The organism is Adlercreutzia sp. DFI.6.23, assembly GCF_024462535.1.
GTDB classification, from domain to species: Bacteria; Actinomycetota; Coriobacteriia; order Coriobacteriales; family Eggerthellaceae; genus Adlercreutzia; species Adlercreutzia rubneri.
Map to the genome: position 1 here is coordinate 1 of NZ_JANGBP010000013.1, position 57671 is coordinate 57671.

The following is a 57671-nucleotide window of genomic DNA, read 5'->3' on the forward strand; positions in this document are numbered from 1 at the left end:
GCGGAACCATGGAGTGGGGGATCACCCGATCCCATTCCGAACTCGGCAGTTAAGCCCCACCTCGCCGAAAGTACTGCGGCGCCAGGCCGCGGGAGGACAGGTCGTTCCGCTCGCAGGGGGCGCTTTTCTGCGTTCCGGCCGCCCTGGCGGGACGGCCGGACCTGCCGACGCCGCGGCTCCGACGGGCGCCCGGCCTCGCCCCTTGTTCGGGGCTCGGCGCGGCGCGGAGGCCGCTCGGCCCCGAGGCGGGGCGATTCCGGGCGCCTGCCGGACCCTCGCCGACTTCCTCGGGCGAGCCTGTGCGACAAAACTATATTATTATTTGGACGCCCATGCGGGCGTCTTTTTGTTTTTGTGCGCCCTTAACCGTGAAATGGGAACGGCTTCTTTCTTTGAAAATATAAGGACGCGTATAATGTTTTCTGGAAAACTGGCGTCGATGACAGAGCCGAAGGGCTCGTCAGGAAAGGGAGGTTTCCCTTGAGTTCAGAGACCCCTGAAGATAAGAAGCGCGTTGAGGAGGCGCTGAAGGATTCGGCGAAGCTGAAGGAGTTGGTGGAGGCTCTTTCCGATGGGAGCCGCCGCGGCCGCCAGCAGGCAGCGAAGGTCATTGCAGGCGTGGCTGCTGAGAATCCTGAAATACTCGTGCCTTTCGCGTCCGATCTCGTCGACGCATTGGAGCGCCCTGAGGCTCAGACGCGTTGGGAATGTCTTGATGCGCTGACTTACGTCGTGTCCTTCGACTCTCGGCCCTGCGACAAGGCCATCCCCGGCGCCGAGGCGGCCCTGTTCGACGAGGACAGCGGTCCTTTGCGCTTGGCCGCCATGCGCTTTCTGTGCAAGCTGGGCGCGACGACCGAGAAACGCTCGGAAAAAGTATGGCCTCTCATCGACGAGGGCATCCAGTGCTATCACGGGGATTTGGAATTCCAGGATATGCTTCTGGCGGTCATCGACTTCTCCCAGGGGAAGCTGGACGGGTCTGTGAAAAGCGCCCTGGCCGATCGTATGCGCTTCGATGCCGAGAACGGCAAGGGCATGCTCAAGCGCCGTGCCGCTCAGATCATCGAAAATGTAGCTTAGTTCCAAGGAGATTGACACATGAGCTTTGAAGCTTCTTTGAAGGTGGGCGATGGGGCCTACACCTATTACCCGGTGAGCGAGATAGAGGGGGCGGCGCAGCTGCCTTACTCCCTTACCGTGCTTTTGGAGAATGCGCTGCGCTGCGGGCGCACGCCCGAAGAGGCCCAGGCCATGGCCGAGCGCATCGTAACTGCCGGCTTGGCGGGCCAGACGGGCGAGGAAGTGGAGTTCTCGCCGGCGCGCGTGTTGTTCCAGGACTTCACGGGTGTGCCGGTGTTCGTCGATTTCGCCGTCATGCGCGAGGCCTGCGGCGATCTGGGCGGCGATCCGAAGAAGATTAATCCCCAAGTGCCGTGCGATTTGGTCATCGACCATTCGGTCATCGCGGATGTGGCCGGGTGCGACGGCTGCATGGATGAGAACATGAAGCTGGAATTCAAGCGCAACGGCGAGCGCTACGACTTTTTGAAGTGGGCCCAGGAGTCCTTCGAGAACGTGCGCATCGTGCCGCCGGGACAGGGCATCTGCCACCAGCTGAACATCGAGAAGTTCGCCAGCGTGGTCATGGAGTCTCCCGCCGGCCTTACCGGCGCCGATGGCACGCCCGTGGTGTACTTCGACACGCTTGTGGGCACCGACTCCCATACGCCCACGGCCAACGGCATCGGTGTGCTCGGCTGGGGCGTGGGCGGCATCGAGGCGGAGGCGGCCGCGCTGGGCCAACCCATCACGACGCTTGTGCCCCGCGTCATCGGCGTGAAGCTGACGGGCGACTTGTCCGAAGGCGTGTCGGCCATGGACGTGTCGCTGACGTTCGCACAAATGCTGCGCGAACGCGGTGTGGTGGGCTGCTTTGTGGAATGCTTCGGCCCCGGCGTGGCGGCGCTTTCCGCCACCCAGCGCGCCTGCATCTCGAACATGACCCCGGAGTACGGCTGCACCTGCACGCTGTTCCCGGTGGACGACCGCACCCTGGACTACCTGCGCCTCACAGGCCGCAGCGCCGAGCAGGTGGCCCTGGTTGAGGCCTACGCGAAGGCCCAGGGCTACTGGAATGATCCCGAGGCGGCGCCGCGCACCTATGCCGAGGTGATCGAGCTCGATCTTTCCACGGTTCAACCTTCTCTGGCGGGCCCCTCGCGCCCCCACGATCGCATTCCGCTCGCCAAGGCCGGCGAGCGCTTCCGCGCCATCTGCGCCGAGCGCGGCCTCGACGATGCGACGGTGCATGTGGAAGTTGACGGCGAGGACTACGAGCTGACCCACGGAGCCATTGCCATCGCCGCCGTGACGAGCTGCACCACGGCCACCGACCAGGCCATGATGCTGGCCACGGGCCTCATGGCGCGCAACGCCGCCGAGCGCGGGCTTGCGCCGGCACCCTGGGTGAAAACCATCTTGGCTCCCGGTAGCCGCGCCACCGAGCTTCTGCTCGAGCGGGCGGGGCTCACCGAGCCTTTGCGCCAGCTGGGCTTCTATACCTGCGGTTTCGGCTGCATGAGCTGCATTGGCAACTCGGGCCCTCTGTCCGAGGCCATGCATGCCGTGGCCGACGACATCGAGCTGGCCAGCGTTCTGTCGGGCAACCGCAACTTCGAGGGCCGCATTTCGCCGGACGTGTCGCAGAACTACCTGATGCAGCCGGCCAACGTCATCGCCTACGCCATCGCCGGCACCATGGACATCGATCTGGAGAAGGATCCCCTTGGCGCGGACGCTGAGGGCAATCCCGTGTTCTACGCCGACATTGTGCCCGCCGCCGACGAGGTGGCCGCTCTTGTGGACGAGTTCGTGACGGCCGACTTGTACGAGCAGGGTGCCGCAAACATGTTCGAGGGCGACGCCGCGTGGCAGGCCCTGGGCGCCGAGCCGAGCGATACCTTCGCTTGGGACGACGGCTCTACCTACGTGCGCCGGCCGCCCTATTTCGACGGCATGACCCGTGAGGTGTCGGGCCAGGACGCCATTGAGGGCGCCCGTGTGCTCGGCAACTTCGGCGACTTCATCACGACCGATCATATCTCGCCGGCCGGCGCCATCGCACCGGACATGCCGGCGGCTGAGTACCTGGAGGCCCATGGTGTGGCTCCGGCCGACTTCAACACCTACGGCAGCCGTCGCGGCAACCACGAGGTGATGATGCGCGGCACCTTCGCGAACGTGAAGCTGCAGAACAAGCTGGCGGACGGCCGCAAGGGCGGCTGGACCCGCGACTTCACTACCGGTGAGATAACGCCTCTGTACTACGCCGCCGAAAACTACGCCGCCTCCGACACGCCGGCGGCAGTCCTTGCGGGCAAGATGTACGGCTCCGGTTCGTCCCGAGACTGGGCGGCCAAAGGTCCGATGCTGCTCGGCGTGCGCGTGGCCATCGCGGAGAGCTTCGAGCGCATCCATCGCTCCAACCTCATCGGCATGGGCATCCTGCCGCTGCAGTTCATCGAGGGGCAAAATGCGGAGACGCTGGGTCTCGACGGCTCCGAGACCATCACGGTGGCGCCCATCGACTTCTCGGCGGGGCTGCCGAGCCCGGCTGTCGTGAAGGTGACGGCCGAGAAGCCCGATGGAGGCGTCATAACCTTCGACGCCATCGTGCGCATCGACACGCCCACGGAGGGCCGCTACTACGAGAATGGCGGCATCCTCCAGTACGTGCTGCGCGATCTGATCAAAGGATAAGAACTGATCGTGCATTGCTCAGCCCCCGTCGCTGCGCGAGAGCGACGGGGGCTTTTTGCTGCCGTCTGTGCGCTTTTCCGTTGCTGAACGCGCTGAAAGCTAGCTTGCGCGCCTGCAATGCGGTACGATTACGGGCACGTGATTTTTGACCCCTAGGAGCAACGAAACGACTATGGAAGACTTCCGCAACGAATATTGCATGCATACCGCCACCTGCGGGCAGCTGCGTGCGACTGATGTGAACCAAGAGGTGACTTTGTGCGGTTGGGCGTGGCACACCCGCGACCACGGCGGCCTCATCTTCATCGACCTGCGCGACCGTGATGGCTATACCCAGGTGGTGGTCGATCCCGATTGTGTGAGCGAGGAGGACTTCCATGCGGCCGAGCACTTGGGTCGCGAGTACGTGCTGAAGGTGTCCGGGCGCGTGCGCGAGCGTGCACCGGAGGCGATCAACCCGAACATGATCACGGGCGAGATCGAAGTTTTGGCCAATGCGGTACAGGTGCTGAACACGTCGGTGACGCCGCCCTTCTCCATTGAGGATGGCATCGAGACCGATGAGATCACGCGCATGAAGTGGCGCTATCTGGACATCCGCCGTCCCGAGATGCTCGCCAACCTGAAGCTGCGCCACACGGTGACCCAGGCCATGCGCCGGGCCCTGGACGAGCGTGGTTTCCTGGAGATCGAGACGCCGATTCTGGCGAACTCCACGCCCGAGGGCGCCCGCGACTACATCGTGCCGTCGCGTCCGAACCCGGGCAAGTTCTACGCCCTGCCTCAGAGCCCCCAGCAGTTCAAGCAGATGCTCATGTGCGCCGGCGTGGAGCGCTACTACCAGATCGCCCGGTGCTTCCGCGACGAGGACCTGCGCGCCGATCGCCAGCCCGAGTTCACCCAGGTCGACATCGAGATGTCCTTCGTCGAGGGCGACGACGTGTGCGACATGATGGAAGGTGTCATGGCCGAGACCTTGAAGGCCGTGGGTGTGACCGACGTCGCCTTCCCGCTGCAGAAGATGCAGTACGCCGACGCCATGCGCCTGTACGGCTGCGATCGCCCCGACGTGCGCTTCGGCATGCTGCTTCACGACATCACCGACATTGTGAAGGACACCGGCTTCAAGGTGTTCGCGAGCGTGGCCCAGTCCGGCGGAGTGGTGAAGGCCATCAACGTCAAGGGTGCCGGCGACTGGTCCCGCGGCGAGGTGGAGAAGCTCGCCAGCATCGCCGAGGCCAACGGCGCCAAGGGCATGGCCTGGGTGGCGTTCACCACCGATGGCCAGGAGAAGAGCCCTATCAAGAAGTTCTTCACCGACGAGGAGTGGGCGGCCCTGAAGGCCGAGATGGAAGTAGAGCCCGGCGACCTTTTGCTGTTCGCGGCCGATAAGCCCGAGATCGCCAACGCGGTGCTCTCCGCCCTGCGCCTGCACATGGCCGACGCCATGAACATCCCCCGCGAGGGCCACGCGCTGCTGTGGGTCGTGAACTTCCCCATGTTCCGCTACGACGAGGACGAGAAGAAGTACGCTGCCGAGCACCATCCCTTCACCCATGTGCTGAAGGAGGATCTGGACAAGATCGAGAGCGATCCGCTGGCCTGCGGCAGCTACTCCTACGACTTGGTCATGGACGGCTTCGAGGTGGGCGGCGGCACCATCCGCATCCACAACGCCGAGGAGCAGCGCCGCATCCTGCGCGTCGTGGGACTGACCGATGAGGAGATCGACGAGAAGTTCGGCCACCTCATTCGCGCGCTGGAGCTGGGCGCCCCGCCACACGGCGGCATCGCCCTGGGCTTGGATCGTCTCGTGATGCTTCTGGCCCGCAAGGACTCCATCCGCGATGTCATCGCCTTCCCGAAGACGAGCAGCGCGAGCGACCCCATGACGGGCGCTCCGAGTGCCGTCACCGGCCGTCAGCTGAAGGACGTGAGCCTGCGCATCCTGTAAGCGCGCAGCGAGCTCGCGCAGATGCGACAACCTGTTTTGCACGGCGCCTGCCCTTTGGGGTGGGCGCCCTTTTTGTGAGCAGTCGATTCTTCTCTGGCGGCGAACAGAGGCCTATCGGGTGATGTTGGAGAGCTGCTTGTTGAAGGTCTCCACCGGATAGCCCGTCAGCACGTTTCTGGCGGCAATGAGGCAAGCGGTGAACGAGAGGCGGTTGCCGGCGTAAAGGCGCGCGGCCAATCTGACGGTCGCGCCGTCTTGGAAGGAGACGTCGTCGGCGAGAAGCTCCATCACGGTGCCGATGAGCGATCGGGGAACGCGGTAGTCCTCCTCGAGCAGCTGGACGGTGAGCGCCGCCGTTTCCGGATAAGCTTGGGCGCATCCGGAGGCGATCAGGCGCCGCGCTTTGGCCGATGGTCGCGGCTCGTCGTCGAGCAGGTAGTGCAAGAGGACGGTTTCATCCACGATGGTTGTGGCGGGGTCGGCGACGGTTGTCGTGCGAAAGCGCGCGTCGCCCGTGTTCTCCCCCTGCTTTTTGAGCCATGCGGCGCGCTCGTCTCCCGTAAGGTGGGGGTTGGCGTAATGGCGCAGCTTGCCGAAAGCCGACGTGCCCCCCTCGCTTTTGCTGAGGTGCGGCGTGAAGGGGAGCCGTCGCTCGATAACCGATTGGGCCACGAAGAGGCGCACGGCCTCGGAGGGGGAGAGGCCAAGGGCCTCGAAGAGGCGGTCGGCTTGTTCTTTGAGATCCTCATCGATGCGAATTTGCATGGTTGCGTGCTTGGCCATGGGAGCCTCCTGGGTAGCGCCGTTGCGGCCTCTTCGGTAGCGAGAAGAGGCTTATTTCGGGGGTTTTGTACCAACTTCATAAAGAAACCCCTGGGAAATGGAATATAGTGTAGTACAAATACACTACAAATAGAAGAAGGCTCATCCAAGCTGTCCCTTATTTCCAATTTGAAAAAAGCCAAAATTCACTCTTGCGAAACACTTTCGAGGGGCGTATAACGGCCGTGACATCTTCGAGAGGCACTAGCTGTCCGACTTAATATCTTTTTCCTTTGCTACGGCTTTACCGCAGGGGACACCTGCGTCCATTTTGAGGGGTGCGCAAAGAGCACTCCCGGCGATTCCGGAGCGCCGGGAAGTCGTTGCGCAGCGTCAGGAGGCGCGCGTCTTTGTTGGGTGAAGCGAGCCGCCGCTCCGTGCTTGGGCCGATCCGACGATAGGGGAGGCAACGGCAGGGCGCGGAATCATGCCAGCGACGGCCTTGCGGCTGTCGCGCGAGAAGAGCGTAGGAGGATCTACATGGGTTCCAAATTCGTCATTGCCGACCCGGGCCTGTGCATTGGTTGCCAGACCTGCATGGCGGGCTGTCTTCTGAAGCACAGTGTGCCGGGTGACGTTCCCAAGCCGCGATTGAATCTCATCACCACCCTTACCATTTCGGCGCCCATCGTGTGCCACCATTGTGCCGACGCGCCCTGTGTGGCATCGTGCCCCGAAGGCGCGCTATACTTCGATGGCGCCCGCGTGGCCGTCAAGCAGGAGCGCTGCATCGGTTGCCGCAGCTGCGTGCTCGCCTGTCCCTATGGAGCCGTGGAGGTCGTCTCCCAGGAGGGCGCGGCCAAGCTCGGCGGCCTTACGGTGGAAAGCGCTCCCAAGGCATCCCTTGTCAAGTGCGATTTGTGCTACGACCGCGAGGGCGGCCCGGCCTGCGTGGAGGCCTGCCCCACCGGAGGTCTTATGGTCGTCGACGAGGAGGAGCTGGCCGACCGCCAGCGTCAGCGCCGTATGAGGGCCGCCGTGGCCTCGGGCGCCTTCTCGAGCGTGCCCTTGAACACCGATCTCAACTAGCCCCAAGGAGGAATTGCACTATGGAAAAGCACATGGCCGTCTGCCCGTACTGCGGTGCCGGTTGCAAGCTCAATCTCATCGTGGACGACGGCATGGTCATCGGCGCCGAGGGCCTCGATGGCGTGACCAACGAGGGCGAGCTGTGCCTGAAGGGCCTGTCGGGCTTCGATTTCATCAACGACACCAAGATTCTCACGCCGCGCATCCTGCATCCGATGATCCGCCGCGAGAAGGGCGGCGAGCTGGAGCGCGTCACCTGGGACGAGGCGCTGGACTTCACGGCCAAAAAGCTCATGGCCATCAAGGAGAAGTACGGCCCCGACGCCATTATGCTCACGGGCTCCTCGCGCGGGCCGGGCAACGAGGCCAACTACGTCATGCAGAAGTTCACCCGCGCCTGCGTGGGCACCAACAACATCGACAACTGCGCCCGCACCTGCCACGGCCCCTCGGTCATCGGCCTTATGGACACCGTGGGCTCCGGCGCCATGTCCGTCTCCATTCCCAACATGGAGAACGCCGACCTCATCATGTTGTTCGGCTACAACCCCTCGGCCTCGCACCCGATCGTCGCCCGCCGTATCGTGAAGGCCAAGGAGAAGGGCGCCAAGATCATCGTCGTCGACCCGCGCTCCATTGAGACGGCGCGCATCGCTGATCTGTACATCCAGATCAAGAACGGCTGCAACCTCGCCTTCATGAATGCGTTCGCCAACGTTATCGTGAGCGAGAACCTGCACGACCGCGCCTTCATCGACGCCCACACCAACGGCTTCGACGAGTGGTGGGAGACCATCAAGAACTACACGCCGGAGTCGGTCGCCGACATCTGCGGCTGCAGCCCCGACGATATTCGCAAGGCCGCCCGCATGTACGCTACGGCCCCCAACTCCATTATCGGCTGGGGCATGGGCGTCACCCAGCAGCGCCAGGGCGTGAAGACGGTGCACACCATCGCCGCCATTGCCTGCGTCACGAACCAGATCGGCCGCGACAACGCCGGCCTGGCTCCGGTGCGCGGCCAGAACAACGTCCAGGGCTCCTGCGACATGGGCATGTGGCCGAGCCTGCTTCCCGGCTATCAGAAGGTGGAGAACCCCGAGGCCCGCGCCAAGTTCGAAAAGGCATGGGGTCTGCCGGAGGGGAAGCTTCCCGCCGAGCCCGGCTTCAAGCTGACCGACCTGCCCCATGGCGTGAAAGAGGGTAAGATCAAGGCCTTCTACAACTTCGGCGAGGATCCGTTGCAGACTGAGCCCGACTCCGCCGATATGAAGGAGACGCTGGAGAACCTCGAGCTGCTCATCAGCCAGGACATCTTCATGACTCAGACGACGGCTTTGGCCGACGTGGTGTTCCCGGGCACGTCCTGGGGCGAGCATGACGGCGTGTTCTCCGCTTCCGACCGCACCTTCCAGCGCTTTACGGCTGCCGTGCCGCCCAAGGGCGAGTGCAAGCACGACTGGCAGATCTTCAGCGAGCTGTCGACCCGCATGGGCTATCCCATGCACTACGAGGACACCCAGGAGATTTGGGACGAGATGCGCTCGCTGTGCCCGAACTTCTACGGCGCCACCTACGAGAAGATGGCCGGCGTGGGCCATGCCCAGTGGCCGATTCCGACGCTGGAATGCCCGGGCACTCCGACGCTTTACAAGAACGGCCAGTTCAACACCGCCGACAAGAAGGCCATTCTCATGGCTCACGATTTCGTGGAGCCCACCGAGATGCCCGACGACGCCTATCCGCTCGTGCTGTGCACGGTGCGCGAGGTGGGGCACTACTCCTGCCGCTCTATGACCGGCAACTGCAAGGTGCTCTCGATGCTGGCCGACGAGCCGGGCTACGTGCACATCAACCCCGCCGATGCCGCCGCCCGCACCGTCAAGGACGAGGATCTGGTCTGGGTGAGCTCGCGCCGCGGCAAGGTGATCACGCGCGCGAAGCTGGACGAGCGCATCAACAAGGGCGCCGTCTACATGACCTACCAATGGTGGATCGGCAAGTGCAACGACCTGACCATGCATGTGACCGACCCGCTGTCCGGTACGCCCGAGGACAAGTACTCCGCCTGCGAGGTGCACTGCATCGACGACCAGGTGTGGGCCGAGCGCCATATGCAGTCGCTCTACAGCGCGATGAAAGATCGCCTGGCTGCGGAGGCGGCACCTCAGAACGTCGCGCCCGCCGCTCAATAGGGCGTCTCGCTACCGCACTCATTCCGAAAGGACTCTGATGAACACTTTCATCGCCATAGAGCCGGATAGGTGCATTGGATGCGGCACGTGCCTTGCCGCCTGCAGCCACGGCCACCGTGTGGCCGGGCTGCAGGCGGAGCCCCGTCTCGCACTGACGTTTACCCCGCAGGTGACGGCCGCCGTCACCTGCCATCAGTGCGAGGGGGCGCCGTGCTTGGCGGTTTGCCCCGTGGATGCGATCAAGCGCACCGAAGAGGCCATCGTCGTGAACGAGCAGACCTGCATAGGCTGCAAGTTGTGCGCGGTGGTGTGCCCCTTCGGCGCCATCCATCCCTCGGGCACGTCCACGGCGGGCGTTGCCGGCATCTCCTATCCCACTCCCACTCAGCCGCGGGGCACATCGCCTCTGCTGGCTTGGAGCATCGGCGTCTACACCTGCGCCGTCAAGTGCGACCTGTGCTCCACCTTGGGCCCCGACGAGGAGCCCCATTGCGTCGAAGCGTGTCCGACCAAGGCGCTCTACGTGCGCGATGCCACGACGCTCGCGGGCGTTCGCAAGGACAAGATGCGCGCCGCCGTGGCGGCCAACCAGATCATGATGGGTCGAACGACGAACTTGAAGGAGGCCTAAATGTTGGAACTGATACTGCTTTCCCTCGGGCTCTCCTGCGCCACCGGCGTACTGTCGCTGGTGGCGTCGAAGGCCCGCGCTGCTTCCAAGACCATCGCTTGCGTCGGCGGCATGGGGGCAGCGGCCTTAAGCTTTGCCGGCGGCATCGGCGCGCTGTTCCAGACGGCTACCTACGCCAGCTGGATCGGGCCTATGCCCTTCACGAACTTCACGCTCTTGCTGAATCCGCTGGCGGGCCTTCTCATCGCGGTCATCGCCGCGCTGGCCTTCGTGGCGTGGCTCTACGGGCTTTCCTACTTCGATGAGTACTACGAGGCGGGCATTGGCGTCATCGGGTTCTTCATGAACCTGTTCATCGCCTCCATGAACCTCGTCATCCTGGCCGACAACGCTTTTTGGTTCCTCGTGTTCTTCGAGCTGATGTCGCTCACGTCCTACGTGCTCGTCATCATCGACCGGACGGAAGCGTCGCTCAAGGGCGGTTTTCTGTACCTCATCATGGCCCACATCGGCTTTCTGATGATCGCGTGCTCGTTCTTCGCCATGGCCTCGGCCACCGGCTCGCTCGAGTTCGAGGCGTTCCGCACCCATGCGTTCGCCCCCGGCATCGCCACGCTGGCCTTCGCGCTGGCCTTCTTCGGTTTCGGGGCGAAGGCGGGCATGGTGCCCTTCCATTCGTGGCTGCCCCAGGCCCATCCGGCGGCGCCCTCCAACGTGAGTGCGCTCATGTCCGGCGGCATGATCAAGATCGGCATCTTCGGTATTTGCAAGGTGTGCTTCGATCTGCTCGGCGCTGCGGGCGGCGAAGTTGGTTGGGGCGTGCTCGTCATCGTCATCGGCGCCGTCTCCTCGGTGCTCGGCGTGGTCTATGCTCTGGGAGAGCACGACCTCAAGAGTCTTCTGGCCTACCACTCCGTCGAGAACATCGGTATCATCCTGCTTGGTGTCGGCGTGGGCATCTACGGCTGGGCCGCAGATCTGCCTTGGCTCGCCGCCATCGGGCTTCTGGCCGGTCTCTATCACTTGGTGAACCATGCCATGTTCAAGGGCCTGCTCTTCCTCGGCGCCGGCAGCGTGCTGCATGTCACGGGCACCCGCAACATGGAGGTGCTCGGCGGCCTGGCGAAGGTGATGCCCATCACGGCGGTGTGCTTCCTCATCGGCTCCCTCGCCATTTCGGCCATCCCGCCGCTCAACGGCTTCGTGTCCGAGTGGTTCACCTACCAGGGACTCATTGGGGCGGCCATGGACGGCGGCATCTTCATGCGCATCGTCTTCGCCTTTGCCGTGGTGGCCCTCGCCATCACCGGCGCTCTGGCGGTCACCTGCTTCGTGAAAGCCTTCGGCGTGACGTTCCTCGCCCGTCCCCGTTCGGAGGCGGCCGAGCATGCCCACGAGGTGCCGGCTCCCATGACCATCGCCATGGTCATCCTCACGGTGGCCTGCATCGCTCTGGGACTCGGCGCGGCCTGGGTGGCGCCCGTTATCAGCTCCATCGCGAGCTCGATGCTCGCGGCGCCGTCTCTGCCGGTGGTCGAGGGCGCGACACTGGTGTCCTTGGACACGGTCTCGGTAGTCTCGCCGCTCATCATGGCCGCTCTTATGGCCGTTGTCATCGCCCTGTGCGCCTTGGTGCGCAATGCCGCCAATCGGAAGGGCGGCATGAAGAGCGACCCGAGCACGTGGGCGTGCGGCTATGAGGCGGATCTGTCCATGGAGACGCTCGCCTCTACGGTGGGCGCGAACGTCAAGACCTTCATGGGGCCGCTCTACGCCCTTCGCTACGGCGTGAACCGCGCCGGCCAGGCGGTTGCCCGCTTGATCGCCCGCGCGCTTGAGTCCGATGCCGAAGAGGCTCCCGCCGCCCCCGTGGCGACCGGCGCTGTGGCCTCGCGCTACGATCGCGACCGGACGGTCGGCATCGCTCCAGCCGAGCGGCACGCTCCGGCGCTTTCCAACTCGGTGCTCTCCATCGTGAGCGATGTGGGCGCCTGGTTCGGCCGCATGGAGAGCGGGGATTTCCGCACCTACATCGTTTACATCGTCGGCGCGCTGGTGTTCTTCCTCGCGCTCATCATCCTGGTACGTTAGGGGGATGCCATGACTATCATTATCGCGATACTTCAGGCCATCCTTCTGGTCGCCATCGCCCCGCTTCTTTCCGGCATCACCCGCAAGATTCGTGCGAAGATGCACTCCCGTACGGGCACGAGCGTGCTGCAGGACTACTACGACCTGGCGAAGCTGTGGCGCCGCTGCGAGGTGAAGGAGGGCGGAAGCAGCATTGTCTCCCGCCTTGCGCCGCCGATATTCTTGGGCTCGTTCATCCTGCTCGCTGCGGGTCTTCCGCTTGTGACTCAGGCGTGCCCGGTGCCTATTCTCGGCGACATCATCACCATTCTGTACCTCATGGCCCTTCCGCGCTTCATGTTCGCCCTGGCCTCCATCGACTCGGCCGGTTCCTACACGGCCATCGGCGGTGTGCGCGAGCTGCTCGTGGGCGTGCTGGTTGAGCCCTCGCTCATACTGGTGCTCTTTGTCATGGCCGTGGCCGCGGGCTCGACCAACGTGGGGCTTATGGCCTCATCGGTGGCCAATCTGACGGCATGCCCCTTCGTGGCCGTCGTCGTGGCCGGCGTGGCCTGCGCCATGGCCTGCTACATCGAGACGGGAAAGCTCCCGTTCGATCTGGCCGAGGCGGAGCAGGAGATTCAGGAAGGCCCTCTGGCCGCCTACTCGGGTCCGTCGCTGGCCATGATGAAGCTGGGCGTCTCGCTCAAGCAGCTCGTGGTGGCGAGCTTGTTCGTGGCGATCTTTCTGCCCTTCGGCGCGGCGGCCACGGCGTCTCCTCTCGATCTGCTCGGCGGCCTGGTGGCCTACGCGTGCAAGGTGCTCGCGGTGTTCCTTGTCGCCTCGGTGATCGAGAACGCGGTCATGCGCGTGCGCTACAAGTATCTCGGCCGTTACACCTGGTTCGTCGTGGGGATTGCCTCGCTGTCCCTCGTGTTCCTCGTCATTGGAATTTAGGTGGTGAATATGTTCGGTTACCCATTAGTCAATGTGCTCGGCGCCTGCCTCATCATCACCTCGATGATGGTGGTGCTCGCCCGCACCGGACGGGCGGCGGCCTTCTTGTACTCGCTGCAGTCCCTGGTGCTCGTTGGCGTGCTCGCTTCGCTCGGCGCCGTCACGGGCTCGACAGAGCTGTTCACCTGGTCGGCCACGGCCTTCGCCACGAAGGTGGTGCTCGTGCCCGCCATCCTGCTGTTCACGCTGAAGAAGATTGGCGACGACGCCGAGGCGGACCTTCCGCCGAAGCTAAACCCCATGAAGTCGGTGGCGCTGGTGGCCGTGGAGGTGTTCGTCTGCTTCGTGGCCGTCTCCGGCATCGATTTGCCCACGGCTGCGGCGGTCAAGCCCACGCTGGCCGTGTCGCTCGCGCACTTCTTCATCGGGCTCACCTGCATCGTTATCCAGCGCTCCATCTTCAAGCAGATCTTCGGATACTGCCTGATGGAGAACGGCTCCCATGTGACGCTCGCGCTTCTGGCGCCTCAGGCGCCGGAGCTGGTGGAGATCGGCGTCGCCACCGACGCCATCTTCGCGGTGATTATCTTGGCGGTGCTCGTGTGGCGCATGGCGCGCTATGCGCACACCCTTGACGCCGACGACCTCTGCGAGCTGAAGGGATAAGCCATGGATTACTCAATGTTACTTCTGGTGCTTTTGGGCTGTCCTTTGGCGGCGGCGCTGCTCATTGCCGTGCTGCCAGCGAAATCGACTCCCCGCGGCGCCTACGAGACTCTTCACGTACTCTCCCTGGCGGGCGTCGCGGTAGCGGGTCTGACGCTTGTGGTGGCCGCCTTTGCGGGCAGCGACATCTTCGCTTTGGGGGAGTGGTTCCATCTCGATGGCCTCAGCGCCCTGTTCTTGGGGCTCATCGCCGTCATCGCGCCTTGCACGGGCGTGTACTCGCTGCCCTATGTGGCCCACGATGTGGCCGAGGGCAAACTCGGGCCCTCCCAGGTGAAGCAGTACTATGCCTTCTTCAGTCTGTTCGTGTTCTCGATGATTCTCGCCGTCACCTCCAACAACATCATCATGATGTGGGTTTCGGTGGAGGCCACGACGCTTTCCACGGTGTTTCTCGTCGGTGTGTACCGCACGAAACTCGCCCTGGAGGCGGCTTGGAAGTACGTCATCGTCTGCACGGCTGGCGTGGCCTTCGGCTTGTTCGGGACGCTGCTCGTCTATGCGAACGCCGCCGACATTATGGCCGATCCGCACCAGGCGGTGTTCTGGACAGCCATCCTTCCCAACGCGCCGTTCATGGACCGGTCCCTCATGATGATCGCGTTCGTATTCGCGGCCATCGGTTTTGGAACCAAGGCGGGCCTGTTCCCCATGCACACGTGGCTCCCCGATGCCCACTCCGAGGCGCCGAGCCCGGTGTCGGCCCTGCTCTCCGGCGTGCTTTTGAAATGCGCCATCCTCATCGTGCTGCGCTTCTATATTCTGACGGCGGCCAATGTAGGCGCGACGTTCCCCCAGACGGTCATGATGATCCTTGGCGTGCTGTCGGTGTGCTACGCGGCCTTCGAGGTGTACAAGCAGAACGACCTCAAGCGCAAGCTGGCCTACAGCTCGTGCGAGAACGTGGGGCTCATCGCCGTGTGCTTCGGCATCGGCGGCCCCCTCGGCATCATCGCCGGGCTCGTGCATTGCGTGGCCCACGGCCTCACCAAGGCCCTCATGTTCTGCCTGTCCGGCAATGTGATGATGAAGTACCACACGCGCGACCTCGCGAAGATCTCGGGCATCATTTCGGTGGCGCCGGTGACCGGCGTGCTGTTCGCGGCCGGCTGCCTGGCTTTGGCGGGCTTCCCTCCCTTTGCCATGTTCGTCAGCGAGATGTTCATGGTTCTCGCCGGCGTGGCCGCGGAAGTTTGGTGGGCCGTGGCGCTTGTGCTCGTGGCGCTCGTGGTGGTGATTATGGCGCTCGTGCGCATGATCACCGGATCGGCGCTGGGGCGCGTGCCCGAGGGCGTGAAGCGCGGCGACGTGCCCGCTTTGGCGCTTGTGCCCGAGGTGGTGCTCCTCGCTTTGGTGGTGCTGCTCGGCGTGGCGCTGCCGGGGCCCTTGGCCGGCTCCATTGAAGAGGCCAGCGCCATTGTCATGTCCTACGAGGAAGAGGGCCTCTCTTCCGGCAGCTTGTTCGAAGATGCCCTGGCGGCTTTGGCTTTCGATGATACCCCCGAGGAGGTGTTCGAGTAATGACGACGAAGAAGCAGTCGCCTTTGCGCGTGGGCGAGACCCATGTTCAGGCCGTGAGGGACACCTTTCCCGGCGCGGTGCTCGATGCGACGTGGCAGGCCGCCGATCAGGTGACCATTACGGTGCCCACCGATATGCTGCCCGATGTGGTGGAGTTTCTGTACTACGGCCGCGGCGGCTGGCTGCCCAACATGGTGGCCAACGACGAGCGTCCGCTGCATGGTTGCTACGCCCTGTACTACCTGCTCTCTATGGAGGAGAGCGATCCGGGGTTCGTGGTGGTGCGCGCCGAGGTGGATCCGCATTCCATGGAATACCCGTCGGTGACCCCGCGGGTTCCCGCTTGCGTGTGGAGCGAGCGGGAGGCCTTCGACATGTTCGGCCTGCGCGCCATGGGGCTCCCCGACGAGCGCCGGCTCGTGCTGCCGGACGACTGGCCCGATAATCTGTATCCGCTGCGCAAGGACTCCATGGACTACCGCAAGCGCCCGGCTCCCGTGACCGATGTGGAGAACTACTCGTTTCTCTACGAGGGCCATGCCGAGGAGACGACCGAGGTGCCCATGGGCCCTCTGCATATCACCTCCGACGAGCCGGGGCACTTCCGCCTGTTCGTGGAAGGGGAGGACATCATCGATGCGGACTACCGCCTGTTCTACGTGCACCGTGGCATGGAGAAGGTGGCCGAGAGCCGCCTGAACTACGACGCCGTGACGTTTCTGGCGGATCGCATCTGCGGCATCTGTGGCAACGCCCACTCGGTGGCCTACGCCGAGGCGGTGGAACACGCCCAGGGCATCGAGGTGCCCGTGCGCGCCCAGTACATCCGCTCCATCTTGCTGGAGGTCGAGCGTTTGCACTCTCATTTGCTGAACCTGGGGCTGGTGTGCCACTACTGCGGGTTCGATACGGGATTCCAGCACTTCTTCCGGGTTCGCGAGAAGACCATGGACTTGGCCGTGCTGCTCACCGGAGCCCGCAAGACCTACGGCTTGAACCTGATCGGCGGCGTGCGGCGCGACATCTTGGACGAGCAGAAGCTCGCCACGATCAAGTACGTGCGGGAGCTGCGGCACGAGGTGGAGGCGCTCGTGGACATGCTCGTGTCCACGGCCAACTTCGAGTCGCGCACGGCCGGCATCGGAAGGCTTGACCCGGCGGTGGCCCGCGACTTCAGCCCCGTGGGGCCCTGTGTTCGCGGCAGCGGCATCGCCCGCGATGTCCGTTTCGACCATCCCTTCGACGGCTACAAGTTCCTCGTGGGAATGTCGGCGCGCAGCCACGACGGCTGCGACGTGCAGAGCCGCACGCTGGTGCGCGTGGAGGAGTTTATGGATTCCCTGGATATGATCGAGCAGCTGCTCGAGGGAGCGCCGTCCGGGCCCATTCAAACGGAAGACTGGCAGTACACACCGCACAAGTTCGCCTTGGGCTACACCGAGGCGCCCCGCGGCGAAGACATGCACTGGGCTCAGGTGGGGGACAACCAGAAATGCTATCGCTGGCGCGCCAAGGCGGCCACGTACTCGAACTGGCCGATTTTGCGCTACATGTTCCGCGGCAACACCGTGGCCGACGCCGCCATCATCGTGGGTTCCATGGATCCGTGCTATTCCTGCACCGATCGCGTGACGGTGGTCGATGTCAAGAAGAAGACGTCCACCGTGCTCACCAAAGATCAGCTCGAGGGCTACTGCCGCCGCCGCACGCACTCGCCTCTTTCCGGGAAGGGGTGGTAGGCTATGCTGAAGCTGTTCAAGGAAATCCGCAAAACCGGCGACGCCACGGTGGGCTATCCTTTCACTCCCCTGGAGATGCCCGCGGGGTTTCGCGGCAAGCCGGAGCACAACGAGAAGCTCTGCATCGCGTGCGCGGCCTGCGCCATCGCCTGTCCCGCCAATGCCATCACTATGGAACTTGATGCCGAGCAGAACTACCTCACGTGGGATATCAGCTACGGTCGCTGCATCTTCTGCGGGCGCTGCCAGGAGGTCTGCCCTCTGTTCGCCATCGAGCTGACAACCGACTTCGAGCTGGCCGTGACGAACAAGGAGGATCTGCGCGAGTCCTGCTCCTACGGCGTGGCCCGCTGCGCTCGTTGCGGCAAGCCCTATGCCCCGGCCAAGGAGGTCGATTACGCTCGCCGCGTGCTCGCGGGCGTGGGCGGTTCTGCCGCGGCCGATATCGAAAAGGTCGACCTGTGCCTGGATTGCCGCCGCATCGACGATGCCGAGGCCTTTGCGCACCAGGCGCCCGAGAGGGGGGAGGAGTAAATGCTGGAGAACGATTTTCCGCTCGATCTCCAATGGCGGCCCGATCCGGTCGTGCTGGACGCGAAGGTGGCCGAGGCGAAGCAGAAGCTCCTTGAGTCCATCAAGCGCTCCGTGTACGTCTATCGCGTCGATTGCGGCGGTTGCAACGGCTGCGAGATCGAGATTTTCGCCACCATCACCGCGGTCTTCGACGCGGAGCGCTTCGGCATAAAGGTCGTGCCCTCGCCGCGCCATGCGGATATGCTCATCTATACCGGGGCCATGACGCGCTCCATGCGGGAGCCGGCGCTTCGGGCCTACCATGCGGCCCCCGATCCGAAGATTGTGATGTCGTACGGGGCTTGCGGGTGCACGGGCGGCATCTTCCACGACAACTACTGCGTGTGGGGCGGCACCGATCCGATTCTGCCAGTTGACGTGTACGTGCCGGGATGCCCGCCCTCGCCGCCGGCCACGATCTTCGGGTTCGCCACGGCTTTGGGCCTTTTGGATCAGAAGTTGCACGCGAGCCACCATGTGGCCCCGGCCGGCGAGCAGGCGCCCGTGGCCTTCCCGGCCATTCCCTACAAGGTGCGCACGGCGTTCGAGCGCGAGGCGCGCCGCATGAGCGGGTACTACTACGGAAAGCAGATCGTGGACGAGTTCATGCTGGCGTTGTCCAAGGACACGGTGGATGCCCTGGGAGCGGCCGATGCGCTCATCGCCGCCGAGACCGATACGCGCAAGCGCGCCGTGTTCATGGATCTGAAGGCGCTGCTTTTGAGCAAGGTCGTCGACGAATGAGCGTGACCGTGCGACAGCGATGCAGGCGCGAGGCCGCCGGTTTCGAGGAGCCGGCGGCCTTGGGGGACGTCCTTTCGCCCACAAGGCCGCTCGCGGCCCATACCACCGATGGGCGCACGGCTCGCGAGGTGGTGTTCTACCGGCTGGGCGAGAAGTTCGTCGATCACGAGCGCTCTATCCCTGAGGATGTGCGGTCGGTGCTGTACTACACGCTGGCCATTGGGCACCATACCGGGGTCATCGATTGCCTTGCCCCTCGCTTGACGACTTCGCGCGAGGTGTTCGCCGACGTGCTGGCGCTTCTCGGCCCGGGTCGGGCCCACGACAAGCTGGCGGGTATTGAGAAGTTCGGCGAGATCGAGGTGAAAAAGGAGCACGTGCCCGTGCTGAAGCCCGCGGTTCTCGCGGCGCTCGATCGCGTGGGCGCTGCCCTGGAAGTGAGCGACGAGCCGCCCTTGTGCGCCGTGTCGGAGGCGGTTGTCGCCATCGATGCCCCGGCGTGGCTAGAGGAGTTCCTGCGTCTTTTGGAGGAGATCCAGTGCGAGCCGTGCGTGTACGCCATGGGGAGGAGGGTCACATGCTGAATGCCGAGGAGATTCTCGCGGCCAGCGAGGCGTCCAAACGCGGTGGCAACATCGTTTTCTGCGTGGGCAGCGTCCTGCGCGGCGACGATGCGGCCGGGCCTCTTCTGGCCAAGAAGCTGGAGGATTTTCCCGTGGAGGGCTGGACGGCCGTGGACGGCGGCCAGACCCCCGAGAACGATCTGGGCTATCTGCGGCGCCTTGCGCCGAGGCGGCTTCTGCTGGTGGATGCGGCGGCCATGGGCCTTGAGCCCGGCGCTATCCGCCGCCTTCAGGCCGCGGACGTGGCCACCCAGTCGCTTATAACGACCCACACGCTGCCCATCACGTACCTGCTCGGCGAGCTGGAGGCCGTGTGCGAAGAGGTCGTGTTTCTGGGCGTGCAGCCCGCGGGGACCGAGTTCTTCGATCCGGTGAGCCCCCGGGTGCTCGCGGCCGTGGAGCACGTGTACCAGTGCCTCGCCGATGGTGCCGATTTCGAGCAGTATCCCTTTGTGAATTGAGATGACGCACGTAGGTGCGCCTTTGGTAACTTGGAAAGGATTGAAACAACTATGGCTATTGTGAAAGAAGATCTGGCCGCTGTGAGCCCCGATGCGCTCGCGCCGGCGGCCACCGAGGCCAAGGCCGAGAACATCGGCGTGACGAAGGCGGCCATGCCCGGTGCCAAGTGCTTCGTCTCCGCCATGCTCGCCGGCGCCTTCATCGGCTTCGGCGGCATGTACTTCTGCACCTTCCTCGGCGACACCACCATGGCCTTCGGCGTGCAGCGCCTCGTCGGCGGCTTGTGCTTCTGCCTGGGCCTGTGCCTGGTGCTGTGCTGCGGCGCGGAGCTGTTCACGGGCAACGTGCTCATGGTGTGCGCGAAGGCGTCGAAAAAGATCACCTTCGGCGGCCTGTTCCGCAACTGGGGCATTGTATGGGTCGGCAACCTCGCCGGATCGCTTCTGGCTATGTTCATCATCTTCATGTCGAATTTGCAGGGTATGAACGGGGGCGCCGTGGGCGAGGCGTTCGTCTCGGTGGCCGCCGGCAAGGTGTCGCTCGCGCCCGAGGTGCTCTTCTTCAAGGCGATTCTCTGCAACATCCTCGTGTGCCTGGCCGTGTGGATCGGCTTCTCCTCGAAGACGACGGCCGATAAGGTTCTGGGCATCCTGCTTCCCATTTCGGCCTTCGTGGCCTGCGGGTTCGAGCACTGCGTGGCGAACATGTTCTTCCTTCCCATGGGCCTGGTGCTCAACGGCCTCGGCTTCGGCGCGGCCGGCGCGGTGACGCTGGGGGGCGTTGCCTACAACCTCGTGCTCGCCACGCTCGGCAACATTGTCGGCGGTCTTTTAGTGGGTCTGGCCTACTGGTTCATCTACCGCAAGAAGCAGGAGAAGTAGATCATGAACGTGATCGATCGGTATCGGGAGGGCGAGCCGGTGGAGCTCTGCGAGGGCGAGCTGCTGACGCCGGCGGGACTTGCAGGCGACGCCGCGAGAGGGGTGCTCGTCGAGCATGCCATGGAGGTGACCGTCAACACGGTGCCCACCATGCGCGTCGTCTGCACTCCCGATCACCTGGTCGATTTGGTGGTGGGCCGTCTCTACACCGAGGGCATCGTGGGAGGGCTCGACGATATCGAGGACATCTACGTATGCGATCAGGGGACGCGTGCCTCGGTGCTGCTCTCCTGCCATCATGCTGATTTTTCGCGGCAGGGTGTCGAGACGGTTCCCTCGTGCTGCACGGGCAACCGCGTCTATAACCGCTACTTCACCAGCGACGAGCGCCCGGCCAAGGTGAAGCCCATTCCGTGGGAGGCGGCATGGGTCTTCGCCGCGGCGCGAGCGTTTGCGGAGGATTCGCCTTTGCACAAGGCGACGACGGGCACTCACAGCTGCTATCTCGTGCTCGGGGGCACCGTGACCATCTGCCGCGAGGATCTGGGTCGCCACAACGCCTTCGACAAGGTGGTGGGGGCCGCTTTGCGCGAGGGCATCGATTTGCGGGACGCGCTGATCTTCTCAAGCGGTCGTTTGCCGGTGGACATGGTCATGAAGGCCATCCATGCCGGCGTTCCGATTTTGGCCACCAAGGCGGTGCCCACCGACGAGACCATTCGCCTCGCCCGTGAATTCGATCTGACGCTTATCTGCCAGGCGCGTCCCGATTCGGCCGTGGTCTACAACGACCCTTTGGGGGAGAAGCGCTAGGGGGTTGAGAAGGGGAGGCCGATGAGCGCCGCGAAGCGACAATCTGCGAGGGCGGGCGTGATTTTCGCGCTCGCCTTGGTGGTGCTCGGGGCGCTGGTCGGCCTGCTCACCGTTGCGCTCAGCGTTGCCGTAGACGGGGGCGCCTCCCTGTTTGCGGAGCGACCGCAGCTCGTTTGGCTGCTGCCGGTGGCGGGGCTTTGCTCCTATGGGGCGTATCGGGCGGTCGGCCTTGATTTTTCCTGGAGCACCGCTCGGGTCATGGAGGCAGTTCGCGATGGGCGTTCGGTGCCTCCGCTGCTTGCGCCGGCGATCATCGTGGGCACGGCGCTCACGGTGCTGTGCGGAGGGTCGGTGGGCAAGGAGGCGGCGGCGCTCCAGATGGGCGCGGCGGCAAGCGGCCTTTTGCGCGATCGTGTTTCCGCGCGTTTCCGCACGGTGCTGGCGCCAGCGGCTATGGGCGCCGCTCTCGGCGCTATGCTGGATGCCCCGTTGGCGGGCGTCGTGTTCTCCTTCGAGGCGCTTCGCCGAAGGCCCGGCTCGCTTGCTTCGCTCGCTGCGCCGGCGGTGACGTCTTTAGTGTCCTGGAGCGTGGTACGGGCGATGGGCGTACGCTTTCTTCCGGGTTCCGTTGCGGCGCCGGCCGTATTGGACGTTGTCCTCGCAGGCGATTCCTTCATGGGGGATCGGGTTGTCGGGGCTCTGCTTTTGCTCGCTGCGGTGGGTGCGGCGGCGGGACTGCTGGCCCTTGCTTTCTGCGGAGCGCTCGGGAAGCTTCGGGGCGGTCTCGCCCGGCTCGGGGCGCCCGTCTTTGCGCTGGCGGTCGGGGGAGTGGCCACGGCGCTCGTCGTCGGCTATGCGGATCTTTTCCACTATGAGGACGTGCGCTCGTACTGCGGTACGGGCCTTTTGCAGATTGAGGCGGCTCTGGCGGGGGAGGCTCTGCCTTGGTGGGCCTTCATCGTAAAGGCGGCACTTACGCTGCTCACTCTTGCCGGTGGTTTCAAGGGCGGCGAGATCATGCCCGTTCTCGCCATCGGCACCTGCCTCGGCGCGGCAGTCTTCTCCGCTGCGTCGTCGCTTCTCCCCGCATCTATCTTGGGCGCTGTGGGAGCGAGTAGGTCTCTCGGAGCCCTCGTCGGCATGGTCGCCTTTTTCGCCGCCTGCACTAACTGTCCTCTGACGGCTCTCGTGTTTGCTGGCGAGCTACTCGGCTTCGCTTCCTTGCCCGCCACGATTGTCGCGATAGTTCCCGCCTATCTGATCGCCCGCCGGGTCAGTCTTTATCCGACCTCCTTGCAGCGTGCGCGAGGCAAATGCCAGTTCGACCCCGTTATGGCCCGGCGCGATGCCAGTTAAGGGGTGAAATGGTAAGGAAATGCCAGTTCGACCCCGTTATGGCAAGACGCAAACGACCATTTCTGGGTCGAACTGGCATTTGCACGGGCAAAAGCGAAAATGCGCGCCCGAGCTTTGGGCTGTCGGCTTCCAGGGCGCAGGCGTTTTCTGGAGCGCGTTCTAGGCCACCAGGGCGCGGAGGCTCTCGATCGCCTCGTTGGTGAGATGCAGGCCCTCGCGCAGGTAGGTAGCGAAGCTGCCGTAGAGGCGGTCGATCTCGTCGAAGTAGGCGCGCAGGTAGGCCGGGCGCGCTTCCAGAAACGACATCAGGATGGCACGCTCGTGGTCGGTCATGCCGCCGTCGAGGTGCGCGGCCTCCTCCGCGATGAGGTCGGCGTGGTCGGTGTTCACTCGCAGGTAGTCCTCCATGATGGCGTCCTCGTCGGCGCCGGTGGCGCGCAGCAAGGTGGCGCATAGCACGCCGGTGCGGTCCTTGCCGTTTACGCAGTGGATGAGCGCGGGGCGTCCCTCGGCGGCCATGGAGCGCAGGGCCTGGCCTACCAGCGGATACTCGCGCACGTAACGGCGGTAGTTCGCGCCCATGCGCTCCTCGGGCTCACCGTAGCGCTCGATAACGCCGGCAATCAGGCGCTTGTCGGAATCCTTGCGGCGGTGCTCGGTGGAAGGTTCCAGGGCCACGGTGCGCATGCCCACGATATAGGGCTCCGGGTGCGCCGCCACTTCGGCGGCCGTACGTAGGTCGTAAATGGTGGCGATGCCGAGGGCGCCCGAGAGGAAGGCCGCCTCTTCGCCCGTGAGGTTCGAAAGCTCTCGGGAACGGAAGATGCGCGCGTCTCTGAACGAGCCGCCCACGGCTCGGATACGCGCATCTCCGTAGGTGCCTCCGGCGGGCAGCGCCTCGAAGGCGAAGCCGGCCACGAGTGCGGAGGGCTCGCCGTCCTCGGTCACGGGTCGCACCTTCAAGAGGTAGCGCCCGGGGGTCTCCGGCGTGTAGACGAACCGCCAGTTCACCCCACGGCTTTTGTCCACCGCGGCGGTAGGGTAGGCCGTCCACGAGGCGCCGTCGTCCAGGGAGAACTCCATGGCGCAGATCGTGCGATCGAAGTCGTCAACATAGCCGGCGAACTCGATGGGCTGCCCGGCATAGTAGGGTGGCCGCGTGCGTGGGGCGAGAGGATTATCGGGAGCGTCGGCCACGGATCCTCCTATACCAAGTCGCCGCGGATTTCCAGTAGGGTGCGGGCGAGGTGGGCGAAGGCCTGCTCGCCGGCGGCCGAGTCGGGCGCATTGGTCATGATGGTTATGAGGTAGTCGCGACCGTTGATGGTGACGATGCCCGAATCGCACACGGCGTCGTCGTCTTGGCCGTCGATCCAGCCGGCTTTGTTGCGCACGGTGATGTTCGTGCCGATGGACGCAACGGTCTTATCCTCTTCAATGAGCGTCTGGCCGCCCTCCGCGTCTTCGGCGAGCACAGAGCCGTCGCCTTCGGAGCCGTCGGCGGGCGTGCTCTCCTCGGAGCCCTCCTCGTCGCTTCCGTCGTCTTCCACGCCCTCCTCGCCGCCGGAACCCTCTTCCGGCAGGTAGTCGGTGTGCCCTGCGCTCGTGGTGCCCAGGGCGCCGTTGCGCAGGAATGAGACTTCGGTTTTGCCGAAGGTGTCGGAGAGCCACTGGGCTGCCGAGGTATCGGCAGTCGTCAGGTACTCGTAGATCTTCAACCACATGAGGGCCGACTGGCGTGCCGTGTAGGTGGGGAAGTACGTGTCGTTTACCAGCGCGGTGTCGACGCCGGCCTCGGCCAGCCATGCTTCCATGCCGTCGTTTCCGTAGGTGCGGCGCAGCTTGCCGTAGGAGGAATTGTCCGACCAGACAATGGTGTTTTCCACCTGAGTGAGGCGCGAAGACGAGGCGCGGTCGATGTCGTTGGGGAACTCCTTGTTCACCACATAGGCGCAATAGGGGCCTTTGAACGAGCTGGCGCCGTAGATGGGCACGTCCACGTTGCCGGCAATGCCGCGTCCCGTGCCCAGATCCATGATGAGGTAGCTGGCCTCATAGCCATTGTTGTCGTAGTAGGAGAGCGCGTTGTTCAAGCTCACGAGGGAACGGTCGGAGAGCACGGGCGCGGCGGCCTGCTCGCCGGCGTCGTTGGTCGCGTTGCCGAGGGCGAAGGCGAAGGGGGCCTTCTGACCGGCGAGGTTGGTGAGGTCGTCGCGGGTCGGCGTGTAGGCGGGCAGCTGGGCCAGCTCCGGCTCGACGGGGCGGGCGAGGCTTACCTGGGTGGCGACGTTCTGCGCGAAGTAGGAAGCGTTGTTGCCCACGGCGTTGGCGCTGGCGACACCGACGTGCTTGCTGCCGTCTTTGGCGGCGGCCGATGCGAAAGGACCGATGTGGAAAAGCGCCATGGCGAAGATGACGGCCAGCGCGATGACGATGAGCGCCATGGCCGCCCGTGCGAGGTTGAAACCGCCAGTCGGGGCGAGGGTGTGCATCTGGGGGGCGAATGCGGCGCCTGCGCGAGGGGCGTGGCTGCCGCGGCCAGAGGGAGCGCCGTTGCGCGAACGCCCCTGGGCGCTGCGATTGCCGGCGGGCGCTTGATTGCCGCGGGGCCTCTCGCCGCGTGCAGAGCGCTCGTCGCCCGAGTGCCGGCGTCCCGACTCGGGTTCGCGACGCCGGTCGCGACTTGAGGGGTACTCGTCGCGCAGGGGATTATGCCGGGTGCTGCGCGGGCGATTGTCGGAGGAAGAAGACGAACGGGTGGCACCAGTGGAGCGGCCGTCGAAGCGGCCCGTGGAAAGAGAGAGGCCGCCTTGGGAGCGTCTGGGTTCGTCGTCGTAGCGGCTGTAATCGGATCGGGCCATGACATCCTCGGGACTGATGTGTTTGAGTTACGTTTAAGGGTCGAAAGAATAGTAGCAATTCCCCCGGTTTTTGCGAAGACCTTACGAAGATCTTAACAAGGATCGCGTAGTGAAAATGCCCGCAGACGGTCTTTAGCGGGCGCCCTATGGACTTTTAGTTGCCGGAGGGGAGCGCCGTCGCCAGTCGTGCGCGCTTCCCCTATACTTAGGCCTTACGAGTTCGAGTGCCTCGAATGGGTATGGGCGGCGACATGTTCCGAACCTGGTCAGGTCCGGGAGGAAGCAGCCATAAGGGACCGCTGACGAGCGCCCATACCTATTCGGGGCACTTTTGCGCGAAGGGCGCACCGCGGTGCCAACGTAAAATTACCGTGGCGCTTTTGCGCAGGGTCTCGTTGCCGTGACCTCTGAAAATACAATGGGGCCGGCGGCGCGCCGCCTTCTACGTTATTCTGCAGATTGGAGACTCGGTGGGCATCATCGACTTTTTCATCAACCTTTTGAAAGACCCGCGCGGCTTCATCGCCGGCTGGATCATCGCTTTGGGCCCGGTGTGGGTGTACACGCCGCTGTTCCTCATCGTGTTCGTGGAGACGGGGCTGGTGTTCTTCCCGTTTCTGCCGGGCGACTCGCTCCTGTTCGCAGCGGGCGTGTTCTCCGCCGACGGCGGCGGCCTGAACGTGTGGGCCACGCTCATCGTGTTCTGGGCGGCAGCCATTTTGGGCAACACCTCGAACTACTGGATCGCGCGCCTGTTCGGCAGCCGCATCATCGATTCGGGGAAGGTGAAGGCGCTCACGCCCGAGCGCATGGCCAAGCTCGACCACTTCTTCGAGCGCTATGGCGGGCTCACGATCATCATCACGCGGTTCATGCCGTTTTTCCGCACCTTCGCGCCGTTCATCGCCGGTACCGGACATATGAACTTCGGGAAGTTCACGTTCTTCAACGCCGTCGGCGGCATCTCCTGGGTGAGCCTGTTCGTGCTGGTGGGATACTTCTTCGGCGGTATTCCGTTTGTGCAGGAGCACTTCGAGGTGATCGTGCTGGGCATTGTGGCCGTGTCGGTGGCGCCGGCGTTCATCGGTGTCATCAAGGCCGCGCTGAACAGTCGTCGCGCCAAGGAGGGCGATCCGGTAGCCCAGGCGGCCGAGCGCGTGAACGAGGCCGAGTACGAGCGCGAGCTGACCGAGGAGCGCGTGATGCGCGCCGAGGCCGAGGCGAAGGCGGAGGCGCGGCGCCGGGTGGCGGCCGAGGACGCGCAGGCGGCTTCCGAGACTGAGGAGAAAGGCGGGGAGTAGGCCATGGCCGAGGCACTCTATCGCAAGTACCGACCGCAGATCTTCGAGGACGTGGTCGGTCAGGAGCACATCGAGCGCACCATCAAAAACGCCATCGCCCAGGACAAGGTGAGCCACGCCTACCTGTTCACGGGCCCGCGCGGCACCGGCAAGACCACCACGGCGCGCCTTCTGGCCAAGGCGCTTCTGTGCGAGAAGGGGCCTACGGCCGAGCCCGACGGCACCTGCGACGATTGCGAGATGATCGCTGCCGGCGAGCACCCCGATGTGTACGAGCTGGACGCCGCGAGCCGCACCGGCGTGGAGAACGTTCGCGAGGAGATCATCGGCCGCGTGCAGTTCGCGCCGACGCGCGGGCGCTACAAGGTATACATCATCGACGAGGTGCACATGCTCTCGACGGCCGCCTTCAACGCGTTGTTGAAGACGCTGGAGGAGCCGCCGAGCCACGTGGTATTCATCCTGGCCACCACCGATCCCCAGAAGGTGCCCGAGACCATTCACTCGCGGTGCCAGCGCTTCGATTTCCGCCGCATCTCCACCGAGGCCATGGTGTCTCGCTTGGGGGCCATCTGCACCGCCGAGAACGTGGAGTTCGAAGGGGAGGCCCTGGAGCTCATCGCGCATCGGGCCGAGGGCGGCATGCGCAACGCGCTCACTTCGCTGGAGCAGCTCATCGCCTTCGGCGACGGTGCGGTGACCATGGAAGTGGCCGAGCGGATGCTGGGAGCCGTGGACTCCACGGATTTGGCCGACATCGTGCGGACGATAGGCGTCCGCGACGCGGCGGCGTGCTTCCGCTGGGTGGCCGAGTACGTGGAAACCGGCGCCGACATGGCCCAGTTCGTCGCGAATTTGGCCGAGCATATGCGCAACATGTACGTTATGGCTGTGGCGGGGCCCGAGGTGGTGCTCGACGTGTCCGAGACGACGCGCCGCGAGCTGATCCAGGAGCTGCCGCTGTTCGGCGTCGACCGCCTGGCGCGGCTTCTGGGTGTTTTGGGGGATGTAGCCGGCGAGCTGAAGACGTCCACGAACCCGCGGCTTACCTTCGAGATCGCGCTGACGCGTATGGTACGCCCCGACGCCGATGTGACGTTGGAAGCTCTGGCCGAGCGCGTGGAAACCCTGGAGCGCCAGCTGGCCGGCGCCTCTGTCGTGGCTGCCGCGGCGCCCGCGTCCGCAGGCGTGCCGGTGGCTGCTCCTGCGCCTGTGTCTGCCGCTGCTCCGGCGGCGGTCGTTTCGGCAGCGGTTGCCCCTGCTGGAGCGAGCCCCGTAGGGGGCGACCTTGGTCGCCCCTCGGCTCCAGCTGGGTCAGCGCCGTGCGACAGCCCGTCCGCCTCGCTCGCCGAGGGGCGACCAAGGTCTGCCCCTACGGAAGAGGTTGTCCCGGCGGCAGCCCCTGCCGCGGCGACCTCTGCTGCCGTTGCCCCCGCGCCGTCTACGGCATCCGCCCCCGTTTCCGCACCGCCCGCTTCGGCCGCTGCGGGCGCCTTATCGCCGGAAATCACCGCCGCCCTCTCGAATATGGCCTCGCTTCAGCGTCTCTGGGCCGGTGTTCTCGCCTCGCTGAAGAAGTCCAAGGCGGCCTACGGCGTGCTGTTCATGAACACCAAGGCGGTCTTCGATGCGGCGGCGGGCGCGCTTCTCATCGAGTTCCCCGCCGAGAACGACTTCGCCTTCCGCGCCGTGCAGAAACCCGACGTGCAGGCCGAGCTCGCCCAGGCTCTGCGCCGTGAAGCCCACGGGGACATTCCCTTCGAGCTGCGCAAGGGCGGCGCCTCGGCTCCGATGGCCTCTGCTCCCGCCGCGGCTTCCGCATTTAACGTACCCGCACCGGCCTCTCAATCGGTACCTGCCCCGTCCGCTGCTTCGGCGAGCCCGATGTCCGGCGCGCCTTCTAGCGTGAGCGCGCCCGCGGTTCCCGCTTCCGCCGCTGTGCCGGCCCTCTCGCCGGCCCCCGCGCCCGATGACGATCGGCCGCCCTACGACGACTACGTCCCCTACGACGATGCGGATATCCCTTTCGAGGATCCCTTCGCCTCCCGGGGCGCCTCGCCCCAGGGCGCAGCGACCTTCCCGGCGCCGAGCGTCTCCGCAAATGCCTCTCCCGCAGCCTCTTCCGAAGTGCCCCCGTGGGAGGAGGCGCCCCAGGTGCCGGCGCCGTCTGGTGCGACACCTCAAGCGCCTGCGTCCGCTCCTGCCCCCTCGCCGGCCCCTTCGATGGCAGCACCGTCCGCCTCCGCGCTTCCCCCCGAGCCCGATGCCGTGTCCGGGCCTTCCCCGAATCCCGTAGAGGAGCCCGACCTCGCCGCCTCGCTTGCCTTCGGCTTCGGCGACGGCGTCAACTTCGAGGAAGTCGTCTAAGCGAGATTGGGCGAGATGCCCTAGAATACGTTAGCAGTCGGGCGCGACCCGCGAACCAGCAAAGGAGACCCTTTCATGGACATGAAGAAAATGATGAAGCAGGCTCAGAAGATGCAGCGCGATGCTGCCGCGGCCCAGCAGGAGATCGCCGCCATGACCTTCGAGGCCTCGGCCGGCGGCGGCATGGTGAAGGCCACGGCCACCGGCGAGATGGCCATCACCGACATCACCATCGACCCCGCTGCCGTGGATCCCGAGGACGTGGAGATGCTGCAGGACATGGTCGTCGCCGCCGTGAACGAGGCGCTGCGCGCCGCCAGCGAGGCGGCCAACGCCCGCATGAACGCCGTCATGGGCGGCATGAAGATCCCCGGCCTGATGTAGCCAGGCCGTCTCCATCTCAAGGCGACATTCGTGCAAGCGGCACCTTCCATTCAAAAGCTCCTCGACGAGCTGGAGCGTCTGCCCGGCGTGGGACCGAAGTCGGCCCAGCGCATGGCCTACTGGATCCTGAACACCGACGCCGCCGAGGCGCTGCGTCTGGCCGATGCTATCCGTGAGGTGAAGGCGGGCGTGCACTTCTGCGCTCGCTGCTTCAACTACGCCGAGGGCGATTTGTGCGAGATCTGCGTCAGCTCCAAGCGCGACGGCGCGGTCATCTGCGTGGTGAGCGAGCCTCGCGACATTCCGCCCATCGAGCGCACGGCCGTGTTCAACGGCGTCTACCATGTGCTCGGCGGCGTGCTGGCACCCATGGAGGGCGTTGGCCCCGGCGACTTGCGCATCGCCGAGCTGATGGCGCGTCTTGGTCGCGAGGACGTGACCGAGGTGGTGCTCGCCATGAACCCCAACATTGAAGGAGAGACCACGGCCGCCTACCTCGCGCGGCTCATCAAGCCCTTGGGCGTGAAGGTGACGCGCCCGGCTAGCGGGCTTCCCGTCGGCGGCGACTTGGAATTCGCCGACGAGGTCACCTTGGGCCGCGCCCTGGAAGGGCGATTGCCGCTGTAGGCTTTCAGGCTGCGAAAAAAGAAGGGCCGTTGCGAAAAGCATCTCGCAACGGCCCTTCTTTATGGGTTGAAAAAGCCAGGTTACTTGCAGCAGGCGGGAACCTCGTGTTTGACGCGGTCGTGCTCCTCGGCGCGCTTGGCGTCGTTGAAGCGGTCGAGCGTGCCCACCAGGTAGCCGGTGATGCGGCGGATGCGGTCGAACTTCACCGGCGCGAGCCCGTAGTGGATGCCCACGTCCTCGCCATCGACATCCAGCGTCAGCGACTCCAGCTGACCATGGGGGTACTTGTCGTAGGCGCGCTTGATGTAGGCCTTGATCTCGTCGTCGGATACGGGGGCATCGCTGGCTTGGGCGTAGTTCACGGCCACCTTCACGCCGTCGATCATCTTGTTCTCCATGATGGGCTCCTTGTCGTTTGCGGTTCGGTTAATGCCTCGCTGGTTCACTATATCTAGTTAGCGAAACGGAATTCTAACACAATATGTGGCCCTTTGGGGTCATGTTCTCGAGATGTAGCAAAAACCTCGCGAAAGACCTTTGCTCAGCGCTCCCAGAAGTCGGCGGCCAGCTCGGCGCGGTTGGCGTGGCCGGTCTTCTTCAGGATGTTGTGCATATGCACCTTCACGGTGCCGGCGGAAAGCGTCAGTGTGCTTGCAATGTTCTGGTTGTCCTTCCCCATGAGCGCGTGGCGCAATACCTCCTCCTCGCGTTTGGAGAGGTCGTAGGTGCGGCTATACAAAGGCAGCAGACGATCGATGGACTCCGCGAGCAAAGGATCGTCGCCTTCGGGCAGCTCGCGGGCTCGCAGCTGCAGGGACACCGACGCGCCCCGCAGAACCGCTAGGCCGTAGCAGATGAACAGGAGGTTCTCCATGGGGCTGCGCTCGGCGAGGACCCACATGCCGCGGGGAATGCTGCCGGGGTCGAAGATCAGCTGGACGTACACGTTCTCCAGAATGATGCCGCAGGTAAGACCGATGGCCCAGAAGAACGCGGTGCGGTGGCTCTTCATGATGGAGCGCCGCTCGGGGTCGGGGGAGTGCGTGCACCACCAGGCGAGCAGGCCGTAGCAGACCAGCTGCAGCACAGCGCGCAGGTTGTAATAGACGAACTCCCTCCATTGCGGGTTCTCGATGAACTGATAGGCGGCCAACGACAGCGCGGCCCACAGTGCCACGGGCGCAAAGCGAACGACGGGGCGTTCTTCCCGGCAGTAGCGGCAGGCGGCCAGCCACAGAAAGAGGAACGCACCGCCGCCGGTGATGATGGAGGTGTAAGGGTGTCCCACATCGTAGAACGAGGCGGCTTCGAACACGGCATCGGGGGTGATGAAATTGTCTTTAAAGACGAGGGAGACATCGAAGAAGTAGAACGTGAATCCGAACGTGGCGTACAGGAACGTGCGACGGTGCGACACGTAAAAGGCCGACAGGCTCGTGGCCGCCACGATGGTGTAGAAGAACATGATGAGAAGCGTGTAGTAGAACAGCAGGGTCATTGGTGCTCCTCGAAAGCAGATGCGGCGGCAGGACTCGCTCGGCGTGGTTTGCCAGCTTGGCGGTAGTGTAGCGAATCGCGGCGGGGGCCGTCGAGCCGCTATGGCGCTTTGTTGACGGATCGGCAACGGCGATGTTCCCACCTGCGGTTTAGTCCGTGTATAGATGGAGGTCTTCGCAATATCTCCAAGTTATACCCGCTGCGCTTGAGGAACATCCCCGGCTTATGCCTTGGCTGCGCGCAGCCCGTGCCCCTACACTCGGATCATCACATCCTCCCATGGCTCGCGGTCGAAAGCAGTGGCTCCGATGGCGATTCCGATGGCGGCCCATGGGAAGGCATCACGGCGTTTCGCCCCGATTCAGACAGGAGATCATCATGGCCGAGACAACCATGGAAGCCGTTCCCATCCCGACCGAAGAGCCCAAGAGGGAGAAAAAGAAGCGCAAGTTCTCTTTTCCCTCGGCGTTCACGATTCTGTTTATCGTGACCATCATTGCCGTCATTTGCACGTGGTTCGTGCCGGCCGGCCAGTACTCGAAGCTGCTCTACGATTCCGAGAGCGGCAAATTGGAGATGACGACACCGACCGGCGAGGTGTCCCAGCTTGATGCGACCCAGCAAACGCTCGATGAGCTGGGCGTGAAAATCGACATCGATCAATTCACGAGCGGCGCCATCACCAAGGCGGTGTCTATTCCCGGCACCTATGAAGGGCTCGATCCGCATCCGGTGTCGCTTGCCGACATTCCCTACTCCATGGTCTGGGGCGTGATCGACGGCATCGACGTCATGGTGTTCATCCTGTGCCTGGGCGGTCTTATCGGCGTCGTGAAAGTGACCGGCGCCTTCGAAAGCGGGCTTTCCGCCCTCACGAAGAAGACCAAGGGTCGCGAGTTTCTGCTCGTGTTCGGCGTGTCGGTGTTCATGATCTTCGGCGGCACCATGTGCGGCCTGGAGGAGGAGGCCGTGGCCTTCTACCCGATTCTCGCGCCGATCTTCATCGCGCTGGGCTACGACTCCATTGTGGTCGTGGGCGCGATCTTCATGGCCGGCTCCATCGGCACCACGTTCTCTACGGTGAACCCCTTCTCGGCCGTTATTGCCTCAAATGCTGCCGGCACGGTGTTCACCGAGGGCATCGCCGTGCGTGCCTTCGCTTTGGTCGTGGGCGCCATTGTGTTTCTGCTGTACTTGCATTGGTATGCCAAGAAGGTGAAGGCCGATCCGAAATTCAGCTACTCCTACGAGGATCGTGAGAAGTTCAATGCCCAGTGGGAGCTGGACGAAAGCGGCGCAGCGGCCCGGGAGTTCAGCCTGCGCAAGAAGATCGTGCTCGTCATCTTCGTGGCCGCCTTCATCATCATGATTGTGGGCGTCATGAACCTCGGTTGGTGGTTCCCGCAGATGGCCGCAGAATTCGTGACGCTGTCCATCCTGGTTATGTTCATCGGCGGCACGGGCAAGGACGGCGTGGGGGAGGCGAAAATGGTGGACGCTTTCGGTGCCGGCGCCTCCAGCCTGGTGCCCGTGGCCCTCATCATCGGCCTGGCCCGCGGCGTGAACCATGTGCTCACCGAGGGCATGATCAGCGACACCATGCTGAATGCGGCCTCCAACCTGGTGGCCGGCATGAGCGGCCCTCTGTTCGTGGTGTGCCTGCTGCTCATCTTCTTCGTGCTGGGCTTCGTGGTGCCTTCTTCCAGCGGCTTGGCGGTGCTGGCGATGCCTATCTTCGCGCCTTTGGCCGACACCGTGGGCATTCCCCGCTGGATCATTGTGGCGGCCTACCAGTTCGGCCAGTACGCCATGCTCTACATCGCGCCGACCGGCCTAGTGATGGCAACGCTGCAGATGCTGGACATGAAGATGTCCCACTGGTTCAGGTTCGTCTGGCCCATGATGGTGTTCACCTTGGTGTTCGGCGCCATCCTTTTGAGCATCTGCTCCGTGGTGTTCGCGGTGTAGCGACTTTTCCCGATAGGTCGGGCGGCCTTGCCGGCGCCGCCTAGGCCCTTCCCGACAGAGGGCGACCTTTTCGCGAGGGCCGCCCTCTGGTTGTTGCGCAGGAGGGGGCGTGCCACGGAGGCTCTGCGCCGGTAGCTACCAAGGCCTAGAATTCGGCTTGGGGGACAGATTCGCGCAGGATCGATCCTGCTGCAAAAAGCGCTGCCCTCGTAAAGGAGCGAGGGCAGCAATCGCGAAGGGCCGATCGGGCGGGAGCTAGGCTTCAACCACTTCGATTTTTATTTCTTCGTCGTAGTCGGGCTCGGGGTTGTCTCCTGGGTTGGACATATGCAGGATCTCTTGCCCCTGGAAGTAGCAGCTCTTGAGGTAGCATCCGTATTCGTAGGCGTCTTCCTCGGTATCGTAGAGGTCGTCTTCCTCGTGCACCTCGCCGTCTTCGGAGATGAGTCTGACCTTGTACTGTGCCATGTTATAGCCTTTCTCTTTGAGCAATTATTTTCTTAAGCCACGGCCAGTGCCTGGCTCGCGGTCTCTTCTTCAGGGAGCGAATCGAGCATGCCGACGAGCTTGAAGCGGAGGGATTTGGCCACGTGGTAGCCTTCGATTTTCTGCTTGATGGTCTCCTTCGTCTCGCCCTGCTTGTACAGCTGCTTGACCACGTTGGACAGGATTGCGTCGAAGCCGAACTCGGATATTCCTCGCACTAAAAGCAACGCGACGCCCAAAGTGGCCACGCCCCCGATCATACCGCCGGGCCCCAGGGAGCCCAAAGCTGTGGTGATCGCAGCTGCACCGGTGAGCCCGGATCCCCCCAGGGCCGTCAGGAGCATTAAGCCGGGCACTCCGAGTGAGGCTACGGTCTCGACGATCTTGTCTAGGGGTACTGTCTTTTTCATTTCTACCTCTCTTTCCGGCGTCGCGTCCGACGGCGCCATTTCTGGATCTGCGTCGGGGGCCGTTCGAGCCTGCGGAGATGGCGCGAAGTGTAAACTACTCGAAAGGAGGTATCAGCCCAAATGAAAGGAGATGGATTGCCTTCTCCGAGGATCGCGGTCTCCCGACGGACTAAATAATATGACGGAGAGGGTCATGAAGCGAGGAGCGGAAACAGCCCATTTTGGGCTCCAATGGATAGCTTTTCTATCCATTATGGGGCATATATAAGGTGGTAGCGAATGGAAAACATCGATTTGGCGAGGGAGATGAGAGCGCGGCTGTATCGGGAATGCCGCGAACGCGGGCAGTTCAGCAGCAGGGACAAGGCGGCGTCGGCCTTCTCTGTGGAGAACGTCAAGATCAGCGCGTCGTCTCTTAAAGATTTCGAGACGGGGAAGAGGACGCCGTCGCCTAATTTGGTGCTTGATATGGCAAGGGTGTACCAGACCCCCGAGCTCAAGTGGCTGCACTGCTCGACGGTCTGCCCGATCGGACTGGAGATCTACAAGAAGGGTGCCGGGCTGGGAACCGAGGACATCTACCGAACTTATTTCGAGCTGGCGGGGGCCTTCGACCGCATCAACGATGTCGAGACGTCACTGCACGAGATCATAGCCGATGACGCCTTCACTCCCGACGAGGAGGAGAAGATGGACGAGATACTGGGAGTTCTCGATAAGATCACCGAGAGCACCGATAGACTCCGAGTGTGGATTGAGAAGAGTCGGAAGGGCGCTCGCTGATAGGCAAATCGTGTCTAATTTGTGACCTCCGATTACCTTTGGGCCGCCAGCAATGAGCTGAACCCCGCTATCGGGGTTCAGCTCAGCTACGGCAGGGCCTTTTTTCATGTTGGCGGATGCTGTACGGGACACTTACAGCCCTGATCAAGCGTTAATCTGTGTCTTATGCAGATAGCAGAAATGCAAGGCAAGGTGATGCATCTATAATAGCTTCTTGGTGGTTTATACCCTCGATCAAAGATTGAAGTTGAAATATGACACGATCAGAGAAGGTAAAGGCTGCGCGGCAGTTTGCCGAAGCGTGGAAGGGCAGAGGCTACGAGAAGGGCGATGCCCAGGTTTTCTGGACGGAGCTTCTGCGCGATCTCATAGGCATGGAGCACGTCTCGTTTAATGCAAAATTCGAGTACTGGACCGTTGATGGCGGTTTCATAGACTACCTCATATCGGATGCGGCGGTGTTCGTTGAGCAGAAGGGCTTGAGCATAGACCTCAGCAGGCCCGAGGAGCCCGGAGGGAGGATGGTCGCGCCGTTCGAGCAGGCGCTTGCCTATGCGGAGAGTTTCGGGCGCAACAAGCAACCGCGCTTCATCGTTATGTGCAATTTCGGAACTTTCTGTGTGTGACCGCAATGCGCATTCCAGGAAAAAGCCGGGTGATAAGAACAAGATGCTTGTGGTAATGCAATGGCAACTCGACTCGGGTATGATACCGAGGGAACGATACTGCCTTTGAGCCTGCGAGCGATTGAGGGAGAGAACGAGAGATACAGAGATGGTTGGACTAGAGCCAGGTGATAGGTGCGTTAATACTTTCATTCTGACGCTTATGGAGCTGCCCGGGGTTGGAGCCCGGACGGTTCAGAAGATCCTCGAGGATAAGCGGTTGATAGTTGAATCGACGGAAGTTCTCGATGGGGAGTTCGCATTGGCCCTGAACGTTGGGGCAGTCAACAAGGCCCTGGCTTACGATCCTATCGATTCGCCGGATGCCAACGCGGAGCGTGCTGACGCCATTTGGATGGAGGCCGAGGGCGTGGCCGATATGATCGTCGAACGCGCGAATGACTGCGGTGCGAGCATCCTGAACCCCTATATGAGCGCATATCCGCGCCGCTTGCTTCTCAACAAGAGGTACCCGCCGATCCTGTTCTGTAGAGGCGATGCCGCCGTGCTCAACGCGGAGAAGGCTGTAGCCATAATCGGCACGCGGGAGCCCACGGATTTCGGGAAGAGAATGGGGACGAGGCTCGCGGAGGTTCTTGCAGCCGACGAGTACGTGATCGTGAGTGGGCTTGCTTTGGGCTGCGACACCGTTGGACACGAGGGCGCGCTTCTGGCCGAGGGGAAGACGATTGCTGTGCTGCCCACGCCGATCGACGCGCCCGTGTACCCCTCGCAGAACCAGGGTCTGGCAGACCGTATCGTGGGAGGTGGTGGCGCGTTGGTTTCGGAGTACGCGCCCGGCGCCATGTTGCACGACAAGCAGCTCGTGAGTAACCTAGTCGCGCGCGATGAGTGGCAGCCCGGACTCTCGGATGGTGTCATCGCTATCGAGACGAGCGTCGCGGGGGGCACCAACCACGCTATGAAGCACGCCCAGGGTACGAACACCCCCATCGCCGTTTTCGACTACAGCAGCCGCATGGGCGAGGACTTTTACGCCGACGAGCGCTTCGGCGGGAATGTAAAATACCTCAAGGACGGTGCGTTTCCCATATTCGAGGCCTCCACCATTGAAGACTTCAAGATCGCCATGGAGTCCTACCGTCAAAGGAATTTCAGAGGAGCCAGCGGTGGCACGGCGCTTGGCAGGGACAGCCAGCTGAATCTGTTCGGTTAGGGTGATCGATGATGGTCGGGGATTCCTGCGACAACCTGCTCGCCAACTATCGGATCTTTTTCGAGGGCATGCCCGATCCGGTGTTCTATAAGTACTTCTATCCCACTGGCGATAATACTGGCGTGCTCTGGGATCTTTACCACTATGTGAGGGGACTGAAGAAGGATAAGGATAGCGACGCCGAATGTTACTACAAGTACAGCGAGATGCCCGCGGGGCCCAATGGAGGGAACCTCAGCTATTACGAGAAGGATCTCCGACAAATGCTGAGGGCTGTTTGGAAAGACACGGGCGGCAAGGCAGTCAAGGGCGCCGTTGCCACGATACCCTCAAGTGACGTACTCAAGATCAACAGAGTGACCGAGATGGTACGCGACGTGCTGAGCAGCTCCGGCGGCGCCTATGTCGACCTGACGCGAATCATCCGGCGTGGGAAGAGCCGCGGAGCCTTCCATTTGGAGGGAGGAAAGCGCAGTGTGGCCGAGAACAAATCGACCCTTTTGATATCTAATCCGGGAATTCTCGCCAGGCTTGATTTGGTCGTCGTCGTTGACGACGTCCTGACCACGGGCAGTTCTTTCAGGGCGATGGGCGAGTTCCTGAGGGAAAACGGGTTCCGGGGGAGGATCGTCAATTTCGCCTATGCTCGGGCTTTTACGGGCGAGGTCGTGAAAGCATACTTGAGGTACGATCGCGGAATCGAGTACGAGTTCTTTCCCGACGCACGGCAGCTGCGGGAGCCGTTTCCCGAGAAGGGCGGGTCGCAGGATCCAGATGGCCCGATCGGCGCGATCGTCTACGACTTAGACCAAGCGCTCATCGACAGCGGCATAAGGGATCTGCGCTACGAGGAGAACATGGCCCATGCGGTTATGCCCTACAAGGTCTACGAGGGCGTTAGGGAGCTCACCTCGCTTCCCATTCCGACTGCCCTTCTGAGCAATCGGTCGAAATGGCAGATGGACAAGTTGCTTTCTCCTTCCGAAGCGGTCGACAATATTAAATTCCCGGAGCACCGCGGGCTCATTCCCTTCCCGGTGTTCACCTATCCACAAGATGAGGATGAGGGGGGCTTTCGCAGAAACTACTACAAGCCCTGCCGTCGTGGCGTTTGCGAAGTGGTGGACTATCTCAAGAAATACTACGACGTTGGAGGCTGTCGCATAGTGGGTCTGGGGAATACCTGTGAGGACATGATCGCGTACAAGTCTGCCGGCATCGACGGCGCTCTTGCGCTCTGGGGCGTCCCCGACTACCTCAAGGGGCACGCGCGCAAACATTGGGGTGCGGACTGGGTCTTCGAGAGAGTCGAGGATTTCGCGGCATGGTGTAAAAGCCGCATGAACTTCTACCAGCGCGGAATCGAATGCATGGACACAGACGCTGATCTCGCTAAGAAGCTTTTTGATAAGGCCATTCGGGTGGGAGATAATGTCGGTTCAGCGGCGAGTTGTCTGGGATATTTGATTTCCAAAGAAGATCCCAAGACAGCGATTGAGCTCTATAGAAAGGCCATCGATGCCGGCGAAGTAAAAATGGCCGCCAACAATCTCGCCCTTCTCATCGAAGAAGATTATCCCGAAGAGGCCGAGTCGTTGTATATGAAGGCGATCGAGGCGGGAAGCAATAAGCTAGCACCGAGAAACCTCGCGCTGCTTATCCGAATGAGCGATCCCAAGCGCGCCGTGAGTCTTTTCAGGCAGGCCGCCCTCAATGGCAATAGTCAATATCTCGAAAAAGACCTTCGGCCGCTGATTCGATCGGGTGTGGAATGCGCCGTGCGGTTGTACGAAGCGCTCTTGGTCTCTGCAGATGGAAAGAAAGCCGCAGAGCTGGCCCAGTTGGTCGAGGAATGGGACACCGAGAAGGCCGAGACGCTGTATGCCACCGCGATGTCCTCTGGAGACAACTATGATGCTCCCAGGTGTTTAGGACGACTGCTAAGGGAGAGCCAGCCGCAAAGGGCGCTCGACCTCTTCGCGGTGGCGGCGAGACACGGCAACACTGAGGGGATGTTTGAGGACGTCAAGCCGATGATCAAGAACGGCGTTCTGGAGGCCTTGGAATTCTTCGAGCGTTCAGTGATCACGCAGGACGGGAGAGGAGCGGCCGATCTGGCGCAATTCCTCGAGAAAGAGGATCCGGGCAAGGCGCGCGGGCTTTACGCAGCCGCGGTCGAAGCCGGTGCCGGAGGATTGACTTGCACGAAGTTAGCCGATTTGCTGCGCGACGAGGACCCTGCGAGGGCCCTGGAGTTGTACGAGCGCGCGATTAAGGAGGGGGACGAGTTTAGCGCGCCGATTTGTTGCGCGAAGATGATTATGGACCGCGATCCCGATCGCACCCTCGATTTGCTGCAGCTTGCGGGTAAAGCTGGCAATTACACGGAATTGTCGGATGTCCTCATGCCGCTCATTGCTGACGGCAGCGAGCGGGCGATGCAGCTTTATGAAAAATATGTCATAGCTACGGACGAGCTTGATGGGGATTCTCGTATTCAAGATTTGGCCACTTACCTTCACGATAAGAATCCGCATAAAGCGGTCGAGCTCTATAAACGGTTGTTCCACACCGACCTCAAGGGTGAAGCAATGTACAGTTATGGCATTTTGATACAAAAAGAAAGCCCCGGAAAGGCCAAGGAAGCATTCAGAATGGCGATAGCGGCGGGCAACGAGCAGTATGCAACCTGCGCCCTCGCGCGGCTTATTGAGGACGAGAACCCGGCAATGGCGATCGAGCTGTTTGAGAGATCGCTAGCCGTGAAGTACGACAGCGATGTCGTCAACGAGCTCGGGATCGTGAGGGCGAGTAAGGATCTTGACCTGGCTAAGGACACCTTCGTCGAGGCGATGGAGGCCGGGGACAAGCTGTGCGCCCCGTGCAATTTGGCCCATCTTCTCATTCCCGACGATCCCAACAGGGCAGCGGATCTGTATCTATCTATACTGGAACAAAACGAGCCGGAGGTTGCCCTCGGCCTCTCCTTTTTGGTGCGGGAGAGCGACCCGGCGCTGGCGGCCAACCTGTTGAACAGAGCCATCGTGAATCGAGAAGACAGAGAGCCGCTGCGCTTCTTCCTCACGTTCCTTGCCTTGGCCGACAAGGAAACAGCTCTGAATGCTTGCAAGTACTTTGCCAACCAAGGCTTCAGCGCAGCGCCCGGCATCGCGTCCGAGATCATGTTTGGGAGCGCGTACGACCCCGCTAAGGGCACCGTGTCCCTGAAAAAGGGCACTTGCGAAGACGATGCAGCATGCGAATGGATCGTATTGCGACAGGACGGAGGGAGGGTGCTCCTTCTCGCGCGCGACGTCGTGTCGCACATGCCGTTCGTCCAAGGGGTTGACACTCTGGACTGGTTCAGCTCCGAGGTCAGGCGATGGCTCAACGGGGAATTCCTGGCCGACTCGCTCGACTGGGACGTGGCCGAGTTATTGGTGGCTGGCGACGAGACGGACGATCTCGTCTTCTGCCTGTCCGCGGAGGAGGTCAAGAGGTACATGGACGAGGGGCACCTCCTGGCGGCTCGGGCCTGCAATGACGCGACCGGATTGCGCGCAGCGCGATGGTGGCTCAGGCCGTCAGGCGGCGAGAGCACGTTAAGCGTACCGTGCGTCGATGAGGATGGCGTCATCGGGTGGTGCATGTCGTTTGCCTCCGCTGGCGTGCGACCGGCGATATGGCTTGCTTTCTGATGAGTCGTTGTGCCTATTCGGCACTGAGGAAAACGTCCTCGGTGCCGAGCGTAGCGCAAGACTGGCTCGTGGCCTTCGAGGAGCAGTTCGATAGGCTGTTTCGCGCAGGTGAGGTCGTCGTAGTAGCTGGCCCGGAGATCGTAGAGCAGCGGCGACAGGGACGCCGTGCTCAGGGCTACGGGATGGCCTAGGGTCTGGGGCGCTATGACGTGGAGGCCCCCATGCTCGGCGCAGGTCTCGCCGATCCACAAGGCTGCCTTCCGAGTGCCGAAGGGGGCGGTGAATCTTCGCCGTGCGACGGGAGGCCTACTCGTCCGAGTCGTCTCTCGGTTTCTCTTCGTGCAGGTAATGTACTTCGACCTTGATTTCTACGGAGTCGTATCCGTTTTCAGCGAGCGATTTTGCGATGGTGTTGCAATCGGCGATGGCCTGAAGGGCCTCGCCGCGGTCGATATCCGGCATCTGGGAATAACGTGCTGCAACCGCATGCATGCTGATATTAATGGCAGCGTCGATAACAGGGGGCTCGACGCTCAGCCAGCCAGAATCGATGGCTTTCGACAGAAGCTCGTCGACGCTATGGGTCTTGCTGGGAACGATTCCATTCTGGATGAATACGTTCTTCACCATCTTTTCTGCTGCTTGCTGCGAATGGAAGGCGATGGCCTCGGTGTAGGGATCGATTTCCTTCGCCAGATTCTCGACAACGAGCACATCGCGGTGGGCGGCGTACATGAAGCCGGTGTATTCCGTATCAGCCATAAATCTTCACCCCTTCACGAGCGACGATGTATTCGGGTGTCGAGAGGTCGTGCGAGCGTTGCACAAAGGTGTCGGCGCTTGAGCAGAGCACGTCCTTGGGACGCTTCATCCAGAGAAGCGCCTTGCGAACCAAAGCGCCGTAGGCCAGGGGTCTCTTAGCGGCGTCTTTTGTGACGACGTAAAGGTCGACGTCGCTATCGGGTGTTTGCTCGCCGCGGGCGTAGGAGCCGAACACATAGATGGCGTCGGTGGGCACGGTGCTTACGATGCTGCCCACAATATCGTCGAGATGATCGATGGGAAGTTGTTTCGCATTGGGGTTCACGGTGCCTCCTTCCGATGGCTAGGTATGCGGCGTCGCCTGATGGGCGTGATTTGCCTGGCTCCGTCTGATTATACCTTCAACGAAAAGTCCCCAGGCATGACAAAGGGCCCTGTCCCCTCCAAAAACAGAGCCCTCATCGTTCGAAGCTTGTGGACTTCGGCGTAAATCGGTGATTATTATAGCAACCCTCACAGAAAATGCAAAACGTCACCGAAAACTGTTACTTTTGCTCGCGCTTCTTGGCCTTCATGTACTTGGCGCCGAAGGCGCAGATGTCGGTGGCGCCGAAGCCGATGAGTAGCATCGAGAAGCCGGCCTTCAGCACTTGAGCCGAGGTGGCGCCGGCGCTTGCGAAGCCGGCGGAGCCGTTCATCTGGTAGGTGTCGAACAGGGAGCCGACGTCGTCGGGCGTGTAGTAGGCGAGCATGCACAGGCCGAAGACGATAATGACGGTGCCGACGATCATGCCGCAAATGCGGAAGGCCTGCTCGGGATCGATGGTCTTGTGCGTCTTCTGGACGGCGGCCGCGGTGGCGGCTACCGCTGCGTGAGGCGAGGCGGTGGGGGCGGTGCCGGGTGCCGCGGCCGCAGTGGGAGCCTGGGGTGCCGCTGCTACCTGCTGGGGCGCGCCGTAGGTCGCTTGGTAGGCGGCTTGATGGGTCGCGACCGGTTTCTGCGGCATAACGGGAGGCTCGTTGGTGACGGCGGGTTCGTCGGGGTTCAGCTCCTGGGATTGCAGTACCTCGCCGAGCATCTCGCTCGCATCGCCCGCAGCGGCGGTCTCAACGTCGCCAGGGGTGCGAGCGGGCTCGCCGTAGGCGAGAGATTCCCGCTCGAGCTCGCGGCCTTCGGGGCCGTAGCCGGCGGTGACGCCAGGGGTTTGGTTGGTGTTCTCGGTCATGGGAAAGCTCCTCTCAGAGAAGGGGTTCTTGATTGAACGCAAACCAGCATAGAAGCGGCCCGCCCCGAAATCGGAGCGGGCCGCTAAGCGTATGGCGACCGTAAAGTTGCCGCCACCGTTTCGGAAACGGTGGCTGGCGAGTCGATTCCTTCTACCAGCTGAGCAGCTCGTAGCCGTCTTCGGTGATGACGAGTTGGACTTCCCACTGGGCCGTGAGCGAGCGATCGGCGGTGCGAACCGTCCAGCCGTTGGGGTCGGTCATGTCGATCTCCTGGGCGCCGGCGTTGATCATGGGCTCGATGGTGAAGCAGAGCCCCGGCACGAGAATGGGGCCGGTGCCCGCCTCCGTGACGAAGCTCACGAAAGGATCCTCGTGGAACTCCAGGCCGATGCCGTGGCCGCCGAACTCGCGCACGACCGTGTAGCCGTGCTCCCGGGCGTAAGCGTTCACGGCGGCGCCGATATCTCCCAGATGCCCCCACGGCTTGATGGCGTCCAGCCCCACCTGCACGGCCTCCTTCGTGACGCGCACGAGATCGGCCGCCTCCGGCGACACCTCGCCGATGCAGAACATGCGGGACGAATCGGAGAAGAAGCCGTCTTTAATAGTGGAGCAGTCGATGTTGACGATGTCGCCCTCGCGCAGCACCTCGTCTGGAGAGGGGATGCCGTGGCAGACCACCTCGTTGACCGAGGTGCACACTGACTTCGGGAAGCCCTCATAATCGAGCGGCGCGGGAATGGCGCCGTGCTCCACGGTGTAGTCGTGCACCCACTGGTCAATCTGCTCAGTGGTAATGCCCGGCGTGATGCGCTCGGCCACGTAGTCCAGCACGCCCACGTTCACCTCGGCGCTGCGCTTGATGCCCTCGATCTCGGCCGGGGTCTTCAGCAAATCGCGCGGCGGCACTTCCTCGCCGGTCTCGGCGAGCTCTTCCAGGCGCTCGTCGAAATCGAGGTGGCATTTCTTGTACTTCTTGCCGCTGCCGCACCAGCACTCGTCGTTGCGTCCAGGACTTTGAAGGCCGTCATACATGGGGGCTCGCTCCTTTATCGTGTGCGCCTGCGGGCGCCTTGATGTTCGCGTTCCCATGGTACTACAAGTTCGCCAAAGCGAACCTGCTGGTTTGCCTCGGCGGGTTCATTGCGAGACGGGATGAAGGGCTTGCGCGACTCTATCGATCGGTTGCGGGTATCTCCAGGGCGCGGTACTGCCTGTCCACCCAGTACACGACGTTGGCGAACGCGTCGTTCCTCATTTACACCGGCCCCATTTACTCGACGATCCTTGCGGCGATCTTCCTCAAGGAAAAGATTGATTGGCGTGGCATTCTTTGCATCATCGCCGTGGTAGTCGGCATGCTGTTCATCGTGGGCATCGTCACTCCCGAGGGCCTGACGCTCGATCTCGATCCCACCTATACCTTCGGCAACGCCATTGCCTTCGCATCGGGTGTCGCCTACGGCCTCTATTTGTTCTTCTCGCGCTATCGCGAGGATTGCGACTCGAACGTGCGCTCCTGGTGGAACTTCCTGTTCGCATCGCTGGCCATTCTCGTGCTGCTTCTGTGGCACAACTTCTGCCTGCAGCCGCTGTCCTATACCGAGAAAGTGAATGGCGTAACGCAGGTCGACGCCGCTGGCCAGATCATCACGCACCCCTGGAACCTGTTCACCATGCCGCTCGATTCCTGGCTGTGGCTGATTGCCGCCGCTCTCATCACCGGCTTCGGCGCGTTCTATCTGCTCACCCATGCCACCAAGCGCCTGAAGGCCGGCGAGCTGGCTGCCATCTCCTATCAAGAGACCATCATGGCGTCGCTTCTGGGCCTGTGCCTGTTCGGCGAGACCCTGACCGCCTTCCAGCTTATTGGCGGCGCGCTCATCGTTATCGGCGGCGTGAGCCAGATCGTCTTCACCACCAGTGCGGCGAACAAAGAAGTCGACGATGCCGCTGTTGATGGCGAAGTGGCCCTGGCGGCCCAAGTGGGAGCCGGCGGTGCGGGCTTCATCGATGCGAACCCGGATGGAATGGATCCGAAGCTGGCTGCTATGGCCGACGGCGCCCAGAAAGCTGCCGACGCTTACGATCGGGACCATCCCGACGCCGACGACCGCTAAGTCCCCTGCTTTCGCGGAGGGTCTGGCTGGGGAAGTGAGAGTCCGGCCCTCCGCTTACGCACTTGCCAAATGGGTCTTTTTGGGAGGGAAGGCCCCTGCTTTCAAGGAGTGACTATGAAAAACTCTGTATTCATGGAAGAGATGGACGCCTTTACCTACCGCGAGAAGCTCGCGAAGGATGCCGTCGTCTTCATCCCCGTTGGTGCGCTCGAACAGCATGGCAGCCATATGGCCATGTGCGTGGACGCCGCTCTTACCAAGGCCATGGCCGGCGCGACCGCTGAGGCGCTCACGGCCGATACGGACGGCGCGCTCGAGGGTATCGTGTGCTCGGCCATCAATTTCGGCTATCGTTCCCAGCAGCGCAGCGGCGGCGGGTTCCACCTGTCGGGCACGACTTCGCTGTCGGGTACTACGATCATCTCTTTGGCCCGCGATATCTGCTATAGCCTCATCGAGGACGGCGCTCGCAAGATCGTGTTCATGAACGGCCATTACGAGAACTACCAGTTTATCTTCGAAGGCGCCGAGCTGGCTCTCGAGAAGGCGTCGGCCGAGGGCATCAAGAACGTGAAAATCCAGCTTTTGTCCTACTGGGATTTCGTTGACGATGCCACCATCCAGGAGTTGTACCCCGATGGTTTCACGGGTTGGGATTTGGAACATGCTGGCGTGATGGAGACGTCCCTCATGCTCTTGTTCTATCCCGATTTGGTGGACATGGACCGCATCGATCCCGCGCTGTACACGGGGTTGCCCGCCGAGCTTCCCAATTACGATGTGCTGCCCATTGTGGCCGACTACACGCCCCCTTCGGGCTGCCTGTCGCATCCTGGTGCCTCTACGCGCGAAAAGGGCATCATCCTGCGTGACGTTGCCGTGGCCAATATGGTCATCGCCATCGAGGATGAATTCAGCGGAGCAGGTGATTTCCATGAGGACTAACGATGCCGCGGCTGAGGTCGCCCCTGTTGCTCACGAGCCCCACAGCGATTTGAAGCGCGTTGCCGCCTCGTCGTTTCTGGGAAACTTCATCGAGTGGTTCGATTATGCCACCTACACGTACTTCGCCATTACGATTGGCCAGGTCTTCTTTCCCGGCTCCGAGGTGAACTCCACTTTGATGGCCTTCGCCATCTTCGCCCTGGCCTTTATCTTCCGCCCGCTCGGCGCCATGTTCTGGGGAAGCATGGGCGACAAAAAAGGTCGCAAACAGTCGCTGGCCATCTCGGTTCTGCTGATGTCCGGTGCCGCTTTCCTCATCGGCTGTCTGCCGTCCTACCAGGCCATTGGCCTGGCCTCTCCCATCCTGTTGCTCGTGCTGCGCAGCGTGCAAGGGTTTTCAGTGGCTGGCGAGTACTCGGGTGCCGCCGTGTTTCTGGCCGAGTACGCCCCGCCTGAGAAGCGCGGCCGCTATTGCTCGCTCGTCCCCGCATCGACGGCCACGGGCCTGCTGGCGGGCTCCACGATGGCCCTTGTGCTGAAAATGGTTCTGCCCGAGGCCGCCATTATTGAGTGGGGCTGGCGCATTCCGTTTCTTCTGGCTGGCCCACTCGGCTTCATCGCCCACTACATCCGCACCAAGCTGGAAGACTCTCCGGCTTTCGTGAAGATGGAAGAGGGGAACAAGGAGGCGGAGCATCCGACGCACTTGGTGTTCAAGAAGTACCGCAAGCGCCTGCTGTCCTCCGTTGCCGCTACTATGGTGAATGCGGTGGGATTTTACCTGGTGCTCACCTATCTGCCGACGTACCTGACGAGCTACACCTCAATGGAGGCGTCCCAGGCGCAGCTGGCCACCGACATCGCGCTCATTGCATATCTGCTCATCATCTTCGGCTCGGGCACGCTGTCCGATAAAGTGGGGCGTCGGCGTATGCTGCTCACCGCATGCGTCGCCTTCATCGTGCTTTCCATTCCCTGCTTCCTCATGCTGGGGACGGCGTCGCTGCCCATCGTTATTGTCGCCGAGCTGATCATGTGCGTGACGCTGTCGCTCAACGACGCGAACATCGCTTGCTATCAGGCGGAGATGTTCCCCACGGAAGTGCGCTACACCGGTGCGGCTTTGGGTTCGAACATTGCCTACGTGGTGTTCGGCGGCACGGCGTCGTTTGTGGCCACGGCGCTCATCGACGCCACAGGCAACGGGCTCATGCCAGCTTTTTATATGATGGCCATCAGCGCGGTGGCCGGCGTTATCTTGTTCTTCACAGCCCACGATTATAATGGCATACCCCTGGACGAGATTCGGTAGCTGGTTGGTTGACGCTGGCTCGTGCCCCTTCTTTCGGGCCAGCTCCCTCTGAGGTGCCAGCTACCGCCTCGTTCCGGCGGATCGGCCGCTTGCCCGGCGGCCGCCTTTCGAAGGCCCCGCAGCCTGCCCTGGCTGCGGGGTCTTCCGTCACCTGCGGCGACGTGCTACCCTACAGAGCGGTAGACGTTAAGCCGGGTATGGGCCCGGCATCATGAGCAGGAGCGGAGGTGGAAACGTGGCGAAGGTGAGCCCGGGAGTCTACAAGAAAGTGCTGCGCGTGCGCGAGGCCTACCCCTTCGACATCGCCTGTTTGCTCATGCGCTTTTTCGGCAGCATGCTGAACATCGGCGTGGTCACGATGATCACGCTGTCGGGTTACTCTTTTCTCACGGCAGGGCTGTCCTCCTCGCTCATTGCGTTGTCCATCTTCGTGGTGACGCCTCGGGTGTCGAAGCGCATCGACGAGCGCGGCCAGTCGGCCGTGGTGCCCAAGGCCGCGGCCGTGTCGCTTCTGGGCCTTGTTGTTCTGATTGCGAACGTGGCGCTGCACGGGCCGGTATGGCCCCTGTTCGTAGGAGCGCTGCTGGTGGGGTTCTTCCCAAGCCCCCAGGCCATGGCCCGCGCCCGGTGGACCTACCTCATCCGTTCCGGCCGCTTGGGCGAGACCGCGCCCGATCTGCGCACCATGTTCTCCTACGAGAGCGTGCTCGACGACATGGCGTTCATCTTCAGCCCGTCCATCTCTATCGCGCTCGCTGCCGCCATCGCGCCGGTGGCGGGCATGGTGTGCGGCGGCGTCGCCTTTGCCGTCGGGGTCGTGCTTCTGTGCTCGGCGAAGGGCACCGAGCCGTATCCCGGCTGGTCGCAGGGTGAGGCCGCGGGGAGCGCCGCCGATGTCGTCGGCGCTGCCGATGCTGCCGAAGCCGTCGGCGACGCGGCGGGAGAGGGCGCGGCCGCATCGAAGGGCGCGTTGGCCGAGGGCGCCTCCGCCGTTGCCTCGGCGGCGTCCGCGCCCGCGAAGAGCCTGCTCGCCACCTCCTCGGCGGTGCGCGTGCTGTTCGTGATCTACGCCTTCGCCGGGTCGTTCCTCGGCCTGTTCGACACGGCCACGGTGTCGCTTTCCGAGGACTTGAACAGCCCCGATTTCGCCGGTGCGGTCCTTATGGCCTCGGGGGCGGTGTCCATGACGGCGGGCTTTCTGTTCGGCATGGTGCGTCTGCGGGCGCCTCTGCCCAAGCAGCTCGTGGTGGCCGCCTGCGCCGTCGGCCTGTCCTTCGGCACCATGTTCCTTATCGATTCGGCGCCCACGCTGATGGCGGTGGCGCTGCTGGGCGCGTGCACCTACGCGCCCCTGCTCATCGTGGCCAACGGCGTTTGCGAGCGCGCCGTGCCCGACGCGCGCCTCACCGAGGCCATCACGTGGCTCAATGCCGGCTATACCTGCGGGGCCGCCTTCGGGCCCACCGTGGCCGGCGCCCTCATTGACACCTTCGGCACCATGGCCTCCTTCAAGGTGGGCACGCTTCTGTGCCTGGGCATGCCGCTTACGGCCATTCTCTGCTATCGCGTAGTGAAGGCGAGCATCCTTCCCGCCTACACGGTGGTGGAAGAGCGCGAGATGTAGGCGGTCGCTCTCTTGGGGCCCTTCAAGCTTACTTAACCCTTGCGGAATTAGATGACAATTTTCCCACTGATCCGGTGTCAAAAGGGGAATGATGGCACAATAGCCCCAACGTCATTTGAGTCGGAGCGCCTCTGGTTTGCGCGGCGTCTCGCGTACCGCAAGGTGCAGGCATTTCGACTCCGGAAAGAGGAGGTTCCCATGGATCCGATGAACTACACGCCCCCGGTGCAACCTGCGCCCGCGCCTTCGCCCGCCTACACCACCAGCTGCCTGAAGGCCGCCTGGGAAGACGTGAAGGCGACGCCGAACTACATAAGCCGGCTGTTGGTGCTCGGCCTCATCATGTGCGTGCCGATTCTGAACTTCGTCGTGGCCGGCTACCTTCTGTTCTGGTCCCGCGAGGTGCCCTTCGGCGGCCGCAGCCTCTTGCCCCAGAAAATCGTGACGGGCAAGAACTTCGAGTATGGCTTTTACGCCTTCGTGCTGACGCTGGTGGTGGGCCTGGTTGGCGGCATCATCGGCGGTATCTTCGGCTGGATTCCCTTCATCGGCTGGGTCGTCTCCATCGCCGTTTCCCTGGCCACCTATGTGGCCGGCATCATCATGCAGATGCGCATGATCATGGGGCAGAGCCTGGGCGATGGCTTCAATGTGAAGGACATCTGGGAGAAGGCGCGCCGCAACTGGGGCCAGCTGTTCGCGGTGACGCTCATCCCCATGGCCATCGTCATCGGCATCTCGCTCGTGCTGAGCATCGTGGTGTTCTCGATCATGTTCCTCTGCATCATGGGCGCGGCTCCGACCATCGCCGCCATAGGCGGTGCGGCCGATCCCTCCTTCGCGCAGATCATGTCGCTTATCGCCGCTTTGGCCGGCCCGATGATTTTCTGCACGCTCATCCTGTACGTGGTGCTGTCGGTGGCGGAAGCCTTCGCCGAGGCCGTGGCCATCCGCGGCGTGGCCCACTGGGTCGCCCGCTACGCCCCCGAGTGGACGACGCTTTCCGCTCCGCGCTACTAATAAACTACAGGCAGAACAAAAACGGTTGGCAGAGGGCTGGGCCGCACATGAGACAGCAGCACAGCGAGCTCGGATCCACGCAGCCGCCGAAGCCGCGGCTCTCGCTCTCCTGCTGGTAGGTGCGGGCGCGGGCGCCGATGACGGCCTCGGCCTGGCGGTAGTCGCCGTTGGTGGGGTCGGCCTTGCGGGCGGTGCGGATCTGGTCCACGGCGGCCACGGTGTTGCCGGCGCCGTAGTTGGCCAGCGCCGCCAAATAGTGCCAGCGGGCCGTGCGCTCCTTGATGGGCAGGGCCGCGAGCACCGTGAGGGCCGCTTTGTAGTTGCCGCCGTCGATGAACAGCACCGCCTGGCGCAGCTCGGCCGAATCGGTGGCCGACACCTCCGGCCGCGGCACCGAGGAGGCCTGGTTCCAGGTGTTGAACAAGTCCTCCCAGTTGATTTCCACCCACTGGTACTGGTACCCGCCGCCGGGCGCACCCCCACCGTAGGGATTGGCGGGGCCGGAACCGCCGAAGGGGTTGCCGCCCGGCGTGCCGTAGCCAGTGTAGGTGGGGTTATAGGGCGACCGGTAGCGCCGAGCGTCCTCGCGAGCGTACTTCTCCGGGTTCGTGATGCGGTCGTAGGCCTCGTTGATCTTCTTCAGGCGCTCCTCGGCCTCGGGGTCGTCCGGGTTCAAATCCGGGTGATTCTCCCGCGCCTTCTTGCGATAGGCCTTCTTTATCTCGTCGGACGTGGCCGTGCGGGGAACGCCGAGGATGTCGTACGGGTCTTCAGTCACGAAAATCTCCTAGGATGAGCGATGGGCGGCATCGGGGTGGATGCTCATCGATTCGAAGCGGTTTTCCATCCACTGGTTATCGAACTGCTCGGCGCAGAACTGCTCGAGCGCGTTGTCGGGCGCCGCACCTGCCAAGCGCGAGTACCAGCAGTCGAGGGCCACGAGCGTCATGGCGCCGTCGAAGATCATGAGCGCCGCGCACAGCGCCGTGATGGAGTAGCGCCAGCGCCACGGGATGAGGTTCACCGTGTGCAGAAGCGCCGGCAGAGCGAGCTTCACCCACACCACGCCGAGGACGCCCCACATGCACATGAACATGAAGTTGGTGCGGCCATTGATGTTGAGGAACGTGCCAGTGTAGTCCCAGGCGATGGCGCCGAAGGCGTATTCCATGAACCAGCTGACGAAGTACTCGAAGGCGCCCCCGATGACGGCGCTGACGAGGAACACCACGGGGATGGGCGCGTTGTGGAAGCGGTTGAGCGCCAACGTCATGAGCACGGCGCCGAAGCCGTAAATGGGGGAGAAGGGCCCCCACAAAAGGCCGGCGCGGTCCTCGTAGTGGCCGAAGTCGACCACGAGCACGTGGTAGATGGACTCGATGACCACTCCGGCCACCGAGGCGATGACGAAGATCCAGAACAGGTTGAAGAAGTCCAGTTCGATGTAGCCGCGGCCGGTCTTGTCCAGGCCGAGGGTGCCGTCCTCGGCCTCTTCGCGGGTCTGCATGAGGCGCAGTCGCCGCTGCAGCTCGCGCTCGTCGGACAGCGACGGGTCCACCCAGACGTGGGCCGCGATGAGGATGAGGGCGCAGGCTCCGAGGAACCACAGGCCCGGGTTCACGCCGAACAGCAGCAGATCGGCGGAGAAGGCGACGACGAGCCCTATGGCCACGGCCTCGGCGATGAGGCGGGCGCGCCGGCGGTTGCCGCGCAGAAGGCGGAAGCCGAGAACGCCGGAGGCCAGGGCGCAGAAGCAGGCGGACAGCGCGAGCGTGACGTACAGGATGATGGTGAGCAGCGAGTCGTCGGTGTAGGTTTTCTCGACGAAGACGGTTCCCATTTGGGCGAGCGTGTGGATTACTTCGGGCACGACGGCCACGCCCCCGGCCATGAGCAGGGCGCCGAACACGCGAAGCGCCAGGGGAGTGCGCTCGCTCTTGCTGCCGTCTCCGATGCCGGGCGAGGGCTGCAAGGGGGTTTGTTGAAGAACCGTCGGATCCATGGGCCTATGGTATCATGACCCCCATCTTCAGGCGGCAAGCCCACAACAAGCCCGCAAGCTTGAGGGGCGTCCGTCACATTGCCCGCAGGGCAGCAGGCTGAAAGGAGCGCTGGTGGCAGTCGAACAGACAAGCACCATTTCGTGGTATCTGCGCATGTTCTCGTACCTGCTGATGATCTGCGGCCTGTTCGGGCTCGCCGTGGGAGGCGTGGTGATCTACGGGGCCTTCGCCGACGGGGCGGCCACCACAACGGGGCTCCCGCTTTCCGCCCTCGTGCTCGGCGTTACCGCGGCCGTGGCCAACGGCATTACCATTGCGGCGGGAGTTCTCGGACGCGCGGCCTCGCGCAATCCGGGGCGCGCGGCGGCCCTTCGCAGCCTCGCTTTGGCCGGTGTGGTCGCCTCGGTGTTCGGGTTGGGGCTGTGCTATGCCACGGGCGGTCAGCTTCCCACGTCGCTCATCTTCAACCTGTTGCTCATGGCGATTTGCGTCGTCATCGCCGGCAACCTGGGGAAATCGGCCCAATAGTTCGCCCGCTGCCCTAGCCGACAGAGGGTCAAATACAGTATACTGCGAGGTTAAGGCCGCATAATGGCGGTCTGCTTTCTCAGGAGGAATTATGACTGAACTCGATCCGCGCAGCGCCTCTCCGGCCGATTCCGCCCCCGACGAGGGTCTTTCCCCCCGCGCGGCCGCCGAGGCCAAGAAGGCCGCCGCCGCGAAAGCCGCCGCTGCGGCGTTCATCCAGAGTGCCGGGGACGATTACGGCAACGTCGAGGCCGCTCAGCCCCGCGACGTGAAGAAGGGCCAGCGCACGGCCGTCATCGTTGGTCTTATCATCTGCGTGCTCGTAGCTGCCGGCGTGCTCACCTATCTGTTCACCTCCGGCTTCTTCAACAAGCAGCCGGTCGCCGAGGAGACCCAGCGGGTGCCGCTGTCCGACGCCCGCGTCATCGCCGCCTTCGACGAGGTGGCCATGGACGCGCCGGACATCTCGCAGTACGCCTACGTCTCCCAAGACGCGCTCATCGGCCCGAAGTTCAGCGACATCGTGCTGAACGAGCCCACGAACTTGGGCACGCCGGGCAACCAGATCGTCACCTGCGAGGCCACTGCCACGGCCACCTTCAAGAACAAGGGCGTCGAGATCAACGTGCCCGTGACGCTGCCCTTCGAGTACTCCGATGCCGGCGAGACGTGGGTTCCCGGCGACTTGGTGGTGGGAGAGGCATCGGCCGTTCCCTTGGCCAGCGCCAACGCCAACGACATCTTGGCCAACCTGAACGACATCCTCGCGACCAACGACCCCACCTACGGGGAGGCCATGGTTGATGCGTCCATCGTGAAGACCACCTCCGATCTCACCATCGACGGCGGCCCTATCACTGTGGACCTTTCGAAGACCGTGGAAAGCGAGGCCGACGGCGTGAAGACGAGTGAACTGCGCACCTCCACGGTGACGCTGAACGTGGCCCGGTCCAACACCGAGGGCTGGCTTGTCACGGTGGCCGACGCGGGGCAGATCGACACGCAGACGAACCAGATTCCCGTCGCTCCGGCCGAGGGCGCCGATTCGCCGGCATCGGTCGACCCCGCCAACACCGACCCTGAGAACATCGGCAACGTCAAGTTCGGCGACTCGGTGTCGCTGTCGGGCACGCTTCAGACGGTGGAAGACGCCGCAGGTCTTTCCTCCGGCAACAACTACACCAATAAGGGCACGACGGATAACGCCAACGGCAGCGTGCAGCTGGTGCTGAAGCTCACCCGCCCGCTGGACATGAATCTGAACGGCACCCAGTATCGGCTGACCACCATCGCCGTGGCCACCTCGGGCCTCGACGACAACGGCAAGAGTCTCATTGGCCGCAAGGCCGATGTGAAGGGCCCCCTGGAGGAGTCGTTCGCCACGTCCTGGTCGCCGGCGGGCGTGAAGGCCCTCGAGATCCACGTGGAATAGCGGACAGCATTTCGAAATGTGCAGACAGCGCCCCTTGGACGAAGGTTCAAGGGGCGCTGTGCTATGATTGCCGGTACTGCTTATTCGCGCCGGGCCGCTCGGCCGGCGCCTCGATACCTGAGGAGGTTGCCCGTGCCCCAAACGACAGATTGGGCCGATGTGCAGGTGGTGGGCATTCCCCGCGCGCTTCTGTTCTATCGCTTCGGCGTGCTGTGGACCACGTTCTTCGAATCCATCGGGCGCACCGTGGTGGTGAGCGAGCCGACGGACAAGGCCATCGCCGATGGGGGCGATCGTCTTTCCGTGGACGAGTGCTGCCTGGCCTCGAAGGTGTTCATCGGGCACGTGGAAAGCCTTGCGGGCCGCTGCGACGCCGTCTTCGTGCCCTGCTATCCGACGAGCGACCACCGCAGCGGGTTCTGCACGAAGTTCCAGTCGGCCACCGATATGGTGCGCAACACCTTCCGCGACGACAAGCTGCGCGTCATCTCCTGCGAGGTGCAAAATGCTCGGAAGGCGAAGGACGTGCGCCGCGCCTTCTGCGACATGGGCGCCCGCATGGGCGTCGCGCCCAAGGACGCCCGCGCTGCCTTCAAGGCCGCCTGGGACGCCCAGCGCGCCCACGACGAGGCGCTGGCCACCGCCCAGGAGCGCACGCTGCGCCGTCTGATCGACGAGCGCCGGGCCGCCGATGCCGCTGCGGCGGCCGGCGACGATGCGGTCGCGCGCCCGCTTGGCATCCTCGTGGTGGCCCACCCCTACATTTCCCACGATCCGTACCTCTCCGGCGCGGTCATCGATTCGCTCGAGGAGATGGGCGCCACGGTCGTCTACGCCGACGCCATGGATCACGAGCGCGCCTACAAGAAGAGCTTCGAGTTCTCCGGCACCATGCCGTGGCTCATCAACCGCGAGCTCATAGGCTCCATACTCCTGGCCCAGGACAGCATCGACGGCATCGTGCTCATCAGCGCCTTCCCCTGCGGCCCCGACTCCATGACCGACGATGCCATCATGCGCTGCATCCAGGGCACGCCCATTCTGAACCTGATGATCGATGCGCAGTCCGGCACCGCCGGCGTGGAGACTCGCGTAGAGAGCTTCGTCGACATCCTGCGCTTCCAGCAGAAGGGAGGCTATGTCCATGAGTAAGCCCCAGGCCCCCATCGAGCAGGTGCGCTCCTCGGTGGCTGTTGAGCTGGAGCGGCGCCACGCCCCGACGCTTCTGGCCGACCGCAAGGCCGCCAAAGCCGCCAAGCACAAGGCCAAGCACCACAAGTACACCAAGGCGGCGTTCTTCCGCTACTGCTACTACGATCCGGCGTTCAAGTTCTTCTGCGAGCAGGTGCTCGACGTGGACTACCTGCCCCTGCCCGAGGCCACCCGCGCCGCCAGCGAGGTGGGCGTGCAGAACTCGAGCGATTACGTGTGCACGCCCTTCAAGCACATCCTGGGCGATTTCGCCGAGGCGCTCGATTTGGGCGCCGACATCCTCATCCAGTTCGGCGGCCCGTGCCGGCTGGGCTATTACGGCGAGCTGCAGGAGTCCATCTTGCGGGACATGGGCTACGAGTTCATCATGATGAACTTCGCCCGGGGCATCGAGCTGGGGTACATCGGCTGGGCCAAGGAAGTGCTGAAGACGGTGAACCCGAACATCGACGTTCCCCACGGTGTCGTGAAGCTGAAGGCCGTGGCGAAGATGATCGAGCATTTGGACTCCCTGCGCGACTTCTACCTGGCCAACGCCGGTTTCGAAGTGGAGCGCGGGGCCTTCGACGCCGCCTGGGTGTCGGCGATGGACGCCATGCGCACCTGCCTGGACGAGCGCGACATCAATGAGGCCTACCGCGAGGCCATGGCCGCCTTCCGCGCCATTCCCCTGGACAAGCCCGCCGATCCCATCCGCATCGGCATCGTCGGCGAGATGTTCACGGCCATCGACGAGCGCAGCAACCTAGGGCTCGACCACAAGCTCGTCGCCATGGGCGTGGAAGTGCACCGCATGCTGAACTTCACGAACCGCTACCTTCGCTACAACGAGCCGAACCTGCGCGTGGGGGCGAAAGACTACCTGACCTATGACATGGGGCCCACCTCCACGCTCACCGTGGCGGCGGCGAAGAAGTACGCTGCGGGGGGCTTCGACGGCCTCATCCACGCGAAGAGCGCCGGGTGCACGCCGGAGATCGACTGCATCCCCGTGCTGCAGAAGGTGAGTGAGGACTACTCGGTGCCCGTGCTGTACCTTACCTACGACTCCCAGACCTCCGACACGGGCCTGGACACGCGCCTCGAGGCGTTCTACGACATGCTTTCCATGAAGAAGGAGAAGAGCAAATGACAAAGGGTTATCTCGGCATCGACATCGGCTCCATTTCCACGAAGGGCGTGATCATCGACGAGAACCGCGCCATCATCGCGCGTTCGTATTTGTGGACCGAGGGCAACCCGACCGAGGCGTCGAAGAACGTCGTGCGCGAGCTGGAGCGCCAGGTGGAAGGCGCGGGGGTGGATATCGTCGGCGCTGGCACGACGGGCAGCGCGCGGCGTCTCGTGGGGGCCATGCTGGGGGCTTCCGTGATCAAGAACGAGATCACCGCCCATGCCGTGGGCACCACCCATCTGCACCCGGACGTGCGCACCATTCTGGAGATCGGCGGCCAGGATTCCAAGATCATCTGCGTGTCCGACGGCATCGCGGTGGACTACGCCATGAACACCTTGTGCGCCGCGGGCACCGGCTCGTTTCTGTCGTCGCAGGCGCACCGCTTGGGCGTGGAGGTGGAGGAGTTCGGCGACATCGCGCTCACTTCCACCAAGCCGGCCAACATCGCCGCGCGCTGCACCGTGTTCGCTGAGAGTGATCTGGTGCACAAGATCCAGGTGGGCTACGCGCGCGAGGACATCATCGCGGGGCTCTGCAACGCGGTGGCGTCGAACTACCTGAACAACGTGGGCAAGGGCAAGAAGATCGCCGCGCCCGTGGTGTTCCAGGGCGGCGTTTCCAAGAACGCCGGGGTGGTGCACGCCTTCGAGGAGCAGCTGGGGATGCCCGTGGCGGTGGATCCGGACGGGCACCTCATGGGCGCTTTCGGCGTGGCGCTGCTTGCCGCCGATGCGGGGCCGATTGTGGGGGCCGAGTCGGGCCCGTTCGCGAGCGGCATCTTCGACTTCGAGGCGATGCTCGACTTCGACTTCAAGACCCGCGAGATCGAATGCCAGAAGTGCGCCAACCACTGCGAGGTCATCTGCGTCTACCGCGACAAGGACATCATCGACTCCTGGGGCAACCGCTGCGACAAGGGCGCCGTGAAGACCACAGCGTAGGGACTCTTTCGCCGTGGTGCAGGAGATTTTGTTGGTGGCATGGGGCTGCTTTGGCGGCCCCATTTTCGTACGGCAACATTGCCCGTCGACGCTTAGCGATAAAAGCGAGGTTCGATCACGACAAGCGACAGCTCGTCCTGCGCTCCCTTCAGCGTGGCTTTGGTGAGAAGGGCGAGCCCTTTATAGAAAGGATGCTCGGCGCAGACTTCCAGAAGGCCCAGATAATGGGGGGCCCAAGGGAGAAGATGCTCAGACAAGTACTCTTCTACCAGCTCGGGGCGTTCTT

Annotated in this window: 52 protein-coding genes, 1 rRNA gene and 1 other RNA gene (1 of these 54 running past the window's edge); 40 read left to right on the forward strand and 14 right to left on the reverse strand. The window is 63.3% G+C overall.

Annotated features, from left to right (window positions below; genetic code table 11):
• The 4 genes from rrf to aspS form a co-directional block, all read left to right on the forward strand.
• Positions 1–113: ribosomal RNA gene (rrf, locus tag NE591_RS11035) — 5S ribosomal RNA — on the forward strand; the annotation flags it as partial.
• A gap of 367 nt (positions 114–480) precedes the next feature.
• Positions 481–1083 carry a hypothetical protein gene (locus NE591_RS11040; protein ID WP_114540188.1) on the forward strand — a complete coding sequence of 201 codons (603 nt, stop codon included), beginning with the start codon at positions 481–483 and terminating at the stop codon, positions 1081–1083.
• A gap of 18 nt (positions 1084–1101) precedes the next feature.
• Positions 1102–3762 (forward strand): aconitate hydratase AcnA, encoded by a 2661-nt coding sequence (gene acnA, locus NE591_RS11045; RefSeq protein WP_227070564.1) that lies wholly within the window; start codon positions 1102–1104, stop codon positions 3760–3762.
• A 172-nt stretch (positions 3763–3934) separates the two neighbouring features.
• Positions 3935–5716, forward strand: a complete 1782-nt coding sequence (aspS, locus tag NE591_RS11050; RefSeq protein ID WP_114540186.1) for an aspartate--tRNA ligase — start codon at positions 3935–3937, stop codon at positions 5714–5716.
• A gap of 111 nt (positions 5717–5827) precedes the next feature.
• Here aspS and NE591_RS11055 read toward each other — a convergent pair whose 3' ends face one another.
• Positions 5828–6499 (reverse strand): type II toxin-antitoxin system RelB/DinJ family antitoxin, encoded by a 672-nt coding sequence (locus tag NE591_RS11055; protein WP_114540185.1) that lies wholly within the window; start codon positions 6497–6499, stop codon positions 5828–5830.
• 519 nt (positions 6500–7018) lie between these two features.
• Here NE591_RS11055 and NE591_RS11060 point away from each other — a divergent pair.
• Genes NE591_RS11060 through NE591_RS11130 form a run of 15 tightly spaced genes read left to right on the forward strand, consistent with a single transcriptional unit; the run spans position 7019 to position 22858 of the window.
• Positions 7019–7567, forward strand: a complete 549-nt coding sequence (locus tag NE591_RS11060; RefSeq protein ID WP_022739000.1) for a 4Fe-4S dicluster domain-containing protein — start codon at positions 7019–7021, stop codon at positions 7565–7567.
• Positions 7568–7587: 20 nt separating this feature from the next.
• Entirely contained in the window at positions 7588–9762 is a 2175-nt protein-coding gene (gene fdhF / locus NE591_RS11065) for a formate dehydrogenase subunit alpha (protein WP_022739002.1), read from the forward strand.
• Between the two features lie 37 nt (positions 9763–9799).
• The gene (locus NE591_RS11070; RefSeq protein ID WP_114540184.1) at positions 9800–10393 is read left to right on the forward strand and encodes a 4Fe-4S dicluster domain-containing protein; all 594 of its coding nucleotides are present in this window, start codon (positions 9800–9802) and stop codon (positions 10391–10393) included.
• Positions 10394–12484: a hydrogenase 4 subunit B gene (gene hyfB, locus NE591_RS11075; protein WP_227070565.1), complete on the forward strand. Its 2091-nt coding sequence runs from the start codon at positions 10394–10396 to the stop codon at positions 12482–12484.
• 9 nt (positions 12485–12493) lie between these two features.
• A complete protein-coding gene (locus tag NE591_RS11080; protein WP_114540182.1) occupies positions 12494–13420 on the forward strand; it encodes a respiratory chain complex I subunit 1 family protein in 927 nt (308 codons plus the stop codon).
• 9 nt (positions 13421–13429) lie between these two features.
• Complete coding sequence (hyfE, locus tag NE591_RS11085; protein ID WP_114540181.1) at positions 13430–14086, forward strand: hydrogenase 4 membrane subunit; 657 nt, start codon at positions 13430–13432, stop codon at positions 14084–14086.
• Positions 14087–14089: 3 nt separating this feature from the next.
• Complete coding sequence (locus NE591_RS11090) at positions 14090–15667, forward strand: hydrogenase 4 subunit F (protein WP_114540180.1); 1578 nt, start codon at positions 14090–14092, stop codon at positions 15665–15667.
• Entirely contained in the window at positions 15667–17406 is a 1740-nt protein-coding gene (locus NE591_RS11095; RefSeq protein WP_114540179.1) for an NADH-quinone oxidoreductase subunit C, read from the forward strand. The genes NE591_RS11090 and NE591_RS11095 overlap by 1 nt, the downstream gene beginning before the upstream one ends.
• A gap of 3 nt (positions 17407–17409) precedes the next feature.
• The gene (locus NE591_RS11100) at positions 17410–17940 is read left to right on the forward strand and encodes a formate hydrogenlyase complex iron-sulfur subunit (RefSeq protein ID WP_114540178.1); all 531 of its coding nucleotides are present in this window, start codon (positions 17410–17412) and stop codon (positions 17938–17940) included.
• The gene (locus tag NE591_RS11105) at positions 17941–18723 is read left to right on the forward strand and encodes an NADH-quinone oxidoreductase subunit B family protein (protein ID WP_022739030.1); all 783 of its coding nucleotides are present in this window, start codon (positions 17941–17943) and stop codon (positions 18721–18723) included. It abuts the gene before it with no gap.
• Complete coding sequence (locus NE591_RS11110) at positions 18720–19307, forward strand: formate hydrogenlyase maturation HycH family protein (protein WP_114540177.1); 588 nt, start codon at positions 18720–18722, stop codon at positions 19305–19307. The genes NE591_RS11105 and NE591_RS11110 overlap by 4 nt, the downstream gene beginning before the upstream one ends.
• Positions 19301–19807, forward strand: a complete 507-nt coding sequence (gene hycI / locus NE591_RS11115; RefSeq protein ID WP_114540176.1) for a hydrogenase maturation peptidase HycI — start codon at positions 19301–19303, stop codon at positions 19805–19807. Before NE591_RS11110 ends, hycI begins: the two co-directional genes overlap by 7 nt.
• Positions 19808–19858: 51 nt before the next feature.
• Entirely contained in the window at positions 19859–20689 is an 831-nt protein-coding gene (locus NE591_RS11120) for a formate/nitrite transporter family protein (protein WP_157012727.1), read from the forward strand.
• A gap of 3 nt (positions 20690–20692) precedes the next feature.
• On the forward strand, positions 20693–21502 hold the full coding sequence (gene fdhD, locus NE591_RS11125; RefSeq protein ID WP_114540175.1) for a formate dehydrogenase accessory sulfurtransferase FdhD: 810 nt from the start codon (positions 20693–20695) through the stop codon (positions 21500–21502).
• Positions 21503–21523: 21 nt separating this feature from the next.
• Complete coding sequence (locus NE591_RS11130) at positions 21524–22858, forward strand: chloride channel protein (protein WP_227070566.1); 1335 nt, start codon at positions 21524–21526, stop codon at positions 22856–22858.
• A 159-nt stretch (positions 22859–23017) separates the two neighbouring features.
• Here the strand turns inward: NE591_RS11130 and NE591_RS11135 are convergent, their stop codons facing one another.
• Both NE591_RS11135 and NE591_RS11140 read right to left on the reverse strand, forming a co-directional pair.
• The gene (locus tag NE591_RS11135) at positions 23018–24055 is read right to left on the reverse strand and encodes a tyrosine-protein phosphatase (RefSeq protein ID WP_227070567.1); all 1038 of its coding nucleotides are present in this window, start codon (positions 24053–24055) and stop codon (positions 23018–23020) included.
• Between the two features lie 8 nt (positions 24056–24063).
• The gene (locus NE591_RS11140; protein WP_114540173.1) at positions 24064–25719 is read right to left on the reverse strand and encodes an SNUT3/LISCH7 family protein; all 1656 of its coding nucleotides are present in this window, start codon (positions 25717–25719) and stop codon (positions 24064–24066) included.
• A gap of 231 nt (positions 25720–25950) precedes the next feature.
• On the opposite strand from NE591_RS11140, the gene ffs reads away from it, so the two are divergent.
• From ffs to recR, 5 genes are all read left to right on the forward strand, one after another.
• Positions 25951–26044, forward strand: an RNA gene (ffs, locus tag NE591_RS11145) — signal recognition particle sRNA small type.
• Between the two features lie 145 nt (positions 26045–26189).
• Entirely contained in the window at positions 26190–27020 is an 831-nt protein-coding gene (locus tag NE591_RS11150) for a VTT domain-containing protein (RefSeq protein WP_022739063.1), read from the forward strand.
• 3 nt (positions 27021–27023) lie between these two features.
• Positions 27024–29387, forward strand: coding sequence for a DNA polymerase III subunit gamma/tau (gene dnaX, locus NE591_RS11155; protein ID WP_114540172.1), 2364 nt, complete (start codon positions 27024–27026; stop codon positions 29385–29387).
• Between the two features lie 75 nt (positions 29388–29462).
• Positions 29463–29771, forward strand: coding sequence for a YbaB/EbfC family nucleoid-associated protein (locus NE591_RS11160; RefSeq protein ID WP_022739071.1), 309 nt, complete (start codon positions 29463–29465; stop codon positions 29769–29771).
• 30 nt (positions 29772–29801) lie between these two features.
• On the forward strand, positions 29802–30398 hold the full coding sequence (gene recR, locus NE591_RS11165) for a recombination mediator RecR (RefSeq protein ID WP_114540171.1): 597 nt from the start codon (positions 29802–29804) through the stop codon (positions 30396–30398).
• 80 nt (positions 30399–30478) lie between these two features.
• Here recR and nrdD read toward each other — a convergent pair whose 3' ends face one another.
• Positions 30479–30796, reverse strand: a complete 318-nt coding sequence (gene nrdD / locus NE591_RS11170) for an anaerobic ribonucleoside-triphosphate reductase (protein WP_022739078.1) — start codon at positions 30794–30796, stop codon at positions 30479–30481.
• Between the two features lie 143 nt (positions 30797–30939).
• Entirely contained in the window at positions 30940–31896 is a 957-nt protein-coding gene (locus NE591_RS11175; RefSeq protein ID WP_227070568.1) for a response regulator transcription factor, read from the reverse strand.
• A 377-nt stretch (positions 31897–32273) separates the two neighbouring features.
• Here NE591_RS11175 and NE591_RS11180 point away from each other — a divergent pair, with 377 nt between their 5' ends.
• Positions 32274–33863, forward strand: a complete 1590-nt coding sequence (locus NE591_RS11180; RefSeq protein WP_114540169.1) for a YfcC family protein — start codon at positions 32274–32276, stop codon at positions 33861–33863.
• Positions 33864–34118: 255 nt separating this feature from the next.
• Here the strand turns inward: NE591_RS11180 and NE591_RS11185 are convergent, their stop codons facing one another.
• Positions 34119–34331 (reverse strand): hypothetical protein, encoded by a 213-nt coding sequence (locus tag NE591_RS11185; protein WP_114540168.1) that lies wholly within the window; start codon positions 34329–34331, stop codon positions 34119–34121.
• 32 nt (positions 34332–34363) lie between these two features.
• Positions 34364–34759 (reverse strand): hypothetical protein, encoded by a 396-nt coding sequence (locus NE591_RS11190; RefSeq protein WP_114540167.1) that lies wholly within the window; start codon positions 34757–34759, stop codon positions 34364–34366.
• A gap of 279 nt (positions 34760–35038) precedes the next feature.
• Here NE591_RS11190 and NE591_RS11195 point away from each other — a divergent pair, with 279 nt between their 5' ends.
• The 5 genes from NE591_RS11195 to NE591_RS11215 all read left to right on the forward strand — a co-directional run bounded on the left by NE591_RS11195 (position 35039) and on the right by NE591_RS11215 (position 41273).
• Complete coding sequence (locus NE591_RS11195) at positions 35039–35542, forward strand: helix-turn-helix transcriptional regulator (protein WP_114540166.1); 504 nt, start codon at positions 35039–35041, stop codon at positions 35540–35542.
• A gap of 254 nt (positions 35543–35796) precedes the next feature.
• The gene (locus NE591_RS11200) at positions 35797–36168 is read left to right on the forward strand and encodes a type IIL restriction-modification enzyme MmeI (protein ID WP_227070569.1); all 372 of its coding nucleotides are present in this window, start codon (positions 35797–35799) and stop codon (positions 36166–36168) included.
• A gap of 148 nt (positions 36169–36316) precedes the next feature.
• Entirely contained in the window at positions 36317–37384 is a 1068-nt protein-coding gene (locus NE591_RS11205; protein ID WP_114540164.1) for a DNA-processing protein DprA, read from the forward strand.
• An 8-nt stretch (positions 37385–37392) separates the two neighbouring features.
• The gene (locus tag NE591_RS11210; RefSeq protein WP_227070570.1) at positions 37393–41082 is read left to right on the forward strand and encodes a DUF6273 domain-containing protein; all 3690 of its coding nucleotides are present in this window, start codon (positions 37393–37395) and stop codon (positions 41080–41082) included.
• A gap of 41 nt (positions 41083–41123) precedes the next feature.
• Positions 41124–41273: a hypothetical protein gene (locus tag NE591_RS11215; protein WP_157012722.1), complete on the forward strand. Its 150-nt coding sequence runs from the start codon at positions 41124–41126 to the stop codon at positions 41271–41273.
• 115 nt (positions 41274–41388) lie between these two features.
• Here NE591_RS11215 and NE591_RS11220 read toward each other — a convergent pair whose 3' ends face one another.
• The 4 genes from NE591_RS11220 to map form a co-directional block, all read right to left on the reverse strand.
• Positions 41389–41844, reverse strand: coding sequence for a HEPN domain-containing protein (locus NE591_RS11220; RefSeq protein WP_114540162.1), 456 nt, complete (start codon positions 41842–41844; stop codon positions 41389–41391).
• Positions 41837–42169, reverse strand: coding sequence for a nucleotidyltransferase domain-containing protein (locus NE591_RS11225; protein WP_114540161.1), 333 nt, complete (start codon positions 42167–42169; stop codon positions 41837–41839). Before NE591_RS11225 ends, NE591_RS11220 begins: the two co-directional genes overlap by 8 nt.
• Positions 42170–42389: 220 nt before the next feature.
• Positions 42390–43070, reverse strand: coding sequence for a hypothetical protein (locus NE591_RS11230; protein WP_227070571.1), 681 nt, complete (start codon positions 43068–43070; stop codon positions 42390–42392).
• A gap of 151 nt (positions 43071–43221) precedes the next feature.
• Complete coding sequence (gene map / locus NE591_RS11235; protein ID WP_227070572.1) at positions 43222–44106, reverse strand: type I methionyl aminopeptidase; 885 nt, start codon at positions 44104–44106, stop codon at positions 43222–43224.
• 41 nt (positions 44107–44147) lie between these two features.
• On the opposite strand from map, the gene NE591_RS11240 reads away from it, so the two are divergent.
• From NE591_RS11240 to NE591_RS11260, 5 genes are all read left to right on the forward strand, one after another.
• Complete coding sequence (locus NE591_RS11240) at positions 44148–45191, forward strand: DMT family transporter (RefSeq protein ID WP_256156691.1); 1044 nt, start codon at positions 44148–44150, stop codon at positions 45189–45191.
• A gap of 114 nt (positions 45192–45305) precedes the next feature.
• Positions 45306–46136, forward strand: coding sequence for a creatininase (locus NE591_RS11245; protein ID WP_114548955.1), 831 nt, complete (start codon positions 45306–45308; stop codon positions 46134–46136).
• Positions 46126–47448: an MFS transporter gene (locus NE591_RS11250; RefSeq protein WP_157012718.1), complete on the forward strand. Its 1323-nt coding sequence runs from the start codon at positions 46126–46128 to the stop codon at positions 47446–47448. Before NE591_RS11245 ends, NE591_RS11250 begins: the two co-directional genes overlap by 11 nt.
• Positions 47449–47683: 235 nt before the next feature.
• Positions 47684–49072: an MFS transporter gene (locus tag NE591_RS16310; protein WP_227070574.1), complete on the forward strand. Its 1389-nt coding sequence runs from the start codon at positions 47684–47686 to the stop codon at positions 49070–49072.
• A 198-nt stretch (positions 49073–49270) separates the two neighbouring features.
• Positions 49271–50092 (forward strand): DUF4013 domain-containing protein, encoded by an 822-nt coding sequence (locus NE591_RS11260; RefSeq protein WP_227070575.1) that lies wholly within the window; start codon positions 49271–49273, stop codon positions 50090–50092.
• Positions 50093–50096: 4 nt separating this feature from the next.
• Here NE591_RS11260 and NE591_RS11265 read toward each other — a convergent pair whose 3' ends face one another.
• Together NE591_RS11265 and NE591_RS11270 are read right to left on the reverse strand one after the other, a co-directional pair.
• Positions 50097–50870 (reverse strand): DnaJ domain-containing protein, encoded by a 774-nt coding sequence (locus NE591_RS11265; protein ID WP_227070576.1) that lies wholly within the window; start codon positions 50868–50870, stop codon positions 50097–50099.
• Between the two features lie 9 nt (positions 50871–50879).
• A complete protein-coding gene (locus NE591_RS11270) occupies positions 50880–52094 on the reverse strand; it encodes a putative ABC transporter permease (protein ID WP_114540151.1) in 1215 nt (404 codons plus the stop codon).
• Between the two features lie 112 nt (positions 52095–52206).
• Between NE591_RS11270 and NE591_RS11275 the strand changes: the two genes are divergently transcribed.
• The 5 genes from NE591_RS11275 to NE591_RS11295 all read left to right on the forward strand — a co-directional run bounded on the left by NE591_RS11275 (position 52207) and on the right by NE591_RS11295 (position 57385).
• A complete protein-coding gene (locus NE591_RS11275; RefSeq protein ID WP_227070577.1) occupies positions 52207–52623 on the forward strand; it encodes a hypothetical protein in 417 nt (138 codons plus the stop codon).
• Between the two features lie 91 nt (positions 52624–52714).
• On the forward strand, positions 52715–54055 hold the full coding sequence (locus tag NE591_RS11280; protein ID WP_227070578.1) for a hypothetical protein: 1341 nt from the start codon (positions 52715–52717) through the stop codon (positions 54053–54055).
• Between the two features lie 132 nt (positions 54056–54187).
• On the forward strand, positions 54188–55207 hold the full coding sequence (locus NE591_RS11285; RefSeq protein WP_227070579.1) for an acyl-CoA dehydratase activase-related protein: 1020 nt from the start codon (positions 54188–54190) through the stop codon (positions 55205–55207).
• Positions 55200–56399, forward strand: a complete 1200-nt coding sequence (locus NE591_RS11290; protein ID WP_227081076.1) for a hypothetical protein — start codon at positions 55200–55202, stop codon at positions 56397–56399. The genes NE591_RS11285 and NE591_RS11290 overlap by 8 nt, the downstream gene beginning before the upstream one ends.
• Positions 56396–57385: an acyl-CoA dehydratase activase gene (locus NE591_RS11295; protein ID WP_227070581.1), complete on the forward strand. Its 990-nt coding sequence runs from the start codon at positions 56396–56398 to the stop codon at positions 57383–57385. Before NE591_RS11290 ends, NE591_RS11295 begins: the two co-directional genes overlap by 4 nt.
• Positions 57386–57477: 92 nt before the next feature.
• Here the strand turns inward: NE591_RS11295 and dmsD are convergent, their stop codons facing one another.
• On the reverse strand, positions 57478–57671 hold the 3' end of the coding sequence (gene dmsD / locus NE591_RS11300) for a Tat proofreading chaperone DmsD (RefSeq protein ID WP_227070582.1). The gene runs 475 nt beyond the window's last position; 194 of the gene's 669 nt are visible here — the last part of the coding sequence; the start codon falls outside the window, past its right edge; its stop codon occupies positions 57478–57480.

What these genes read in the sequence shown, in the direction of transcription:
- NE591_RS11055 (WP_114540185.1), bottom strand. Translation starts at nt 6,499, where the DNA reads ATGGCCAAGCACGCAACCATGCAAATTCGCATCGATGAGGATCTCAAA.
- NE591_RS11240 (WP_256156691.1), top strand. Translation starts at nt 44,148, where the DNA reads ATGTTCGCGTTCCCATGGTACTACAAGTTCGCCAAAGCGAACCTGCTG.
- NE591_RS11080 (WP_114540182.1), top strand. Translation starts at nt 12,494, where the DNA reads ATGACTATCATTATCGCGATACTTCAGGCCATCCTTCTGGTCGCCATC.
- NE591_RS11245 (WP_114548955.1), top strand. Translation starts at nt 45,306, where the DNA reads ATGAAAAACTCTGTATTCATGGAAGAGATGGACGCCTTTACCTACCGC.
- NE591_RS11195 (WP_114540166.1), top strand. Translation starts at nt 35,039, where the DNA reads ATGGAAAACATCGATTTGGCGAGGGAGATGAGAGCGCGGCTGTATCGG.
- fdhD (WP_114540175.1), top strand. Translation starts at nt 20,693, where the DNA reads ATGAACGTGATCGATCGGTATCGGGAGGGCGAGCCGGTGGAGCTCTGC.
- NE591_RS11260 (WP_227070575.1), top strand. Translation starts at nt 49,271, where the DNA reads ATGGATCCGATGAACTACACGCCCCCGGTGCAACCTGCGCCCGCGCCT.
- NE591_RS11205 (WP_114540164.1), top strand. Translation starts at nt 36,317, where the DNA reads ATGGTTGGACTAGAGCCAGGTGATAGGTGCGTTAATACTTTCATTCTG.
- hycI (WP_114540176.1), top strand. Translation starts at nt 19,301, where the DNA reads ATGCTGAATGCCGAGGAGATTCTCGCGGCCAGCGAGGCGTCCAAACGC.
- NE591_RS11160 (WP_022739071.1), top strand. Translation starts at nt 29,463, where the DNA reads ATGGACATGAAGAAAATGATGAAGCAGGCTCAGAAGATGCAGCGCGAT.
- NE591_RS11290 (WP_227081076.1), top strand. Translation starts at nt 55,200, where the DNA reads ATGAGTAAGCCCCAGGCCCCCATCGAGCAGGTGCGCTCCTCGGTGGCT.
- NE591_RS11095 (WP_114540179.1), top strand. Translation starts at nt 15,667, where the DNA reads ATGACGACGAAGAAGCAGTCGCCTTTGCGCGTGGGCGAGACCCATGTT.
- NE591_RS11175 (WP_227070568.1), bottom strand. Translation starts at nt 31,896, where the DNA reads ATGACCCTGCTGTTCTACTACACGCTTCTCATCATGTTCTTCTACACC.
- map (WP_227070572.1), bottom strand. Translation starts at nt 44,106, where the DNA reads ATGTATGACGGCCTTCAAAGTCCTGGACGCAACGACGAGTGCTGGTGC.
- NE591_RS11220 (WP_114540162.1), bottom strand. Translation starts at nt 41,844, where the DNA reads ATGGCTGATACGGAATACACCGGCTTCATGTACGCCGCCCACCGCGAT.
- dnaX (WP_114540172.1), top strand. Translation starts at nt 27,024, where the DNA reads ATGGCCGAGGCACTCTATCGCAAGTACCGACCGCAGATCTTCGAGGAC.
- NE591_RS11250 (WP_157012718.1), top strand. Translation starts at nt 46,126, where the DNA reads ATGAGGACTAACGATGCCGCGGCTGAGGTCGCCCCTGTTGCTCACGAG.
- NE591_RS11190 (WP_114540167.1), bottom strand. Translation starts at nt 34,759, where the DNA reads ATGAAAAAGACAGTACCCCTAGACAAGATCGTCGAGACCGTAGCCTCA.
- NE591_RS11270 (WP_114540151.1), bottom strand. Translation starts at nt 52,094, where the DNA reads ATGGATCCGACGGTTCTTCAACAAACCCCCTTGCAGCCCTCGCCCGGC.
- aspS (WP_114540186.1), top strand. Translation starts at nt 3,935, where the DNA reads ATGGAAGACTTCCGCAACGAATATTGCATGCATACCGCCACCTGCGGG.
- NE591_RS11130 (WP_227070566.1), top strand. Translation starts at nt 21,524, where the DNA reads ATGAGCGCCGCGAAGCGACAATCTGCGAGGGCGGGCGTGATTTTCGCG.
- hyfB (WP_227070565.1), top strand. Translation starts at nt 10,394, where the DNA reads ATGTTGGAACTGATACTGCTTTCCCTCGGGCTCTCCTGCGCCACCGGC.
- NE591_RS11200 (WP_227070569.1), top strand. Translation starts at nt 35,797, where the DNA reads ATGACACGATCAGAGAAGGTAAAGGCTGCGCGGCAGTTTGCCGAAGCG.
- NE591_RS11120 (WP_157012727.1), top strand. Translation starts at nt 19,859, where the DNA reads ATGGCTATTGTGAAAGAAGATCTGGCCGCTGTGAGCCCCGATGCGCTC.
- NE591_RS11230 (WP_227070571.1), bottom strand. Translation starts at nt 43,070, where the DNA reads ATGACCGAGAACACCAACCAAACCCCTGGCGTCACCGCCGGCTACGGC.
- NE591_RS11060 (WP_022739000.1), top strand. Translation starts at nt 7,019, where the DNA reads ATGGGTTCCAAATTCGTCATTGCCGACCCGGGCCTGTGCATTGGTTGC.
- NE591_RS11110 (WP_114540177.1), top strand. Translation starts at nt 18,720, where the DNA reads ATGAGCGTGACCGTGCGACAGCGATGCAGGCGCGAGGCCGCCGGTTTC.
- NE591_RS11090 (WP_114540180.1), top strand. Translation starts at nt 14,090, where the DNA reads ATGGATTACTCAATGTTACTTCTGGTGCTTTTGGGCTGTCCTTTGGCG.
- NE591_RS11180 (WP_114540169.1), top strand. Translation starts at nt 32,274, where the DNA reads ATGGCCGAGACAACCATGGAAGCCGTTCCCATCCCGACCGAAGAGCCC.
- acnA (WP_227070564.1), top strand. Translation starts at nt 1,102, where the DNA reads ATGAGCTTTGAAGCTTCTTTGAAGGTGGGCGATGGGGCCTACACCTAT.
- NE591_RS11295 (WP_227070581.1), top strand. Translation starts at nt 56,396, where the DNA reads ATGACAAAGGGTTATCTCGGCATCGACATCGGCTCCATTTCCACGAAG.
- NE591_RS11100 (WP_114540178.1), top strand. Translation starts at nt 17,410, where the DNA reads ATGCTGAAGCTGTTCAAGGAAATCCGCAAAACCGGCGACGCCACGGTG.
- NE591_RS11280 (WP_227070578.1), top strand. Translation starts at nt 52,715, where the DNA reads ATGACTGAACTCGATCCGCGCAGCGCCTCTCCGGCCGATTCCGCCCCC.
- NE591_RS11210 (WP_227070570.1), top strand. Translation starts at nt 37,393, where the DNA reads ATGATGGTCGGGGATTCCTGCGACAACCTGCTCGCCAACTATCGGATC.
- NE591_RS11140 (WP_114540173.1), bottom strand. Translation starts at nt 25,719, where the DNA reads ATGGCCCGATCCGATTACAGCCGCTACGACGACGAACCCAGACGCTCC.
- NE591_RS11185 (WP_114540168.1), bottom strand. Translation starts at nt 34,331, where the DNA reads ATGGCACAGTACAAGGTCAGACTCATCTCCGAAGACGGCGAGGTGCAC.
- NE591_RS11070 (WP_114540184.1), top strand. Translation starts at nt 9,800, where the DNA reads ATGAACACTTTCATCGCCATAGAGCCGGATAGGTGCATTGGATGCGGC.
- hyfE (WP_114540181.1), top strand. Translation starts at nt 13,430, where the DNA reads ATGTTCGGTTACCCATTAGTCAATGTGCTCGGCGCCTGCCTCATCATC.
- nrdD (WP_022739078.1), bottom strand. Translation starts at nt 30,796, where the DNA reads ATGGAGAACAAGATGATCGACGGCGTGAAGGTGGCCGTGAACTACGCC.
- fdhF (WP_022739002.1), top strand. Translation starts at nt 7,588, where the DNA reads ATGGAAAAGCACATGGCCGTCTGCCCGTACTGCGGTGCCGGTTGCAAG.
- NE591_RS11105 (WP_022739030.1), top strand. Translation starts at nt 17,941, where the DNA reads ATGCTGGAGAACGATTTTCCGCTCGATCTCCAATGGCGGCCCGATCCG.